53 protein-coding genes and 1 tRNA gene (2 of these 54 running past the window's edge) are annotated in these 57,671 nt (G+C 40.9%); 22 read left to right on the top strand and 32 right to left on the bottom strand.

Translation table 11 applies throughout. From position 1 onward, the window contains the following. From rseP to AC3IRX_RS07835, 6 genes are all read left to right on the top strand, one after another. On the top strand, nucleotides 1–1,077 hold the 3' portion of the coding sequence (gene rseP / locus AC3IRX_RS07860) for an RIP metalloprotease RseP (protein ID WP_489209497.1). Its footprint begins 261 nt before the window's first position; the window shows 1,077 of its 1,338 coding nt (coding positions 262–1,338); its start codon lies beyond the left edge, outside the window; the stop codon is at nucleotides 1,075–1,077. A 74-nt stretch (nucleotides 1,078–1,151) separates the two neighbouring features. Continuing rightward, nucleotides 1,152–1,225 (top strand) — tRNA-Asn (locus tag AC3IRX_RS07855). 156 nt (nucleotides 1,226–1,381) lie between these two features. Continuing rightward, on the top strand, nucleotides 1,382–3,094 hold the full coding sequence (locus tag AC3IRX_RS07850) for a sensor histidine kinase (RefSeq protein ID WP_489209495.1): 1,713 nt from the start codon (nucleotides 1,382–1,384) through the stop codon (nucleotides 3,092–3,094). Beyond that, nucleotides 3,091–3,738 (top strand): response regulator, encoded by a 648-nt coding sequence (locus AC3IRX_RS07845; protein ID WP_489209493.1) that lies wholly within the window; start codon nucleotides 3,091–3,093, stop codon nucleotides 3,736–3,738. The genes AC3IRX_RS07850 and AC3IRX_RS07845 overlap by 4 nt, the downstream gene beginning before the upstream one ends. A 123-nt stretch (nucleotides 3,739–3,861) precedes the next feature. Further along, nucleotides 3,862–5,232, top strand: a complete 1,371-nt coding sequence (locus tag AC3IRX_RS07840; RefSeq protein WP_489209491.1) for a glycosyltransferase family 2 protein — start codon at nucleotides 3,862–3,864, stop codon at nucleotides 5,230–5,232. 16 nt (nucleotides 5,233–5,248) lie between these two features. Continuing rightward, a complete protein-coding gene (locus tag AC3IRX_RS07835; RefSeq protein WP_489209489.1) occupies nucleotides 5,249–6,535 on the top strand; it encodes a nucleotide sugar dehydrogenase in 1,287 nt (428 codons plus the stop codon). A 123-nt stretch (nucleotides 6,536–6,658) separates the two neighbouring features. Here AC3IRX_RS07835 and rpmA read toward each other — a convergent pair whose 3' ends face one another. Together rpmA and rplU are read right to left on the bottom strand one after the other, a co-directional pair. After that, nucleotides 6,659–6,916 carry a 50S ribosomal protein L27 gene (gene rpmA / locus AC3IRX_RS07830; protein WP_115929863.1) on the bottom strand — a complete coding sequence of 86 codons (258 nt, stop codon included), beginning with the start codon at nucleotides 6,914–6,916 and terminating at the stop codon, nucleotides 6,659–6,661. A 25-nt stretch (nucleotides 6,917–6,941) separates the two neighbouring features. Beyond that, on the bottom strand, nucleotides 6,942–7,571 hold the full coding sequence (rplU, locus tag AC3IRX_RS07825) for a 50S ribosomal protein L21 (protein ID WP_489209486.1): 630 nt from the start codon (nucleotides 7,569–7,571) through the stop codon (nucleotides 6,942–6,944). A gap of 280 nt (nucleotides 7,572–7,851) precedes the next feature. Between rplU and AC3IRX_RS07820 the strand changes: the two genes are divergently transcribed. After that, a complete protein-coding gene (locus tag AC3IRX_RS07820) occupies nucleotides 7,852–8,958 on the top strand; it encodes an acyltransferase family protein (protein ID WP_489209484.1) in 1,107 nt (368 codons plus the stop codon). Nucleotides 8,959–8,976: 18 nt separating this feature from the next. Here the strand turns inward: AC3IRX_RS07820 and AC3IRX_RS07815 are convergent, their stop codons facing one another. After that, nucleotides 8,977–9,225, bottom strand: coding sequence for a hypothetical protein (locus AC3IRX_RS07815; protein WP_489209482.1), 249 nt, complete (start codon nucleotides 9,223–9,225; stop codon nucleotides 8,977–8,979). 151 nt (nucleotides 9,226–9,376) lie between these two features. On the opposite strand from AC3IRX_RS07815, the gene AC3IRX_RS07810 reads away from it, so the two are divergent. The 3 genes from AC3IRX_RS07810 to tnaA are packed head-to-tail and all read left to right on the top strand — an operon-like array spanning nucleotide 9,377 to nucleotide 12,031. Continuing rightward, on the top strand, nucleotides 9,377–9,958 hold the full coding sequence (locus AC3IRX_RS07810) for a MiaE family protein (protein WP_489209480.1): 582 nt from the start codon (nucleotides 9,377–9,379) through the stop codon (nucleotides 9,956–9,958). A gap of 20 nt (nucleotides 9,959–9,978) precedes the next feature. Further along, on the top strand, nucleotides 9,979–10,599 hold the full coding sequence (locus AC3IRX_RS07805; protein ID WP_489209478.1) for a DUF502 domain-containing protein: 621 nt from the start codon (nucleotides 9,979–9,981) through the stop codon (nucleotides 10,597–10,599). 55 nt (nucleotides 10,600–10,654) lie between these two features. Then, entirely contained in the window at nucleotides 10,655–12,031 is a 1,377-nt protein-coding gene (tnaA, locus tag AC3IRX_RS07800) for a tryptophanase TnaA (RefSeq protein ID WP_489209477.1), read from the top strand. A gap of 8 nt (nucleotides 12,032–12,039) precedes the next feature. Here the strand turns inward: tnaA and AC3IRX_RS07795 are convergent, their stop codons facing one another. The 4 genes from AC3IRX_RS07795 to AC3IRX_RS07780 form a co-directional block, all read right to left on the bottom strand. Beyond that, a complete protein-coding gene (locus tag AC3IRX_RS07795) occupies nucleotides 12,040–12,615 on the bottom strand; it encodes a Maf family protein (RefSeq protein WP_489209475.1) in 576 nt (191 codons plus the stop codon). A gap of 3 nt (nucleotides 12,616–12,618) precedes the next feature. Continuing rightward, nucleotides 12,619–13,137, bottom strand: a complete 519-nt coding sequence (locus tag AC3IRX_RS07790) for a KdsC family phosphatase (RefSeq protein WP_489209474.1) — start codon at nucleotides 13,135–13,137, stop codon at nucleotides 12,619–12,621. 61 nt (nucleotides 13,138–13,198) lie between these two features. Beyond that, nucleotides 13,199–14,071 carry a GLPGLI family protein gene (locus AC3IRX_RS07785; RefSeq protein ID WP_489209472.1) on the bottom strand — a complete coding sequence of 291 codons (873 nt, stop codon included), beginning with the start codon at nucleotides 14,069–14,071 and terminating at the stop codon, nucleotides 13,199–13,201. Between the two features lie 7 nt (nucleotides 14,072–14,078). After that, nucleotides 14,079–16,775, bottom strand: coding sequence for a TonB-dependent receptor (locus AC3IRX_RS07780; protein ID WP_489209470.1), 2,697 nt, complete (start codon nucleotides 16,773–16,775; stop codon nucleotides 14,079–14,081). Between the two features lie 148 nt (nucleotides 16,776–16,923). Here AC3IRX_RS07780 and AC3IRX_RS07775 point away from each other — a divergent pair, with 148 nt between their 5' ends. Next, complete coding sequence (locus tag AC3IRX_RS07775) at nucleotides 16,924–17,805, top strand: cupin-like domain-containing protein (RefSeq protein ID WP_489209468.1); 882 nt, start codon at nucleotides 16,924–16,926, stop codon at nucleotides 17,803–17,805. 54 nt (nucleotides 17,806–17,859) lie between these two features. Here AC3IRX_RS07775 and lepA read toward each other — a convergent pair whose 3' ends face one another. The 4 genes from lepA to AC3IRX_RS07755 all read right to left on the bottom strand — a co-directional run bounded on the left by lepA (nucleotide 17,860) and on the right by AC3IRX_RS07755 (nucleotide 21,617). Further along, complete coding sequence (gene lepA / locus AC3IRX_RS07770; protein WP_489209467.1) at nucleotides 17,860–19,656, bottom strand: translation elongation factor 4; 1,797 nt, start codon at nucleotides 19,654–19,656, stop codon at nucleotides 17,860–17,862. A 163-nt stretch (nucleotides 19,657–19,819) separates the two neighbouring features. Then, entirely contained in the window at nucleotides 19,820–20,416 is a 597-nt protein-coding gene (locus AC3IRX_RS07765; RefSeq protein WP_489209466.1) for a hypothetical protein, read from the bottom strand. Between the two features lie 11 nt (nucleotides 20,417–20,427). Beyond that, nucleotides 20,428–21,015 carry a hypothetical protein gene (locus AC3IRX_RS07760; RefSeq protein WP_489209464.1) on the bottom strand — a complete coding sequence of 196 codons (588 nt, stop codon included), beginning with the start codon at nucleotides 21,013–21,015 and terminating at the stop codon, nucleotides 20,428–20,430. Between the two features lie 50 nt (nucleotides 21,016–21,065). Further along, nucleotides 21,066–21,617, bottom strand: coding sequence for an RNA polymerase sigma factor (locus tag AC3IRX_RS07755; protein ID WP_489209462.1), 552 nt, complete (start codon nucleotides 21,615–21,617; stop codon nucleotides 21,066–21,068). Between the two features lie 130 nt (nucleotides 21,618–21,747). Between AC3IRX_RS07755 and AC3IRX_RS07750 the strand changes: the two genes are divergently transcribed. The 7 genes from AC3IRX_RS07750 (at nucleotide 21,748) to AC3IRX_RS07720 (ending at nucleotide 29,025) form a co-directional block, all read left to right on the top strand. Next, nucleotides 21,748–22,506 (top strand): Rossmann-like and DUF2520 domain-containing protein, encoded by a 759-nt coding sequence (locus AC3IRX_RS07750; RefSeq protein ID WP_489209460.1) that lies wholly within the window; start codon nucleotides 21,748–21,750, stop codon nucleotides 22,504–22,506. A 98-nt stretch (nucleotides 22,507–22,604) separates the two neighbouring features. Next, nucleotides 22,605–23,483 carry a GLPGLI family protein gene (locus AC3IRX_RS07745; protein WP_489209458.1) on the top strand — a complete coding sequence of 293 codons (879 nt, stop codon included), beginning with the start codon at nucleotides 22,605–22,607 and terminating at the stop codon, nucleotides 23,481–23,483. A gap of 143 nt (nucleotides 23,484–23,626) precedes the next feature. Then, nucleotides 23,627–23,881, top strand: a complete 255-nt coding sequence (locus tag AC3IRX_RS07740; protein ID WP_489209456.1) for a FeoA family protein — start codon at nucleotides 23,627–23,629, stop codon at nucleotides 23,879–23,881. Further along, the gene (gene feoB / locus AC3IRX_RS07735) at nucleotides 23,881–25,917 is read left to right on the top strand and encodes a ferrous iron transport protein B (RefSeq protein WP_489209454.1); all 2,037 of its coding nucleotides are present in this window, start codon (nucleotides 23,881–23,883) and stop codon (nucleotides 25,915–25,917) included. Before AC3IRX_RS07740 ends, feoB begins: the two co-directional genes overlap by 1 nt. Nucleotides 25,918–25,935: 18 nt before the next feature. After that, a complete protein-coding gene (locus AC3IRX_RS07730; RefSeq protein WP_489209452.1) occupies nucleotides 25,936–26,082 on the top strand; it encodes a hypothetical protein in 147 nt (48 codons plus the stop codon). A 94-nt stretch (nucleotides 26,083–26,176) separates the two neighbouring features. Then, the gene (gene glmM / locus AC3IRX_RS07725; protein ID WP_489209450.1) at nucleotides 26,177–27,559 is read left to right on the top strand and encodes a phosphoglucosamine mutase; all 1,383 of its coding nucleotides are present in this window, start codon (nucleotides 26,177–26,179) and stop codon (nucleotides 27,557–27,559) included. 95 nt (nucleotides 27,560–27,654) lie between these two features. After that, a complete protein-coding gene (locus tag AC3IRX_RS07720) occupies nucleotides 27,655–29,025 on the top strand; it encodes a tetratricopeptide repeat protein (RefSeq protein ID WP_489209448.1) in 1,371 nt (456 codons plus the stop codon). Nucleotides 29,026–29,059: 34 nt separating this feature from the next. Here AC3IRX_RS07720 and AC3IRX_RS07715 read toward each other — a convergent pair whose 3' ends face one another. The 13 genes from AC3IRX_RS07715 to AC3IRX_RS07655 form a co-directional block, all read right to left on the bottom strand. Beyond that, nucleotides 29,060–29,989 (bottom strand): DMT family transporter, encoded by a 930-nt coding sequence (locus AC3IRX_RS07715; RefSeq protein WP_489209446.1) that lies wholly within the window; start codon nucleotides 29,987–29,989, stop codon nucleotides 29,060–29,062. Between the two features lie 3 nt (nucleotides 29,990–29,992). After that, on the bottom strand, nucleotides 29,993–30,616 hold the full coding sequence (locus AC3IRX_RS07710; protein ID WP_489209445.1) for an energy transducer TonB: 624 nt from the start codon (nucleotides 30,614–30,616) through the stop codon (nucleotides 29,993–29,995). 91 nt (nucleotides 30,617–30,707) lie between these two features. Next, nucleotides 30,708–31,562 carry a KPN_02809 family neutral zinc metallopeptidase gene (gene ypfJ / locus AC3IRX_RS07705; protein ID WP_489209443.1) on the bottom strand — a complete coding sequence of 285 codons (855 nt, stop codon included), beginning with the start codon at nucleotides 31,560–31,562 and terminating at the stop codon, nucleotides 30,708–30,710. Nucleotides 31,563–31,709: 147 nt separating this feature from the next. After that, a complete protein-coding gene (gene ribH, locus AC3IRX_RS07700; protein WP_489209441.1) occupies nucleotides 31,710–32,195 on the bottom strand; it encodes a 6,7-dimethyl-8-ribityllumazine synthase in 486 nt (161 codons plus the stop codon). Between the two features lie 11 nt (nucleotides 32,196–32,206). Beyond that, the gene (locus tag AC3IRX_RS07695; protein ID WP_489209439.1) at nucleotides 32,207–32,914 is read right to left on the bottom strand and encodes a YfgM family protein; all 708 of its coding nucleotides are present in this window, start codon (nucleotides 32,912–32,914) and stop codon (nucleotides 32,207–32,209) included. A 119-nt stretch (nucleotides 32,915–33,033) separates the two neighbouring features. Then, on the bottom strand, nucleotides 33,034–33,573 hold the full coding sequence (locus AC3IRX_RS07690; protein WP_489209438.1) for an adenine phosphoribosyltransferase: 540 nt from the start codon (nucleotides 33,571–33,573) through the stop codon (nucleotides 33,034–33,036). A gap of 4 nt (nucleotides 33,574–33,577) precedes the next feature. Beyond that, nucleotides 33,578–34,729, bottom strand: coding sequence for a hypothetical protein (locus tag AC3IRX_RS07685; RefSeq protein ID WP_489209436.1), 1,152 nt, complete (start codon nucleotides 34,727–34,729; stop codon nucleotides 33,578–33,580). A 73-nt stretch (nucleotides 34,730–34,802) separates the two neighbouring features. Beyond that, nucleotides 34,803–36,134, bottom strand: coding sequence for a quinol:cytochrome C oxidoreductase (locus tag AC3IRX_RS07680; protein ID WP_489209433.1), 1,332 nt, complete (start codon nucleotides 36,132–36,134; stop codon nucleotides 34,803–34,805). Nucleotides 36,135–36,148: 14 nt separating this feature from the next. Beyond that, a complete protein-coding gene (locus AC3IRX_RS07675) occupies nucleotides 36,149–36,820 on the bottom strand; it encodes a c-type cytochrome (RefSeq protein WP_489209432.1) in 672 nt (223 codons plus the stop codon). Further along, nucleotides 36,813–37,334 (bottom strand): DUF3341 domain-containing protein, encoded by a 522-nt coding sequence (locus AC3IRX_RS07670; protein ID WP_459082802.1) that lies wholly within the window; start codon nucleotides 37,332–37,334, stop codon nucleotides 36,813–36,815. Before AC3IRX_RS07670 ends, AC3IRX_RS07675 begins: the two co-directional genes overlap by 8 nt. Next, nucleotides 37,321–38,715: an NrfD/PsrC family molybdoenzyme membrane anchor subunit gene (gene nrfD / locus AC3IRX_RS07665; RefSeq protein ID WP_459082804.1), complete on the bottom strand. Its 1,395-nt coding sequence runs from the start codon at nucleotides 38,713–38,715 to the stop codon at nucleotides 37,321–37,323. Before nrfD ends, AC3IRX_RS07670 begins: the two co-directional genes overlap by 14 nt. A gap of 18 nt (nucleotides 38,716–38,733) precedes the next feature. Beyond that, a complete protein-coding gene (locus AC3IRX_RS07660) occupies nucleotides 38,734–41,772 on the bottom strand; it encodes a TAT-variant-translocated molybdopterin oxidoreductase (RefSeq protein ID WP_489209431.1) in 3,039 nt (1,012 codons plus the stop codon). A gap of 22 nt (nucleotides 41,773–41,794) precedes the next feature. Beyond that, nucleotides 41,795–43,165 carry a c-type cytochrome gene (locus tag AC3IRX_RS07655; RefSeq protein WP_489209429.1) on the bottom strand — a complete coding sequence of 457 codons (1,371 nt, stop codon included), beginning with the start codon at nucleotides 43,163–43,165 and terminating at the stop codon, nucleotides 41,795–41,797. A 186-nt stretch (nucleotides 43,166–43,351) separates the two neighbouring features. On the opposite strand from AC3IRX_RS07655, the gene AC3IRX_RS07650 reads away from it, so the two are divergent. Beyond that, nucleotides 43,352–43,882, top strand: a complete 531-nt coding sequence (locus AC3IRX_RS07650) for an SPOR domain-containing protein (protein ID WP_489209428.1) — start codon at nucleotides 43,352–43,354, stop codon at nucleotides 43,880–43,882. A 27-nt stretch (nucleotides 43,883–43,909) separates the two neighbouring features. Here the strand turns inward: AC3IRX_RS07650 and AC3IRX_RS07645 are convergent, their stop codons facing one another. The 5 genes from AC3IRX_RS07645 to AC3IRX_RS07625 are packed head-to-tail and all read right to left on the bottom strand — an operon-like array spanning nucleotide 43,910 to nucleotide 51,001. Next, a complete protein-coding gene (locus tag AC3IRX_RS07645; protein WP_489209426.1) occupies nucleotides 43,910–45,184 on the bottom strand; it encodes a DUF6080 domain-containing protein in 1,275 nt (424 codons plus the stop codon). A gap of 51 nt (nucleotides 45,185–45,235) precedes the next feature. After that, nucleotides 45,236–46,783 (bottom strand): protein adenylyltransferase SelO, encoded by a 1,548-nt coding sequence (locus AC3IRX_RS07640; protein ID WP_489209424.1) that lies wholly within the window; start codon nucleotides 46,781–46,783, stop codon nucleotides 45,236–45,238. A 49-nt stretch (nucleotides 46,784–46,832) separates the two neighbouring features. Beyond that, nucleotides 46,833–49,205, bottom strand: coding sequence for a transglycosylase domain-containing protein (locus AC3IRX_RS07635; RefSeq protein WP_489209422.1), 2,373 nt, complete (start codon nucleotides 49,203–49,205; stop codon nucleotides 46,833–46,835). After that, complete coding sequence (locus tag AC3IRX_RS07630) at nucleotides 49,195–49,677, bottom strand: gliding motility lipoprotein GldH (RefSeq protein WP_489209420.1); 483 nt, start codon at nucleotides 49,675–49,677, stop codon at nucleotides 49,195–49,197. The genes AC3IRX_RS07635 and AC3IRX_RS07630 overlap by 11 nt, the downstream gene beginning before the upstream one ends. After that, nucleotides 49,664–51,001, bottom strand: a complete 1,338-nt coding sequence (locus tag AC3IRX_RS07625) for a PSP1 domain-containing protein (protein ID WP_489209419.1) — start codon at nucleotides 50,999–51,001, stop codon at nucleotides 49,664–49,666. The genes AC3IRX_RS07630 and AC3IRX_RS07625 overlap by 14 nt, the downstream gene beginning before the upstream one ends. A gap of 376 nt (nucleotides 51,002–51,377) precedes the next feature. Here AC3IRX_RS07625 and AC3IRX_RS07620 point away from each other — a divergent pair, with 376 nt between their 5' ends. Continuing rightward, entirely contained in the window at nucleotides 51,378–52,613 is a 1,236-nt protein-coding gene (locus tag AC3IRX_RS07620) for an OmpP1/FadL family transporter (protein WP_489209417.1), read from the top strand. A gap of 10 nt (nucleotides 52,614–52,623) precedes the next feature. Further along, entirely contained in the window at nucleotides 52,624–54,108 is a 1,485-nt protein-coding gene (locus tag AC3IRX_RS07615; protein ID WP_489209416.1) for an SGNH/GDSL hydrolase family protein, read from the top strand. A gap of 77 nt (nucleotides 54,109–54,185) precedes the next feature. On the opposite strand, the gene AC3IRX_RS07610 is transcribed toward AC3IRX_RS07615, so the two are convergent. The 3 genes from AC3IRX_RS07610 to AC3IRX_RS07600 form a co-directional block, all read right to left on the bottom strand. Then, on the bottom strand, nucleotides 54,186–55,502 hold the full coding sequence (locus tag AC3IRX_RS07610) for a porin family protein (RefSeq protein WP_489209414.1): 1,317 nt from the start codon (nucleotides 55,500–55,502) through the stop codon (nucleotides 54,186–54,188). Further along, entirely contained in the window at nucleotides 55,499–56,065 is a 567-nt protein-coding gene (locus AC3IRX_RS07605) for an RNA polymerase sigma factor (RefSeq protein ID WP_489209412.1), read from the bottom strand. Before AC3IRX_RS07605 ends, AC3IRX_RS07610 begins: the two co-directional genes overlap by 4 nt. Before the next feature lie 72 nt (nucleotides 56,066–56,137). After that, nucleotides 56,138–56,722, bottom strand: coding sequence for a DUF4840 domain-containing protein (locus AC3IRX_RS07600; RefSeq protein ID WP_489209411.1), 585 nt, complete (start codon nucleotides 56,720–56,722; stop codon nucleotides 56,138–56,140). A gap of 313 nt (nucleotides 56,723–57,035) precedes the next feature. On the opposite strand from AC3IRX_RS07600, the gene AC3IRX_RS07595 reads away from it, so the two are divergent. Continuing rightward, nucleotides 57,036–57,671 carry the 5' portion of a ribose-phosphate pyrophosphokinase gene (locus AC3IRX_RS07595; protein ID WP_489209409.1) on the top strand. It continues 303 nt past the right edge of the window, so only the first 636 of its 939 coding nucleotides appear in the window; it begins with the start codon at nucleotides 57,036–57,038; its stop codon lies beyond the right edge, outside the window.

Genomic DNA, 57,671 nt, shown 5'->3' with positions numbered 1-57,671 from the left:
GCAGAGCCATGGGAATTCAGAAGCAAACCGGCATGGCAACGCCTTATCATTATGCTTGGAGGGGTTACCGTTAACTTTTTTCTAGCCTGGTTAATTTACTCTTCTCTTTCTTACTTCAAAGGAGAAAGTTTCCACGACAACACGAAATTTGAAAATGGAATTTCAGTGACCACCGAAGGAAAGAAAATGGGTCTAATGACCGGCGATAAAATCCTTGCGATTGATGGGAAACCTGCAGAGCGATTTGAAACGACCATGGTCAATATGCTTTTCGCCGATGAGGTTACGGTCCTTCGTGAAGGCCAAGAAGTCACTTTTCCAGTAAACGAACATGGGGTCGCAGATGTATTGAAAGCAAACGAGGCCAAAGCTTATTTCTCTCAACGGTTCCCAACCGTTATAGACAGCATTACTCCGAATGGAGGTGCTCAGAAATCAGAATTGAGAAAAGGGGATAAAATTGTAGCCATTGACGGGATGCCGACTCCCTTCTTTGACCAAGTCACAGAAGTACTATCCACAAAACAAAATAAAGACGTGACGCTAAGCGTGGTTCGAAACAATGAAACCCTTGACACGACTGCAAGAGTAGACAAAGAAGGGAAATTAGGATTCTCAACCGATCTAACGCCTTTCATCGCTGCTTTGGATCAAACAAACGTAAAGAAAACCTACGGCTTTTTTGAAGCAATCCCAAGAGGTCTGGAACGTACAATCGACGTACTTGTGATGCAAATCAAACAATTCAAAATTGTCTTCAACAGCACTACGCAAGGATATAAAAAAGTTTCCGGTCCTATCGGAATTATTAAGCAAATGCCAGAATCCATCAATTGGGAGTTCTTTTGGAGTTTTACCGCGATGTTTTCAGTATGGTTAGCCTTTTTAAACTTAATCCCAATCCCAGGACTTGACGGAGGTCACGTCGTATTTACTTTATGGGAAATCATTACAGGAAAACCGGTTCCACAGAAAGTTTTAGAGAACGCACAAATGATTGGGGTTATCTTCCTACTTGGCCTGATGGTGCTTATCTTCGGGAACGATATATTTAAATGGATAACTGGAAAATTTTAATTTTTTTTCCAAAAATAGTTGTGCAAAATTAAAAAACCTATTATATTTGCAGACGCTTAGAAACAGTAAAGCATTCCTCCTTAGCTCAGTTGGTTAGAGCATCTGACTGTTAATCAGAGGGTCGCTGGTTCGAGCCCAGCAGGAGGAGCAAAAACACCTACAACACGTAGGTGTTTTTTTGTGCATTCTTGTCCCCTTAGCGTACGTTTTAGACCTCAAAAAGGATTCCTCAAAATGTTAAGCAGTCACAAAATCGACTAGAACTTGACTCTTTTTTTATAAATTTGAGAGTTGACATTTACCAATGAACAAATCGCCAGCAAAGTTTAAACCTTTAATTCAATATTCGCTCATTGCCTGTTTGGTACTCATTCAAGGAATCATTTTGATGTTCTTCTATAATGAATACTTCAATTCAAGGAAACTAGAGACGATACGAAAGCAATTGGTAGAAACCCGAGGTCTAACTCAGCTCATGCAGAGCTCACGATCCGAACTGATCGTGACGCAATACAATTTGCAAAAATACATTAGTGGAAACGAGAAGAAGTACTTAGATTCTTACTTCACTTCCCTTCGTAAACTCACCAAGAACATTGATAGCATTAACACACACCCCGACCTCAAGTCTACACTTAGAGGACGACTCAAAACTCAAAATAAACAAACTGCAGAGCTTTCCGATCTGGAACGATTAATTGAAACGGTCTACCAAGATTCAAAGTCGCCCGAGAAGAAAAGTGAACCCATCACGATTGAAAACTATACCATTGAGGAACCTAAACAAACTTTTAACGTCGAGTTTCATCGTTCGACTCCCGACACAAGTGCGACCAAGAAGAAGCTTCTCCCTCGATTAAAAGATGCAATTACTGGAAACGTAGAGGTCAAGCGAGATACCGTCTACATCGAAACGTTCTCAGAAAGCACCCTTGATACCACCAAAATCAAGAAAGATTTTGACAGTGCCGTCACGGCGGTAAACAATCATTATCTTAAAGAAATCAAGAAATACGAGAACCGGATTGAAACCACCAGTTCAAAATCAAGCCAGTTGTATGAAAACTACGACCATCTCATTATTCTAAGCAATGACTTGATGGACGTGTACGAAGGTACGATTCGCGATGTAAGCCTTGGGCTGCAAAAAGAGTACGACCAGCAAAATTCGAAAAACAATAAAATTCGACGAAACTCGATGCTTGGACTAATGGTTATGATTTTCTTTGTACTGATTGTGGTTCTTTACTATACCAAACAATCCTTTCTTTACGAGAAGCAACTTCGCCTTGCAAACCAGACCATTAGCAACAGTCTTAATTTCAAAAATCGAGTTCTAGGAATGCTGAGTCACGAAATACGGGCTCCGTTGAAAATCATCAATTTATTCACTTCAAGGATTGCAAGAAAGACGGAGGATCCCACCGTTCTGGAAGCCCTCAAATCCATTGAATTCACTAACAACTCTCTTCTGATTCAAGCCAATCAAATTTTAGAGTATACCAAAAACCAGAATCAAAAGATTGAACTAAAAGAAGTGGACTTCAATCTGTATGAGGAAATTAGCGAACTGTTGCATGTCTTTAAGCCTTACATAGAATCTCGTAACAATACCTTTGAAATTTTAAACACCATCGATCCTTCGTGGAGGGTTCATGCGGACAATATTAAAATTCATCAAATTTTAATCAACGTTCTTGGGAATGCAAGTAAGTTTACCGAAAATGGAAAAATTACCATCAAAGCAACCGCTACGCCCCTTAACGACAAGACTCTTACCCTGCACGTGGTTGTGAAAGACACAGGAATCGGAATTTCAAAATCGGACTTGAAGAAAATATTCCAACCCTATTACCAAGGCCTCGTATCGGAAGAAATCGATAACTTAGGCGCAGGACTTGGTTTAAATCTTTGCAAAGAGATAGTGGATCTATTTGGCGGCACTATTTCTGCTGATAGTAAACTCGGAGAGGGAACTGAAATCCAATTCCGACTCAATCTTGAAATTGTAAAATGAATTTAAATACCACAACTCTTAATTTCTTATTGGCCGACGATCATCATATTGTTCGCCAAGGCATTCGTTTTATCCTCTGTGACCTTCTAGACTCCTATACCGTCTTAGAGGCCTCGAACCTAAAAGAAATTAAAGACACTCTTACGCAGAATGCAGTTGACATTGCGATAATGGACGCCCAATATCCGGATGGAAATTGCCTCTCCATACTACCTGAAATAAGAGAGTTATATCCTAATCTAAAGATCCTTATCTTCTCTAGCTTTGAGGAGAGTGATCATTCGCTGAAATTTTTAGAGGCAGGTGCAAACGGTTTTCTTAACAAACTGAGTAACGAAAGCGAGATCGAAGAGGCGATTCAAAGTATGCTAGAGAAAGGCGAGTACATTGCCCCTTTGACTCGCACATTAATGAACTTGTCTCAGCACAATCCTAATTTACTAAACCCACTTAACCAACTCTCTTCAAGAGAGTTACAAATTGCTGAGTTGCTAGCCAAAGGCTATGGAAATCTCGAAATATCCAATGAACTCGCTCTTAAACAAAATACAATTTCCACTTTCAAGAAACGAATCATGGAAAAACTGGGCCTCAATTCTTTAGTCGAATTGGTCGAACTTGTTAAAACACATCAAATTCTTTAACACTCCTTAGTAGTGAAACTTCTATAAGGAGCTCGACATACATCGGGCGAAATCCCCCCTTTTCCTCCCTGTTATCCCCTTTCTTTGTATAGCGATTTTAAAAAATCTAAAAACAAAAGAAAGATGACTGAAAAATATACGCTCAATGGTCCTGTACCGCAACTAGAAAAAAAGAAGAAAATTTTCCGCAAACGAGATTTCACCATCTTACTTGGTGTGCAAATTCTGATGTTTAGTGCAATCTTTGCAGTGGTCAATTTCCGACCTTATTATGAAGAGTTTCATCTGAAAAGACTGGAAACCCCTCTTGGTAAATTTGTAGCAATTTTCCTTGTGGCTATCCTTGCCTTTCAAGTACTCTTCCTTCTTTACATTGTCTACCAGTACTTCAAATACAAACCTGTGGCCTCTGTTAGCGATAGCGAGCTTCCTACGTGTACCATTCTAGTTCCCGCGTACAACGAAGGTTCTCTCGTCTACCATACCCTTAAAAGTATCGCAGAAAGCAACTATCCTGCAGACAAACTTGAAATTATGGCTATCGATGATGGGAGCAAGGACGACACCTGGTACTGGATTCAAAGAGCCGCTAACGAATTAGATGGCCGCGTAAAAATTTTACAACAGCCAGAAAACAAAGGAAAGCGTCATGCTCTTCACCGGGGATTCACTACAGGAACAGGTGAAATCTTTGTTACAATTGACAGTGATTCCGTAGTAGAACCTGATACCTTACGAAACCTAGTCAGTCCGTTTGTGACCAATCCGAACTGCGGAGCCGTGGCCGGAAACGTAAAAGTGCTTAACAAAGGCCAAGGGACGATTCCTAAAATGCTAAACGTAAGTTTTGTATTCAGTTTTGAATTTATGCGTGCAGCGCAGAGTTCGTTGGGGTTTGTTTTATGTACTCCTGGAGCTCTCTCTGCTTACCGCAGAAATGCCGCCTTGCATTCCCTTTCGCAATGGATCAACCAGAAATTTATGGGCAACTACGCCACGATTGGGGAAGACCGCGCCATGACGAACTTCATTTTGGAACAGGGGTACGATGTGCAATTTCAAAGAAATGCAAATGTCCTTACCAATACACCTATAGGATATAAAAATCTTCATAAGATGTTTACTCGTTGGGGTAGAAGCAACGTACGGGAGACGCTAATGATGAATCGATTCATCTTCAAAAATTTCCGATCTCAAAACAAAGCAGGAGCTCGATTTATCTTCGTGAACCAATGGATGAAAATCCTACTCACGTACCCCCTTACACTCATCATGTTATACTTCGTGTTAACCCATCCGCTCATTTATCTAAGTTCAGCGCTTGTGGGGACCTTCATATTCTCTAGTATTCAAATGGCATTCTTTACGAAGCGTTACAACTTTGCAGATTCCCTCTGGGCCTATCCATATAGTTTATTTTACCTCGTTGCCCTCTTTTGGATTTCACCCTTTGCGATTGCTACTGTCAAAAACGGAGGTTGGTTAACTCGTTAATTTTCAAATGCACACAATGAAGAAAAAAATAGCCATTATTGGTCAAGGATATGTAGGCCTTCCTTTGGCATTAGAATTCGCAAAAGAGCATCCGGTACTCGGATATGATATAAATAAAAAGCGTGTCGAGAGTTTAAATCAGGGAGTAGATGAGACGCTTGAAGCAGATCCAATCGATCTTAAAGATCGATTGGACCTTGCTCATAAAAGCAAGTTCCAAAAAGGATATCAAGCAAGTAGTGATCTCCATGAATTAGAATCTGCGCAGATCTATATCGTCACAGTACCAACACCTATTAATGAATTTAATGCGCCCGATTTGCGTCCGCTTCTTGAAGCGTCTAAGTCAGTAGGAAAGGTGCTTAAATCCGGCGATATTGTAATTTATGAATCCACAGTATATCCCGGATGTACAGAAGAAGAGTGCGTGCCTCTACTTGAAAGGCATTCGCAATTAAAATTCAACAAAGATTTCTTTGTCGGATATTCCCCTGAGCGTATTGTTCCTGGCGACAAAATAAATACGCTTACTACCATTAAAAAAGTAACCTCTGGTTCCACACCTGAAACCGCAGAGGAGATTGACACCCTATATCAATCAATAATCAAGGCAGGAACACACAAGGCACCGAGTCTTAAAGTCGCGGAAGCCTCAAAGGCCATTGAAAATGCGCAGCGAGATGTAAACATCTCATTCGTAAATGAACTTGCTCTGATTTTTGATCGTGTGGGAATTGATACGCAGGATGTTTTAGAAGCCGCAGGAACCAAATTTAACTTCTTACCCTACCAACCTGGTCTCGTCGGAGGACATTGCATTTCTGTGGATCCTTATTACTTAGCACATAAGGCTGTACAACTAGGATATCACCCTAATGTTATTTTATCAGGACGCAGGGTCAATGATTCGGTATCAGAATTTATCGCTTCGAAAGTTGTTAAACTTATGATTCAAAAAAACATGACCATTAAAGATTCGTCGGTTTTGATTCTTGGTGCCACTTTCAAAGAGAACTGTCCTGACATTCGAAACACGAAGATTGTAGATGTGTACGAGGAACTTAAAGACTATGGTGCAAAAATCGATCTCTACGATCCTTGGGCAAACCCAGAGGAAGTTGAAGCTCATTATGGTATTCCTTTGCTTCCAAGCTTAGGAAACAAAAAGTACGATGCAATTATCCTTGCCGTGGCTCATGAGGAATTCTTATCCCTAGATTTAGAACCCTTAAAGAATAGTCCAACCGTCGTATTTGATATCAAAGCAAAATTAAACCGAGATTTGGTAGATGCTCGCTTGTAAGCTACCTTCTTTTTATTTTACGACCAATGAAGGGTGTGGGTTTGCTTTCCACTTAAATTTATCGATATAAAAAAGACCAATCGGATATCGATTGGTCTTTTTGTCTTATAATAACGCTTTTTCTTATGCGTTAGGTTCTACAGATACGAAAGATCTGTTGTTTGCTTTCTTTCTGAAAACTACTTTACCGTCAATAAGTGCAAATAAAGTATGGTCTTTTCCGATACCTACGTTATCACCTGGGTGATGTTGAGTACCTCTCTGTCTTACGATGATGTTCCCTGCGATTGCTTCTTGTCCACCGAAAATCTTCACTCCTAATCTCTTGGAATGAGATTCTCTACCGTTTTTGGAACTACCAACTCCTTTTTTGTGTGCCATTTTATTCTAGGTTTTAAAGGGTTTGTTATTTTTTTACTTCTTTGAATTGTGCAATATTCTTCTCAATTAAAGCATCTACTTCTTCGTGAGTAAGAATTTTTTTACCTAATTCGTCCTTAAGCTCTTTCCCAAGATTGATAAGAGTTTCTCTGTTGTCTTTAGATTGAGAAAGTTCGTTTTTCTTTAAGTGATAGTTTAGTTCATGATCTTCACTAAAGTTAACGGTTGCTCTATCTGCATTGGACGTAGTTGTGGTCGCTTCTTTTGCGTCTACTTTAGATTCTGCTTTCACAGCTTTTGGTTCTGACTTAGCGCTTTCTTTCTTTGCAGATTTCTTAGCCCCTTCAAATCCAGTGATTCCTGTAATTTGAATTTGAGTCAATTGTTGTCTGTGACCGTTCTTTTTAGCGTAACCTTTTCTTCTTTTCTTTTTGAAAATGATCACCTTGTCCGCTTGAACGTGGTCTAAAATTTCAGCATCTACTGTGATACCGTCTACAGCCGGGGCGCCAACTGTTGTTGCTCCGTTTACAGTTAGAAGAACTTTGTCGAAAGAAACTTTCGCACCTTTATCTCCTTTTAAACGGTTTACAAACAACTTCTGGTCTTGCTCAACTTTGTACTGAAGCCCTGCTATCTCTACAATTGCAAACATTGTCTATAATTTTAATTTGTTAATAATCTTCTTTTGAGTCTGCAAAATTAAGAAATTTTTCTGAACCACAAAGAGTTACTCTCAAAATTTAGCGACAAAATAGGGAATTTAAATCACAAAACAATCTCAACAACGCTATCATTGCAATAATTCGAAGTGTATCGTGCTCGAATTTTTCTAGTTCTAACCGGTTGCACTCTGTTATAGTAAACTCTAAAGTCAAAAAAGACCTATTGAAATAGCAAGAAGAATTGTATATTTGATTAAACATTTTCCATCAATGAAGCGAGATTTGTACATCGATTTTGCAAAAGGGTTTGCAACGCTTTCTGTAATCTTTATTCATACGGTTTTCTGGTCTGGACAATATTACGTCCCGACTGAAGTTCGCATTCTGTCACTCTTAATTGACGTTCCCTTATTTTATGCACTGAGCGGGCTCACTTCAAGTGGAAAGGTTGAAAAAACCCTATTCCGACTCCTAAAGCTACAGATCACGTACATGATTTTTGTAACCTTACTGTTTTTCCTCGACTATCTTTTTAAAGTAGTGGGGCTTTGGGCCGTAGGGTTCGAAGGACTTCAGAGTTTCTATTCCACCTTTGGTTCCAAGTATACACCAGGAAGCATCTCGACGTACCCTCAATGGCAAAATCTAGGAAATTGGTATCTCCATCGCTATACTAATGCAGATACCTTCCCCGTCGTTATGGGTAGCTTTTGGTATCTGAAAGTCTATTTTATCCTAACGGTTCTAGGGGTCTTAGTTTTGCGTTATCTACCAAAACATATCAATTGGATTATTGGTCTTTGCCTTGGACTAACACTTCTATTCTATCTATATCCTCACTATTATCCAAAAGGACAAGTAGGATACGTCACCATTTATTTGGCAATGTTCCTCTGTGCACATCAAATTAGAGGCAAAAAGCTTTCTAAATCCACAGTTATTCTATTGTACGCCGGAGTAGGTGCGACACTTATTTGGCTGTTTCAATCTTATGGTACGGAATTTTTCTACAGAATCAATAAAGAGAAATTCCCGCCTAAGCTTCCATATATTATATGGACCTTATTTTCAATTGTCACCTTGTTTGTCCTTTACAATCGATTAAAAATTAACAAAAAGAATCTCGTCACCTTTATTGGTGAAAACGCAATCTTCTTCTATTTTGCCCAGGGGATCAGTTCCTCGCTAATCTATTTTGTCGTGGTTCCGTTTCAAAATCAGTTCCCTTGGGGTGTATTTTTGATTCTGATCTTCCTTCTTAATGCAACGCTTGCATTTGGCCTGGCCGTAGTGCTGAAAAAAGTGGACGATCTAGGCTGGGACGCCTTGCGATTCTTAAAAGAAAAAACCACCCCTAAAACTAAGGATGGTCTGTAAGGATTGAGAAAAAATAGTTTAATCTCTATTATTTCCTCGTACTATAACTGCAATTAGGATGATAAGGACTAAACCTCCAATCACCCAATAAAGTGGATTGCTCATCCATTCTGTGGTTGTAGTGGTCGTTTTGGTGCTTGTCGTGACATCCACATCAAGTGGTTCGGTGGTTTCTTGTGCAAAAGCAAAAATGCTTGCAAAGAACATGACAGCTAAAAGACTCAGCTTTTCATACTTACGTTTAATAAAGGTTGTTGAAGTTTTCATAATTTATGTTTATTGATTCATTAGCTGCAGTTCAATTGAAGTGCCAACTAAGGCCAAACCTTTTCAAAACAAAGGAATTTTATAAATTTGTATCATTATTATGAAAAGAGTCCTATATTTGAGTGACTCGCCAGGAACAAATGAAAAGAGTATGTTTAAACTAAAATTGCCAACCGATCCAAGGTGGGCGAACCTTGCCAAAGAAAACATTGAAGAGATTCTTACAGATCATGCGTGGTGTGAACAAAAAGCGGCTTCTAATGCCATTACACTGATCACGATGCTTCCAGAACATACCGCAATCGTAACTGAACTTTTGGGCATTGCGCAGGAGGAACTCGAGCACTTAAGACTTGTTCATGAAATTATTAAGAAGAGAGGCTATGTCCTTGGCAGAGCCAGAAAGGACGACTACGTAAACGATTTGGCAAAATTCATGATTCAAGGGAGTCGCCAAGATTTAATTATTGACCGAATGCTGTTTGCCGCTATTATTGAGGCCCGAAGCTGTGAGCGTTTCAAAGTACTTACGCAAACCCTACAACACGATCCGCAACTTCAAGAATTTTACCACCAACTTATGATCTCCGAAGCAGGACATTATGCTACCTTTATTGCGTTTGCAAGGGAACTGGGCGATCCAGACAAAGTCAATAAGCGATGGGAACAGTGGCTGGAGCATGAGGCCAAGGTCATTCAAAGCTATGGGAAAAGTCAAACCATACACGGGTAAAACTTAAAACATACCTTTCGATGCAAAACCAAAAACGAAAAGAGCTCCTTAGCCAACTGATCAAGAATTTCTTTCAGGGGTTAATGATTATAGGTCCTTTCGGACTTACCGTATTTGTGTTTTGGTACATCATTTCCTCCATCGAAGAGAGCGTACCGTACCTTTCTAATAAACTCTACCCGGGGATTACCTTTCTTCTGGTTCTCATTGCCATCGTACTGATCGGATACCTTGGGAATAAATTCGTTTTTGGCCGACTCGTACTAGGCCGTATGGACACGGTGCTTGAGCGAATGCCAGGATTTAAGCACATATACTCCCCGACCAAAGATCTAATGTCCTCCTTTGTGGGCGACAAGAAAAAATTCACACAGCCTGTTTGGGTTCGCGTGAATAGCGAACCAGAAATTTGGCGAATTGGTTTTTTAACCCAAAAAGATCTGCAAGCTGTGGGCATGAATGGGAAAGTGGCTGTCTACCTCCCCCATTCCTACGCAATTTCAGGGTGGGTGATCATAACCGAGCAGCAGAACGTAAAACCGGTGGAAGGCATGAGTGCTGCGACAGCGATGAAATTTGCCGTGAGCGGCGGTGTAGCAGGTTTTCATTCGAACGATGCTGTTTTTAAATCTCCTGAGTGATCTTTCTTTTCACTCTCAAATTTTAAACTACATTTATTACTCTAACTATACTCCTATGAAATTACCCTACGCGGAACCCTATAAAATGAAAATGGTTGAACCCATCACCCAGTCCACCGAGGCTCAACGAGAAGAGTGGATTGCCAAAGCGGAATTCAATTTATTTAACCTAGAAAGCCACAAAGTTTTTGTGGATTTGTTAACCGACAGTGGCACAGGTGCCATGAGCGATCGGCAATGGGCTGCCTTAATGAGCGCGGATGAAAGTTACGCAGGTTCACGTTCCTTCCATGATCTGAAAGACTCGGTCACTACGATTACCGGATACCCCTATCTCTTGCCAACCCATCAAGGTCGAGCGGCAGAAAATGTGCTTTTTTCGGCATTGGTAAAAAAAAATGACGTCGTACCGGGAAACTCTCACTTTGACACAACCAAAGGGCATATTGAATTTCGAAAAGCAAACGCAATAGATTGCACGATTGCAGAGGCTTTTGTCACAGAGCTAGAACATCCCTTCAAAGGAAACATCGATCTCGAGAAACTAGAGGAGGTGTACAAATCCTATCCGAAGTCTCAGATTCCGTTCTGCTTAATTACCGTCACTTGCAATACATCGGGAGGCCAGCCCGTTTCCCTTGAAAATATAAAAGCGGTTTGTAAACTATCCAAACAATACGAAATCCCTGTGTTTTTCGACGGAGCACGCTTTGCGGAAAATGCCTATTTCATTAAAGAAAGAGAGCCCGGAGAAAAGAATAAAACAATCAAAGAAATTTGTCTTGAAATGTTTTCTTTTGGAGACGGTATGACCATGAGCTCCAAAAAGGACGGGCTTGTGAACATTGGCGGTTTTGTTGCACTCAGAAGTGAGGAGCTTTTCAAAAAAGCCTCTACATTCACCATTATTTACGAAGGCTTTATTACTTACGGAGGAATGAGCGGAAGGGACATGGCTGCTCTTGCCGTAGGCTTAAACGAAGCCACCGAGTTTGAATACCTCGAAAGTAGAATCGCTCAAGTACGCTATTTAGGTGATCGGCTCATTGAAATGGGAATCCCAGTGCAAAAACCAATTGGCGGGCATGCCGTTTTTGTGGATGCCTTAAAATTTCTACCCAATGTCCCTAGAGAAGAATTTCCAGCACAAACCTTAGGTGTCGAACTTTATAAGGAAGCAGGAATACGCGGAGTGGAAATTGGTGCAATTTTAGCCGATCGTGACCCTCAAACCAGAGAAAACCGGTATCCAAAAACCGAGTTCCTTCGCCTTGCCATTCCTCGTCGTACTTATACAGACAACCATATGGAATACATTGCGATCGCTTTGAAAAATGTTTTTGAACGCAGAGATACGATCACCAAAGGATATCAAATCACACAAGAAGCGCCTATTATGCGCCACTTTACGGTTCAACTTCGACCGGCATAGTGAAAAAATTAGAATTTAGGACTCAGCCCCTGCGATACCAATTCTTGGTATACGCGGTGGGTGGGCAGTCCCATAATGGTGTAGAAGCTTCCTGTCAAGTTTTTGATTTTGGCCATTCCGATCCATTCTTGTATCCCATAACTTCCAGCCTTGTCAAAAGGCTTGAAATTTGCGATGTAAAAATCAATCTCGGAAGTAGTTAAGGCTTCAAATTCCACTTGCGCACTTTGCGTAAAATTAACCGTTTCTTCAAGCGTTCGTAAGCAAACCCCCGTATACACCGTGTGCGTCTTATTGGAGAGTTCTAAAAGCATTTCCATAGCCTGAGCGGCATCCTTCGGTTTTCCTAAAACCTTCTGTCCTAGAGCCACAATGGTATCACAAGTAAGCAGTAGCTGCGAGGACTCCAATTCTGAAAAATGTTTGCTTTTCTCAATCGCGAGGTACTCCGCAATTGTTGAAACCTCCAAGTTTTGAGGATACGTTTCATCGCATTCAATGCGAACCGTTTGGAATTCAAAACCCAAAGCGGCAAGAAGCTCACTTCGTCTTGGCGATTGGGAGCCTAATAATAAGTTTCTCATATGTTAGCGCGATTGCGTGTCGTCCTCAATCCATTGAGAATTCGATTTAAGGACTTGTTCGATCACATCTCTGACCGCTCCTTTGCCTCCTTGGATAGGGGATATATACTGGCAAATAGCCTTCACTTCGGGAACTGCATTGATAGGACAGGTGGCAAGTGCCACTTTTCGAAGAATCGAGAGATCGGGAATGTCATCGCCCATCATTAAGAGCTGACTATCCTCTAAATCATACCTGCTTTTAAAGACCTCTAAATCGTTTAGTTTGTCCGAAGATTTGGGAAAATAATCGGTAATACCCAAATAATTCAGACGGTGCCTTACCATCGGATCGTCCCCTCCCGTAATGACCCCTATTTTATACCCTAATTTCAAGGCCCTAATCACTGCATACCCGTCTAAAACATTCATGACTCGGGATTGATGCCCGCCAGGCATCAGAAAAACGCTTCCATCGGTAAAAACCCCGTCCACGTCGAACACAAAAGCTTTTATTTGTTTTAATTGGTATTTGTAGGACATTTACTATGATTAACTAAATAGGATACAAAAATAATTATTATTAAATACTTTGTCTGTACAACTATGGAATTAACTCAATAGGATTGTTATTGGCTTTCATTTTATCCCTTGCATCTTTCTCCATGCTTCGCAATATTTCACTAGGATTGCTAGTGGCGGACCCGTTGAAACTTACGGAAACCGTCGTATTGGGACGACTAAGCATTTCACGCATCCCTTTTACAGGATCCTTTTGATAGGCTTGAAGCTGTTTTATGTACTGCGTGCGAGTAATGTCAAGTTTCTTTTTTGAGATAAAAGGAATTGTTCTTCCGTTAGGTAGCTCCATATCTCCTAGCGCAGAATCCGCATTTTGCTTTTGAAATGCTTTTAATTCTATTAAATGAGATCCACTTAAATCCTCTACTTTTACAATAAGCCCAGGCAGTCCATGGAACTTATAGGGTCCGTCTTGAATCGGAACTTCCATGGTGAACCACGCGGTCCAATCTCTTCCTGCAAAATGAGTGGTCGCTTTTTGGGCTAGAAACTCTCCAATTTGCATTTTCTCTGGAAGAATCTCCCATTTCATCTCACGGTCTTCAGGTACACGATAATGATCGCTCCCAATGGCAGTGTTCAGAAAAACTTGGTAATCCGGATAGGTCTTTTCTACTTCGTAAGAAACTTTACCTGGATTTTTCTTTTCAATGTTAATGCTTTTCGAACCCGATTCGATTTGCTTTTTTAAAGAAGCATAGGAAATAGAATCGCTTTCAAAAGTTTGCTTACTGAAGTATTTAGATCCATTTTTGTTTATGTCCAAATACATCCATTCTGACTGAATACTATCTTGTTTCGTCGAATCACTTACAAATTTATATTCATACAAAGCTCGTGACTGCGCCCCTAGTACTAGGGAAAATAAAACAATGACCAGAGAAAATAATTTCATACTAATGTTATTTAAAATTAAATTTTACAGTGAAAAGAAATTGACTCGGTCTAATTTCCATCGCACTTCGGGTTGTAGACATTAAGCTTGGGTTGTAAGAAATTGTTTCGTATACCTTTTTGTCTGCGATGTTTAACCACTTGAGTTCAAAGTCAATTTTTTTCTTAGCCCAAGTGTATTGGTAACTCACATCATAAAACGAATTTCGGAAACTCTCATCCATTTGCGCGGTGGTTAGATCATCCCAATAGAATCCAATGGTATGGTTCTCTAGTGGGTAGAAGTAGGCCGCAAGGTTATGATTCCATCCTGAAGTTTTCGTCTCTGAGTCGTAAAATACGTTTTTATTTTTATTCCAATTCATGGAAATCGTATAATCTACACTCATCCATGAAAACATGGCATTGTTTAATTTCAGTCCCGCCGCTTGACGATTCACTTTGGTTTCAATCATATCGGTATTCCCCGTCTGATTGTTCACAAGCATACTGTAATTGTTTGAATCACGATTGGATGCATTCAAAGACAAATTGGTTTTTATGCCAGGGAAATATTTTCCAATCTCTGCACTTTCTGTTTGCGAGGATGTTGTATTATCGAAATAAGCAAGTTCACTAATGTTTGCTCCGGATGAGAAAATGGTGGTTTTTGCAATCAGGTTGCTCTCATTCTCGTTGTAGCTATAGCGAATATTGAAAAACAAATTGTTTAGCGGATTACGGTATTCAAGTCTTGGTGAAAAATTAATACTACGATTCTCTGGCAAAAGATTGTCATTGTTTCCGATGTTACGTGGAGAGGTCAAAATATTCCCTGTGTACAAGGAACCAAAATTACCATAGTTGTAGTTGACATTTGCAAAGGCCCAAATTTTCCAGAACGAAGCAAAGTCATAACTTCCCCAAAAGCTAGGTTCAAAAACGGTTTTGCTGATTTCTCTACTTTCTCCCGTACGGTTGTCTTTATAATCCATACCGTAGAAGTTAAGCGGTAGAGTTAAACTTAAATTCAGTCCTCCTTTTTTATAGTTTAAGCCCACTTGAGTGTAAGGATTAATCTCATTCCACTTCATGTCATTCTGATAATCGGTATCAAGCATACTGCCTTCTCCAAACAATTGAGACTCCATGGTATTAAACGATAGATTAAGACCTGCTTCTGGAGTAATCGTTAAATTCTTAATGGTAAATCCGACCGATGCGGAATGATTTGCGTTGAGCGTACTTAGGTCTATGTTTTGATCTAGTCTCGCATAATTACGACCAAAGAAATCATCAAAATCGTGGAAGTTATCATACACCGTAGAAAGTTTTTGATTGTCCTTTTGATAACTGATATAACTCTGAAGGTTAATCATTTTTTCTTTGAAAGGAATGATGGTGCTGAGTGAGTTTTGAATCATTCCACTTGGGGAGTTCATGGATTCATCCATTCCGATCGTTCCTGTTCTGGAATCTACGATTCGAGAACTGCCCTTATCGTCGTTCCAGAAGCCATTCCAAGTCGTTGTATTCTTGAAAAAGCCTTTTTTGGCGTTCTTAGTAATAATCACTTCCCCTTTGGCCTCATTGCTGTAGAAATTGTTGGCTAGGTTCGTACTCGATTTTGCGCCTTCAGGGAAAAATTCAGAAGGTTCGTAGACCGTTTCCACACTGGAGGCTCTTTCAATCGAATTGTTTGCATAATTAGCATTCACCTTTAGTTCCCAATCTTTGTTCTTAAAAGGACTAGTGAGTAAGTTGGCAGAAAAATAATGAACATTATTTAAAAGGTATCGTTTTTCCGGTACATTGGGTACGGAGGCTCTATCGACACTTATCCAATTCCTTTGAGAGGCTTGGTTTCGTCTTCCTTCCCATCGGCTTCCAAATGCGAGAATATTTCGTTCATTTTCCACAGACTCTCCCGTGTTGTTCGTTTTGTAGTTGACAACCCACTGGTTTTTCTGTCCGAAAAACATTGGAGTCAGCTTTACATTCCACAGAAAAGGCGAAAGACCCACACCGACTTCTCCACGACCCGTCATGGTCACTTTGTTTTTCAGCTTAATATTGATAGCAGCACTTTCGCTTGGCACTTTATCTTGCAAGATTTTTACGGGCTGGTGATTCTCAAGAACTTCCATCTTCTGCACCGCATCTTTTGGGAGAGCATTGACGACAGAGCCGTATCCACCTTCCATCAAATCTTTCCCATTGACATAGAATTTATTAATGGCTTCTCCTTGGTATAAAATTGCACCGCTTGAATTCACTTCAATTCCAGGAATCTTCTTAAGTACATCCGCTAAGGTACGGTCGGCTTGGCTATCGAAATTTTTCAAATCATAAGAAATCGTATCGCCTCGCTTGGTAATCAATCTCGTTTTTAACTTTACTTCTTTAATCTCCGTCGCTTCACTTTGAAGACTGATGTTTAAAGTTTGAGATTCATTTTTTACCAAACGCGAAAATGCCTTTTGGTTAAACGCTTTTACTTTCACATTCACTTGTGAGGTACTTGAGGTGAAATTCACTTTGTACTCTCCTTTCGAATTTGAAATCGCGTACGCAATAATAGCGTCTTTACCAGGCTCTTCGACGGTTACAGAAGCACTAGGCACTGCCCCTCCATCCTCATCGGTCACTTTCCCTGTAAGGGTGTTTTGTGCCATTCCGAGAATCGAAAATCCAAAAACAAAAACAAAGGCGAAAACTGTCTTCATAATGATAAATATATTTAAATACATTAGTCCACACTAGTTCTCAAATGTTACAGTATTACAGGCCTATATTGATAATAAATAGCAATTATGATCTAAATTCGACTTTCCTATTTTCATTTTTAATAATTTTGTTCTCTAAATTATCAAGATGGGTCTTATATTAAAACCAATAGACGTGGTGGAGGATATTTCAAAAGAAGATTTCTACACCCAATATTTAAAGCCTAAAAAGCCAGTTATTCTAAAAAATCTGGCTCACAAATGGCCGGCCTTCCAGAAATGGAATTTGGAATACATGAAAGAAATGGTAGGAGATGTCGAAGTTCCACTTTACGATTCTGCAAAAGCAGATCCGAGTGCTCCTATTAATGCTTCTGCAGCAAACATGAAATTTTCAGACTATATTGATTTAATCAAAAAGGAACCCACAGACCTTCGACTTTTCCTTTTTGACCCAATCAAACATGCTCCCAAGATTTTAGAAGACTACCGCGCTCCAAAAGAATTAATGGGAGGATTTTTAGATAGCTACCCTAATATGTTCTTTGGGGGCAAAGGATCCGAGACCTTTTTGCATTACGACATTGACATGGCCCACATCTTTCATACGCATTTTGGAGGCAGAAAGCATGTGCTTCTTTTTGACTACAAATGGAAAAAAAGACTCTACTCCCTTCCTATGGCAACTTATGCCCTCGAAGATTACAAAATTGAAAAACCAGACTTTGAGAAATTCCCAGCACTTGACGGAGTGGAAGGAGTGGAATGTTTCTTAGAGCACGGTGACACCTTATTCATGCCGACGGGATACTGGCACTGGATGAAATACCTCGACGGTAGTTTTTCTATTTCCCTTCGTGCATGGGACAAATCATGGGCGATTAAAGCTCACTCACTTTGGAACTTAACGGTGCAGAGAACGATTGACAATTACCTAAAAAAAAGGTACAAAAATCGCTACATGGACTGGAAAGAAAAAAAGGCGGTGTCCAATGCGAACCGCGCCCTTCGAAAAGGAGTTCCTCACTAAAAAAAATCAAGCTGCCTAAATTAGACAGCTTGATTTTTTTATATTGCTTGAGCTCTAATCATTCAATTTGAGCACGGCCATAAACGCAGATTGAGGAACCTCTACACGTCCGATTTGTTTCATCTTTTTCTTTCCCTCTTTTTGCTTTTCTAGTAGTTTTCTTTTTCTAGATATATCCCCTCCGTAACATTTTGCAGTTACGTCTTTTCTAAGGGCTTTAATCGTTTCTCTTGCGATCACTTTGGTTCCAAGCGCGGCTTGAACAGCAATATCAAATTGCTGTCTTGGAATTAACTCACGAAGCTTCTCACACATCTTCTTACCAATGTAATAAGCATTGCTTTCGTGAATTAGTGACGATAGTGCGTCTACCATATCCCCGTTGATTAAAATATCCATCTTCACAAGCTTGGAGGCTCTAAATCCTATCGGGTGGTAATCAAAAGAGGCATATCCCTTCGATACCGATTTCAAACGGTCATAAAAATCAAAAACGACTTCTGACAACGGCATATTAAACACCAGTTCCACTCGGTCTGCTGTAAGATAACTTTGATTTACGATTTCTCCTCTTTTTTCAATACACAGGGTCATGACAGCCCCCACATAATCTGATTTGGTAATGATCGAAGCTTTGATGTACGGCTCTTCGACTCGATCGAATAAATTAGGATCGACCATTTCCGAAGGGTTGTTTATTAAAATAGCAACTTCAGGATCTTTCTTTGAATACCCATGGTAAGATACGTTGGGAACGGTTGTGATCACATTCATGTCAAATTCCCGATCCAGTCGTTCTTGTACAATCTCCATGTGGAGCATTCCTAGGAATCCACATCGGAATCCAAAACCTAATGCCGCGGAACTTTCTGCTTCAAAAACTAAAGAGGCATCGTTTAGGCGAAGTTTTTCAAGAGAGCTACGAAGCTCTTCAAAGTCCTCCGATTCAATCGGATAGATTCCAGCAAATACCATAGGTTTTACCTCCTCAAATCCTTCGATTGAATTAGCTGCGGGTTTGTCTGCAGAGGTTACCGTATCTCCTACTTTAACTTCTCTTGCATCTTTAATTCCGGAAATTAAATACCCTACGTCTCCTGTTTTTATTTCGGTTTTGGCCGCCTGCTTAAGTTTTAGTGTCCCCACCTCATCGGCATCATAGGTTTTCCCAGTAGCCATGAATTTTACTTTTTGGCCTTTCTTAATCGATCCGTTTACCACTTTGAAATAAGCTTCAATACCACGGAAAGGATTATAGACAGAGTCAAAAATCAGCGCCTGCAATGGGGCCTCTGGATCTCCTTTTGGTGGAGAAATTCTCTTGACAATTTGCTCTAATAGTTCGCGAACCCCTTCTCCCGTTTTCCCTGAAACCCGTAAAACATCGCTCGGTTCACAACCGAGAAGGGTTACAATTTCGTCGGTTACTTCCTCTGGGTTGGCAGAAGGCAAATCAATTTTGTTTAGTATAGGAATGATTTCCAAATCATTTTCTAAAGCAAGATAGAGATTAGAAATTGTTTGCGCTTGAATACTTTGCGCCGCATCTACAATAAGAAGTGCTCCTTCACAAGCAGCAATGGACCGTGAAACTTCGTACGAAAAATCAACGTGTCCGGGTGTATCAATTAAATTTAAAATATAGTGCTCACCGCCAAACTCGTAATCCATCTGGATTGCATGTGACTTAATGGTGATTCCACGCTCTCTTTCTAAATCCATATCATCCAAAGTCTGGGTCTGCAACTCTCTTTGGGTCACGGTCCCGGTGTATTCTAACAGCCGGTCTGCAAGAGTCGATTTTCCATGGTCAATATGGGCGATAATACAAAAGTTTCTAATGTTCTTCATTTAATTCATTCAGTAGTGTGCAAATTTAAGATTTTTAATTGATTACCTTTCAGTTTTTCTTCTTTGGCGCGAAACTTTCCAAGGGGAAAAATCGAAGTCAAGAAACGACCCCTACACTTTGTGCAGGGGTCGAATATAGTAAAAACACGAAGGGAACTCTTATTTACCGACCGTTAGAGAGACTTCTCGATTGAGCTTCTCCACGAAGAGAGGGACTTTCACTTCGAAAGTTCGCTGAATTCGAATTCCCTGAACGATTTGAACTCGCGTTCTCCTTCATCTCCATTCGACGATTCAGCATACGGTCTCTCATCTGTCCTTCAACGCGAAACATCTTGATAACCTGTTGAGGTCGTATTACACGTTGCATTTTATTTGAATACTCACGACGGTTTTCAATAAGCTTTTGACCGTAGTCAAAACTTTCTTCCAGTTTTATTTTTGCCTCAGAATCAGACAAAGCATCCGGATTGTACCCATTGTCAAAACGGTCTTTAATTCTTCGTTGTGATTCTTGGTATTCAGAATAAACCCGTTTAAATTCAGCCTGTTTTTCCTTTTGCACTTTTAACTCTTCAATGAGTACATCCTCACGAAAACTACGATAAAGCTCACGTCGCTTCTCAGGAGAGAGTTTGCGAATCATATCTTTTCTTTCTTGGGCACTTTTACTCGTGAAATCTTGCGTCAATTTTTCTTGAGCACTTACCAAAGCTATCGAAAAGACTGCTAGTAGGGAAGTTATAATTATTTTTTTCATAGGGTCATTTGTTAATATAGGTCAAGATAAACATCCATTTCTGCATCTCTTGAAAGCTCTGCTAAATCCGCGCTTGAAAGCGAGGTGATGATCTGCTCCATGGCCACTTGATCAATCGCAGCAGAGCGAACTGTTTTGGAAACTACGCTCGGTCTAGCAGAGGATCTTTGCGGAACCGCAGTCCTTAGCTCTGCCTCTCTACTTACCTCAGTAGATTGGCTTCCTAGAGGAGACTTTTCTACCTGTGCAATGGATTGGGTTTCGGTTTCCGACGTTAAACTAGAGGGATCTTTTACATCAGTGGAGCTTACCTCGGACGCACTGTTTGTAGTGACAAGGGTTTGTAATGGCTCCTCCTGTGGGTTTAAATTCAATTTTAGAATGACGCCAAGGCCAAGCAAAACCACTAGGGCCGCTGCCGCATAACTCCAATTGAATGAAAGTGGGATGACTTTCCCTTTTGTGGGAAGGGACTTCTTATTAGACTCTTCTAACTCGATTGTATTTTGCAGCACTTTGTCTTGAACTTCCTTAAAGAAGGAATCTGAAACCTGGTAGATTTCTTTGCGCTCCAATTCTTCTAAATTAAAATTGTTCATGTTCTTTGTTTCGATATAGGAGTAAGGTTGGCCTAATCGGCCTTCACTTCTTACTCTTTGTGATTTTCTTTGATATACTCTTCAATTTTCTGTTTTGCATAGTGGTAGTTCGTCTTTAAAGTGCCTACCGACATATCCAAAATCCTGCTCATTTCTTCGTAAGGTAGTTCTTCATAATACCTTAACGTAAAGACCAACTTCTGCTTCTCTGGCAACGTCTGGATTGCTTGTTGAAGCATAATTTGTATTTCTTCTGCATCGGGTCCCGCATTCTGCGCTACCAAATTTTGAAGATGATACTCCGCATCGTGATCCGATTTTTGCATGCGCTTCATTTTGTTAAGCTCCTGCAAGGCCTGGTTGGTCGCAATTCTATAAAGCCAAGTATAAAGTTGACTTTCTTGTTTAAACTGATGAAAATTCTCATAGACCTTTATAAAAGTGTCTTGTAGAACATCTTGCGCCAAATCATGGTCGACCACAAGCCTCCTTATGTGCCAGTACAATCGACTCTGATAATTGTCCATCAATGCCCGAAGTCCTTTTTCTTGACCTTTTGGGCTGGTCATTAACGCAATAATTTCCTGATCCTGTAGCTTCATCAGTTCCGTTCGTGGGTTGGATTATAAATTGGGTCTAAAGTTAAAAATAATCTTCAAGTAATCCGACTTGTCGGCGGAATTCCCCAAAAAAACTCACTTTCTAGAGTGAAATATTAACTAACTTTGGATCATGGATATAGTAATTATAGGCTCTGGAAACGTCGCCCATCATTTAGCACATGCGCTTTCAAAACAAAACAAACCCGCAATTCAAATTTTCGCTCGCAACCAAAAGGAACTTGAGGCCATTGGAGAAAGTGCAAAAACTCCTTACTCCACAACTGAACTTGCCCCCGCGGATCTGTATCTAATATGTGTAAGTGACCGAGCAATTGAAGAAGTTTCAAAATGGATTACGAACCCCGATGCACTTGTAGCGCACACATCAGGCTCTATGCCTATGGATCGACTACTTGGTCCCTATAGAAAGGCCTGTTTTTACCCGCTACAAACCTTTTCGAAAACCAAGGAACTCTCTTTCGAAACGGTGCCTATTTTTATTGAAACAGAAAATGAACACGATTTCGAGATCCTTGAAGACCTTGCAAAGTCCTTGTCTCAATTTGTCGAAAAAGCGGATTACGAGAAACGCAAGTACATTCATTTAACGGCAGTATTCGCTTGTAACTTCGTAAACCATCTTTATGCTCGCGCAAAAGAAATTTCTGATTCTCAATCCCTTCCCTTTGAATACTTCGTTCCTTTGATGCAAGAAACCCTTGAGAAAATCAACCATTTGGACCCTAAATACGCCCAAACAGGCCCAGCGGTTCGCAACGACACTCGGGTTCTTAAAATGCACGAAGCCTTGCTGCAAACCCCACAGCAGCGTAAACTTTACCAAGTGCTAAACGAGTCTATTCAAGAAATGTATTGGCTAGAACCTTAGTATCTACTAGTTAACTCTTACCATAAGAAGTAGCAATGAGATTACTTTCATAATGTAACAAATTATGAAAAGCGAATACTTATTATAAAAATTCAACAATGAAAAAAATAGTCTTCGTTTTTTTATTCCTTTTTACCCTTTCACTGAGTGCGCAGACCAGTGCAAATCGTTTCTTTTACGAATTGACCTATAAACCAAGTGTGGAATCTGACTCCTTAATAAAGGAAATGACCATTTTAGACATCACGACAGAAAAATCTTTGTACCGCGATTATTTAATGGTTTCCCAAGATTCAATTCTAAAGATTGAAGTGGAACAGATGCAGAAATCAGGCACCTTTAAAGATCTTTCCAAAACGATTAAGCAACCTAAATTCAGTTATAAGGTTACAAAAACATATCCAGACATGGGTCTCAAGTATACCGATCAAATCCTTCAAGACAAAGTGTCTTACGAAGAAACGCTAAAATTTGATTGGAAGATTCAGGACGAAAAGAAAACGATTGGTGAATACCAAACGCAAAAAGCAACCACCACCTTTGGAGGAAGAAACTGGACCGCATGGTTCTCTACGGACATTCCTTTTCAAGATGGACCTTATAAATTTTATGGCCTACCTGGTTTAATTGTACAGTTAAGCGATGAAAACAACAACTACTCTTGGGAGCTTAAAGGAAACAAAAATGTAGCCGATTTCCAGGAAAAATCCTATTCTGAAACCCTTACAGAAAGCATGGGAGGAAGAGGAAACGATTTAGTCGTAAGTCGTAGTAAGTTCGATCAGCTGTATGAGGCTTACAAAAAAGATCCGTTCGGAAGCATCCGTTCCCACCTGTCTCAAATCCCTGCAGACGCAAAAATGCCAGACGGCACTTCCATTGCGAAAATGATGAGAGACCAAGAAGAAATGCTTAAAAAGCATTTGAATGAGAATAACAACGAGATTGAAATTTCTGCAAAAAAAGCAGGCAAATAGATTCATATCCTTCAATTAAATAGTGATTCGGAACTAATACAACTCGTATTAGTTCCGATTTCGTTTTAATCCCTATTTCCCTAATCCTTATTTAGATTAAATGTAAATAACGTATATTTGCATCTGTTTAAAACCCTATTCCATTGAAAAGAGACGACTCCAATAAGCTATGTTGTTTTCCCCAAAGCAAACTGGGAATCATAGTAGATTACGACAACGCCACCTTGAAAATGCCAACCAAAATAATTGAGATGGGACTACTGCCCAGCACCCAATTCAAAATACTGTATCAAGCACCGTTTAGCGGTCCCCTATACATTGAATTTGGAGAAGAAAAAAGTAGAATTGCCCTTCGTCAAGAAGAAGCAAGATATATCATTGTTGACACCGTATCGTAATGCAAGCTAAAAAACCTATTAAACAAATACTACTAGTCGGTAACCCCAATGTGGGAAAGTCTACTGTATTTAATACACTTTGCAATAAAAAACAAAAGACAGGTAATTATGCAGGGGTTACCGTAGCGAGTCACTCGGGGCGTTACTCCTACAAGGGAGAAGAAGTTGAAATCATAGATTTACCAGGCGCCTACAGTATCTATCCCGAGGCGGAGGACGAAGCAATTTTCTCAAAATACTTAATTGAAGAACAGCATCAGTATTCGGGCATCGTGTACATGATGGATGCGATGAACCTGAAAAGAGGTCTTCTTTTGTTTCAACAAATTCAGGATCTTGGAATGCCTGTGCTTCTTGTCGTGAACCAATTGGACGAAGCTCGTCGACGTGGAATCCGCATCGACTTTGACAAACTAGCAGAAATCACTCAGGTCAAGGTATTACAAACCAATGCAAAAGAAAAGATTGGACTTGAGGAAATAAAAGAAAGCATCTATAACAACGAGTTTACAAGCTCGAATTCCATTCAGTTCAACATTCCCATTGAACAAAAAGCAATCGTTCATAAAATTGCTTCTCAGACGGAAGAGAAGAACCCGTACAAAGTATGGACTCTCTTGTCTTCGGATACTTACCTTGGAAAACTAGATTCGGTCCATGAAAAACTAAATGAGACCGAAGCAAAATGCATCGTCCCCAAAAGACTGCAAACCCAAGAGACAATTCGTCGTTACCAGACCATTGATGGCATTATGAAAGAAGTGGTTACGAAAAAACCACAGTTTAAAGAACTTCTAACGGAAAAACTTGATAAAATTCTAGTTCATAAGTTCTGGGGATACGTGCTCTTTATTGCCATCCTACTTTTCCTCTTTCAAATGGTGTTCTATATGGCAGAATATCCAATGAACTGGATAGACAGCCTTTTTGTTCTTTTTTCAGAATGGACCTCGTCTGTCTTGCCAGAAGGGCCACTAAACAGTTTGCTCAGTAACGGGATTTTACCAGGGATTGGAGGGATTATCATCTTTGCACCTCAAATTGGAATCCTACTGTACTTCTTATATTTGCTAGAAGATTCCGGGTATATGGCCCGAGTCGTCTTTTTGATGGACCGTTTTTTACGTCCCTTTGGGCTCAATGGAAAAAGTATTGTTCCTCTTGTTTCAGGGATTGCCTGCGCCATACCTGCGATTAAATCCACACGTAACATCGAGAACGTCAAAGAGAGGTTGATTACCATTCTTGTCACGCCTTTTATGACCTGCGCAGCTCGTCTCCCCGTCTACAGTATCATTATTGCGATTGTGATTCCAGAAGGAAACGCACTCGGATTCAGTAACCGAGCCATCGCCCTTCTTGCGATGTACCTTTTAGGTTTTGTGGCTGCCCTAGTGTCGGCCTTTGTACTAAAGAAAATCATCAGACAGAACGTGAAGAGTTATTTGATAATGGATCTTCCTCCCTACAAAATGCCTCAATTCAAATACGACTTGAAACTAACCGGTGTTAAAGTCTGGGAGTTTATAAACGGAGCGGGGAAGGTGATTTTTGCTGTAAGTATCATTCTTTGGGCGCTAAGTTATATGGGACCCAGTCAAACGGAAGGAAAATTCGTCGAAACGGACGTTCATTTGGATCATTCTTATCTGGCCAAAATGGGTAAGGTCATTGAACCAGTCGTAGAACCTTTAGGCTATGATTGGAAAATGGGTGTGTCCATTATCTCCAGTTTTGCTGCTCGCGAAGTATTTGTGGGAACAATGGCTACCCTTTATAGTCTCGATGACGACGTGGCGGACGAACGAATTATAGACAAAATGCGAAATGATGTAAAAGCAAATGGCGAAAAAGTATTTACCTTAGCCTCAGGAATTTCGGTTCTCATCTATTATGCTTTTGCTATGCAGTGTGTTTCCACCATTGCAGTAGTGTATCAAGAAACAAAAAGTTGGAAATGGACCTTGCTCCAGGTGATTGCCATGACAGGGCTAGCCTATATTGCTGCAATGGCCGCGTACCAGTTTTTAAGTTAACCCGATAAAAAAAGAAAAATGGACTATTCATTACTCATTCAATATGGAATTATTGCCGTTTTAGTGGTAGGTGCATGCTACCGACTATACAAGGTTTTTGCAAGTAAATTTTCGTCTAAAAAAGACAAAAACAAACCAGGTTGCGAAAGCAGTTGCTGTTCGTAGCCAATCCTTAAAAGCAATAGGGAACATCTAGTGATCGAAACAAAAAAGTTCACTAATTTTGCAGAGACTAACTCAAGAATAAAACGGAATCAATATGTCCTTAATAAAAAGTATTTCAGGAATTCGAGGCACCATTGGAGGGCCTGTAAATGAAAACCTTACCCCATTAGATGTGGTGAAATTCACCTCTGCCTATGGAACTTGGCTTCAAAACTCAAACCAAAAACGAAACCTTAAAATCGTAGTGGGGAGAGATGCAAGAATTTCAGGATCGATGGTTAGCTCTCTTGTGAGTGCGACTTTGCAAGGCCTTGGAATTGATGTGATCGATTTAGGACTTTCCACAACGCCCACAGTCGAGATGATGGTTCCAGAGCTAAAAGCAGACGGGGGTATTATCCTCACAGCTTCTCACAATCCAAAACAATGGAATGCTCTAAAACTTCTGAACGAAAAAGGAGAATTCATTAGCGGAGAAAATGGAACAGAACTCCTTCAAATTGCAGAAAACGAGGCTTTCGATTACGCTGAGGTAGATGAGCTTGGAGGATATGAAACCTTTGAGGAGGCCATTCAATTGCATATTGATAAAATCCTTGATTTACCACTAGTCAATCAGGAACTTATAAAAGAGAAAAAGTTCAAAGTCGTATTGGATGCTGTAAACTCCACAGGAGGAATCTCCATGGTTCCACTTTTAGAGCAATTAGGCTGTACGGTCGTACCGCTCTATTGTGAACCCACAGGTGATTTCCCTCACAATCCAGAACCGCTAAAAGAGCACCTTACAGACATTTGCGAACTCGTGAAAACCGAAAAAGCAGATTTAGGACTCGTAGTCGATCCAGATGTCGATCGTCTCGCCATTATTGACGAGAAGGGAGAGATGTTTGGAGAAGAATACACTCTTGTGGCTGTCGCCGATTATTTACTAAAGCACAAACCAGGTGCCGCGATATCAAACCTTTCTTCTAGTCGCGCACTACGCGATATCGCCCACAGACATCAATCCACTTATTTTGCAAGTGCGGTAGGGGAAGTGAATGTGGTCACGTTAATGAAAGAAAAAAACGCCGTGATTGGAGGAGAAGGAAATGGAGGGATTATTTACCCAGAGTTGCATTACGGTCGGGACTCCCTAGTGGGAACTGCCCTGTTTTTAACCCATCTTGCAGAATCAGAAATCTCAGTCTCTGAACTTCGCGCCTCTTACCCTGCCTATTTTATGGGAAAAAAGAAAATGCAGCTTACACCGGAGATTAACGTAGATCAGTTGCTTGAGCGTGTAGAAAACGCCTTTGAGGGAGAGGAGATTAGCACTATTGATGGAGTGAAAATTGATTTTGAAGATTCCTGGGCACACCTTCGCAAGTCAAACACAGAGCCTATTATTCGGATCTATACCGAGGCGGCAAGCCAAGGGAAAGCAGACGAACTTGCAGACCGTATGATTGAGAAGATAAAGGCCCTAATTTAGGCCTGATATTTGCTATTTTAGCCTTGTATAATTTAAATGTTCTATCGAAGTTATGAAGCCACATTTGCAACATCGATACAACTTGAGAAAAGCTATTGGAAGAATTTTTTGAAAACGAACTGGCAAAACGGTTCGAAGAAATGGTAGAAAACAAAGATCAAGTTTACTTCGACACGGAAGAACTTGACGAAATCATTGTTTACTACCTTGAGCTAGGAGATATTTCCTTTGCTGAAAAAGCGGTGAATTTTGCTCTCAAACTTCACCCCAACTCCATTGAGATTAAAACCAAGCAATTGGAAGTCTTGTTGGAGCTAGAAAACTATGTGCAGGCTCGTCCCATCATTGACGATTTACGTGCCACCTGTATGGAAAACACAGACTATTTAGTTTGTTGTGCGAAGTACTTTTCCAACCTAGGAAACCCTCGCAAATCAATTGAGTATTGTATTCTCGCCCTTGCCTTAGGAGAAGAGGAGAATTTCCTTCACAATTTTATCGCAGATGAATTTGTGAATTTAGGAGATCCTTCCAAAGCCCTAAAGCATTACCGCGAAGCACTCAAAGCCGACCCTACAGACGATTATTCTTTAGAAAATACGATGCAATGCTTCGTCGAATTAAAGAAGTATGAGGAGGCCACTTCTTTCATCAACGAGTATTTAGATGAATTTGCTTTCTCTGAAATCGCATGGTTTGAGTACGGCCAATTTTACTTCAATCGAAAAAACTACCACGAAGCAATTAAAGGCTTTGATTACCTGCTTGCAATTAACAGCTCCTCTATTGGCGTATACGCTAACAAAGCGGCTTGTTACGAAGCACTAGGTGACTATTTAAAAGCCATTGAAGTATACGAGGAAATGCTCGAACTTGAGTATACGAAAGCCTATACTTATTATAAAATTGGACTTTGCTACAAAGCGCAGAAGTTCCATGTGAACGCTTTAACTTACTTTCAAAAGTCCCTTATTGAAGACCCTCAGTTCTACATGTCCATGATTGAACTTAGTGAACTTTATGAGGAAATGGGATCGAAAAAAGAAGCGCTTCATTTTGCAATCGAAGCGGCTGCTTTAAACGGCACGAATCTTAGCCTTCAAAAGAAACTAGCCTTTTTGTACATCGATTCGGGTCAGTTTGAAGATAGTTTAGAATGTTTGGAACTATTGGTTGAGAAAGAACCCAATAAATTCTACAACTGGTACGCCTACACGGAAGTACTAATGCTACTATCGGAATACGACAAAGCGATTCGCGTTTTGACTAAGGCCATCAGCCTTCATCAGCATGCAGAATTGTATTATCAGATTTCGAACTGTTTCTTCAACCTGGAACAGCAAGACAGAGCAATGGAAGCTCTAGAGATTGCGATTGTACTCGATCCTTCTCTGGTGCCTGATATGCAAAAAAGATATCCCTACATCAAGGATGTGGTGAAAAAAGTAAAAACAAAGAAAAAATAGGATTGATCCTAAAAATAGAAGTAGCGGCCCTTTCTTAAGAGGGCCGTTTCTCGTGACCAGCCTTTTTTACGCTCCCTAGCTTGCTCTTTTGTTCAGAACGTAGAAACAGTAGTCCTGCAATGATCACAAGGGCTCCAACTAGCTGGAAAACACTCAAGGTCTCTCCGTCAAGAACACCCCATCCAATGGCTACTATAGGCATAAGAAGAGTCACGGTCGAGGTAAAAAGAGCACTGGATACACTGAGCAGTCGATAGTTTAACATCATCGCGAGTCCGGTGCCAAACACCGCAAGAAGTCCCACGTACATTAGTCCTGTCCAGTTCTCCTGAGTCGAGTGAAAATCTTGGAAAAAACCTGAAAATCCTAAAGATATCAGGGACGGGAAAAACAAAACAATCCCAAACACATAGGCAGAAAGCAATTTGGGCTCAACGTCTCCCAAATGGGCTTTCACGGTCAAACCGTTGATCGCATAAAGTACAGTGGCCAGAAGCAGAAGCAAAATAGGAACTATTTTCAGAGCGCCTGATTCTGCACCACCTAATGTGAGCACAATTACTCCAATAAAGCTAATCATTGTTCCCAGAATTTGCGTTCGTGTTGTACTCGTACTCCAGAACAAAGCCCCTAGAATGATGACAAAGATGGGCACCATAGAATTAATAATCCCAGCAATGCTACTACTAATTTGGGTTTCTGCCATCGGAAATAGATACATGGGTAAAAAATTACCACATGCAGCAGCCACAATCAAATATTTTAAGTGCTTCTTAGGAAACTTTTTAAGGTTCATTAATGCGTATGGAAGCAGGAGAAGGGACGCAATGATAATGCGTAAACTTCCAACCTCATAGGGTGTGTAGTAGAGAAGTGATTTCTTGATTAAGATAAAGGACGATCCCCAAATCAAAGTAAGTAGGACAAGAAGGATCCACTTCTCGTTAGGGCGGCTCGATTGCATTCGTTAAAAGCTCAATATTAAGGGTAATTCGAATCGGTAAGCCACAGGCTGGTTGTCCAAAACTGCTGGAGCAAACTGTCCAGGAAGTAAATAAAATGCGATTTGAGCCTGCCGGTTAAGACTTAAGTCTTCCCCTTTCGCCTCAACCCGACTTATGCGCCCATCTGGGTTCACCACAAAGCTAACTTGCGCCTGATAGGGCTCTGCTAAAGGTTTTACAGAATCAAAGTAAAACAGATTTGTGACTTCCTTGCGGAGTCCTTGCATACCATTTGAATAGGTAGGAGGGAGAAGTCCTTTCGGACTGTTCTGAGCAGAATAGAGTGGATTATTTACAGAAGTTGAAGAGGTCAACTCTGCTAAATCTTCCTCATTTTTCACTTGGATTAAAGCGCCCACATAGGCCGTATTCACATGCTCTTGGAAATCCACAATGAGTGAATTCCACTGGTTTTCGAGTATACCTTTTACTTCTGAAGAAGCGCGTCTATACTCCATTTGGTATTTGTATTGAAGCATTTGCTGCTCATAGTCCACTTGGGACTTAATCGCCTTAAAGGCTTCATTTTGTTGTGCGAATCCTCTTGCAGAGAACAAGACAAAGACCACAACCCATATATTCTTCATAACGAATCACCATTATACTATCCAAAATAAAAGACGCAATTCAAATCTCACTTCTAACAAGGGGATCGAATCTAAAAAAGAAACTAAATTGTTATCTTAACAACTGATCAAATGTATTCCCTTGCTTAATATCACCTGAGTTGTAGCCTTTTAGAAACCACTCTTTTCTTTGTGCGGAACTACCGTGCGTAAAGCTTTCTTGGTTTACATAGCCCTGGGAACGATTCATGATATTATCATCACCCACGGCTTCTGCTGCACTAATTGCCGCATCAATATCTCCGGGCTCTAAAAACTGTTCTCTTTGGTTGCTATACTTGGACCATAAGCCCGCATAAAAATCAGCTTGAAGCTCGGTTGCAACTGAAACTCGGTTCATCTCCGCCTGAGAATAATTTCCACTTCTTCTTAATTCTTCGGTCTTTCCAAGTGTTCCTAACAAATTCTGCACGTGATGTCCCATCTCGTGAGCAAGGACATAAGCCACTGAAAATTCCGTTACTTTTGCTCCAAATCGACTTTCTAATTCATTAAAGAAACTAAGGTCCATGTACACAGCTTGATCGACTGGACAATAAAACGGTCCCATAGCGGCCTGAGCTGTCCCACAACCTGACTGGGTTACGTCGGTAAACAAAACCACCTTCGCGGGTTGGTATTGCATCCCATTTTCCTGAAATATCGTACTCCAAGTTCGTTCGTTTTCAAACGTAAGCATTTCAATGAACTCCCCAACATGCTTTTCTTCTTGTGTAAGTTCGCGCTGTTCCGTTTGCGCGGTGGGATTACCCGACCCCGTCGCTAGAATAGCCGATGGGTCTCCCCCAAGAAAGAAAACGACAGCCGCGATAATTAAACTTACGAGTCCTCCGCCCAAAAGGCCACCTCCGACTCCTCTGCCTCTACGGTCCTCTACGTTACCACTTCGATTTTGCGTCCATTTCATATGATGTTTCTTTTAAAATTAAAACCAGAGTGCATTTGAAAACTAAATTTACAAAATTAAAGTATATGCGCCTCAATTTTCTACGTTGTGAACATTCTTACAAATCGTATACCGTTCGAACCCCCAACCTTTCGTTTTCTAGTCTCTTTACTTTAACTTTCTTTTAAAGTCAATCATTTTTAAGGCGGTTACTCCCGATTCAATTCCTTTGTTTCCGTGAATTCCCCCACTACGAGCAATCGATTGCTCTTTCGTATCGTCCGTGAGTACACAAAAGATGGTAGGAACATCCGTTAGAACATTGCAATCCTTAATGCCTTGTGAAACAGAAGAGCATACATAGTCGAAGTGAGAGGTTTCCCCTCGGATAACGCAGCCAATGCCAATAATAGCATCGTATTTTCCACTCTTTGCAAGTTGCATACTTCCATAGGTTAATTCAAAGGCTCCCGGTACATAAAAGACCTCCACTTTTTCTTTGGGAACTCCTTCTTTTGTGAGCACTTCAATTGCCCCGTCACGAAGCGGAAAAGTAATAAAATCGTTCCACTCAGAAACTACGATGCCGATGGAAAAATCATCGGCATCTGAAATTGCGAGTGGCTTGTAATTCGAAAGATCTACCGTAGCCATAAGTTGTATTTTTATTTATTTTTCACCATCTCAATATAGCCATCCGACAATCCATTGTCGTATTCCTTATATTTTTTATCGATGGTCTCAAATGCTGTCTTTGCGTCTTGCGTTTTGTTAAGAGCAAGAGCTAAGATTCCTTTTTTTCTTGTAAAGTAATAGGTTGTGTAAGGATCGTCAGAAGCGTTAGCCGCCTTTCCTAAAAGTGAAAGCGATTCGTCTGCTTTGTTAAGGTTAGAGGCCGCATCTGCCATGGCACCGTATTTAAGAGCCATGAGTACTTTATTGCCTGAAGAGAACTGATCTAATAGATCGTAAGCCTCTTGAAATTTTCCCTCTTTGAATTTTAGAAGTCCGGCATTGTATCCCGCTAAACTACCTGCATCGGTATTGCCATAATTCTTATAAGTTCCAAGAAAACCTGGATTTGCAGCAGACTTTCCTCCTAAGGCTTCCACTGTTTTGCCTTCAGCAAGGTTCCCCATTGCAGAAAGATAACTCTTGGTTGCTTCCTCATTTTTTGGCACAATGACAAACTGTTGGTATGCAAAGTATCCTAAGACTCCCAAAACTAGGACTCCAAACACAATGGAGAGTACTTTTGAATTCTTTTCTAAAAAGCGTTCGGTTTGTAATGCTTCACGATCTAGGTCTTTAAAAAACTCAACCGTTTCTTTTCCTTCCGTATTCTTCTTATTTGTACGTTTTGTATTTGCCATAATATAATTAGTGAGCTGCAAATTTAATTGTTTCCTAGTGATTTACAAAATTCTAATGAGAAATAATAATTTCCTTGAAAATGCGCCTCGGCTCTTTACCGAAAGCACCCAACTGCAATTTAATCATATTCCAGTATAGAATGATGTTCGGCCTGAAAAGATTCTAATTTATCTTCCGCACCGAGACCCCTTAATTTAATCAAAAAGCTGAACTGGGACACCTTCGCTCCTTGCTTCTCCACGAGCCTGCCGGCTGCCTGAGTCGTTCCTCCTGTAGCGAGTAGGTCGTCATGAATTAAGACTCTCATTCCTGGCTTAAGCTGCCCCTCACGCATCTCAATCTCAGAGGATCCGTATTCTAGATCGTACTTCTCTGAAACAAACGGCGGAGGAAGTTTGCCTTTCTTTCGAATGAGGATAAATGGCACTTCTAGCTTCACAGCAATTGCAATCCCAAACAAATACCCTCGGCTTTCAATTCCACATACTGCATCGATTTTCCCCTTACTAAACTGGGCCAACTCCTCGATCACAGCTTCGTATAGTTTGGGATCCAAAAAGATCGGTGTGATGTCCTTAAATTGAATTCCCTTCTTCGGAAAATCAGGTATATTTTCTATGGTCTGCTCTAAGGCTTTTTTTAATTCTAAACCGGTCATATTTTTAAGGTATAATCGTGTAACTATTAATTTTCCATTGTCCATCCACTTGGCGAAGCCCGAAGCTCACTTGCAGTGCAGTGGTATTACCCGCTTTGTCTGTCACGTCGTAGGTGGCATTTACGGAGGCATTGTTCCCCGTATTGGATACACTCGAAATGTTCTTTACGTGAATGGATTTGAATCCTCCAAATCCTGTGTTAGGATTGGAAAACGACTCAAAAGAACCCCAACTTGGATTCGACGAGACTTCATACGCCCCTCTTAAATTCTGCGTCCCTACTTGGTTCAAAAATCGAGTGACGGTCGTCTTGGGATCGACCGTAGAACCTGCCCCCTCATTCTGTCCAAGTGTACCCTCCTGATCTAAAGAGGAAGATCCTCCAAGGGAATCCACAGCCGTAGTTGCTGCAGCTGGCGCTCTTAAAGCATTTGGATTAACTAGTACACCCACTTTTGACATTTTAAAACTATTGCTTGTGGTTTTCACTGTGATCTGAATATCAATCTTATTTCCTACTACCTTCTCACTAGGTAAAGTATTAAAATGAATGGTAAATCCTTTGAACTCATTGTCAAGCATAAGGTTTTTCGAAGTACTTAAACGACTTCCTCCACTTGAAACAACAAGTACCGTTTCTAGGGCGGCTCCTGAAAACTCTATGGGACGTCCACTTGAGTCTACCAGACGAGGAATCACTTGAAGTGCTTTAGGTCCTAAAACCGAGTCCTTCTGAATCTCAATGGTTGTGATTTCAAGTCCCTTGGCTTTAATATCGTTTGGATCAAACTCAGTAGGTTCCACCGAGCCAAAAATATTCATTTCTCCTAGAGACGGAGGGCCGGTACTGCTCCAGGCGATGTCATTGGCCTGAGCCACTTGATCTGCCATGGCTAGGATCGCAGGCACTTTTAATCCATTAATCTTCTTTCCTAAGGCATCCAACTTCTGAATGTCATTTTGACCTTCCACTCCGAAAGTCTTCAAAATATACAGGGCTTCGTTAAACTTTACTTGCTCCAAGGTGGAGAGTTTGGAGGTCATATCGTTAATGCTGCTTCGAAAACTCTGTGTTGTCGTGGCATCTACGGACTCCTTCTTGCACCCAGAAAGTACTAGCAAACTGAAAATCAAAAGATAATATATTTTTTTCATAGAGCGTATTTTATACAAAAATAAAAAAATCCCGGCAATAAGCCGGGATTAATATGTTAAGTATGATTTCCGATTAGAACGGGTACTCGTAAATCTTGGATTCGTGTACGAAAGGGTTTCCTTCTGGAATCAATTTCAATTTTGCTAGTTGACTCATTACAGCAAAGATGAAAAGTCCAACAAAGAAAACAACAGCTCCTACAACGCTAAGCAGTACAGCCGCATTCTTCCAATAAGGACCTACCGTTCCCGGCATCACCATATTGAAATAATCCATGATGTGTCCTACAACCACTAGTGCAGCAATAGCCGTCACTACTTTATACTTTCTTTTGATTCCCGATCCTACAAGCACTAGTAAAGGCACTAGGAAGTTTAGAATTAGCATTGGAAAGAATGTTTCTTTATAGTGTTCAAAACGACCAAAGAAATAATTTACTTCTTCCGGTACGTTCGCATACCAATAAAGCATAAACTGACAGAACCATGTATAGGTCCAAAGCATACTTGAAGCAAATAGGAATTTTCCTAAGTCATGCAAATGGTTATCGTTGAATTCAGGTAAAAATCCTTTTTTCTTAAGGTAAACACTTACAAGAATAATAAGCGCAATTGCAGTGGCTAAACCACTTACCATTGCGTACCATACGTACATAGTGGAATACCAGTGAGGGTCAATAGACATTAACCAATCCCAAGCCCAACCTACAGAAGCAAAACCAAAGAATACGATATAACCTACGTTCCAACGGTAAAGCATTTGATAATCTGTTCTTGATTTCGTTTGGTCTACTTTTTTCGACATGCTTCTTAATTTCCATGCAAAGAAAGTTCCTACAACGACATAAAGAACGGTTCTAATGGCATACCAAGGCACATTTAAAAACTTCTTTTTCTCGTATAAGATGGAATCAAAATGAGCAGAATTCGGATCGGTCAAAGAAGGATCCATCCAGTGGAACAAATGGCCAATATGAGAAACATTAAGAATCATAATAAGAATAAGAAAAGCTCCTACCCACGGAATAAAAGAAGCCACGGCTTCCATCACACGTGTCACGATAATGGACCATCCTGCATGGGATACATGCTGAATTGAATAGAAAAACAAAGCACAACATGAGGCTGCAAAAAACAAGACTGCGACCAAATGAAGCGAGGCTAAAGGCTGATTTGCCACTTGCATCATTGCATGTTCTAAGTGGGCTTCGTGATCTTGTGGACCTACTAGCTCACTTGAATGCGAAGGTGCATCTTGACCTGCCGCAAGCACATTCTCCATCATATGCTCGACTACTCCACTGTCATAGCTTTTGTTAATAAAATACCCCGCAGCAAACAAAACCAGTCCCGCGACGATAAGAATGATAGAAGTTAATCTTAATTTTGGTGAAAAACTATACATTTTCTTTCTTTTTATTAATTGGTTGCGGTGGAATCTACAGTTGCCGGCGTTGCCGCTGTCGTAGACATTCCTCCTTTAAATGCATTCATTACATACATTGAAACTCTCCATCGGTCGCCCGGCATCAATTGTCCTGCAAAAGATCCCATTGCATTTCGACCGTGCGTAAGCACATAATGTACAGAACCTACTGTGATTTCACGGTCCTTATAGTTAGGAACCCCTGAATATGCACCACTCTCTACAATCGATCCTTGTCCGTCTCCATTGACTCCGTGACAAGCGGCGCAAGTTCTATCAAAAAGGACTTTCCCTCTTTCAATATCTTTCTGAGCATTCGCTGGATCAAGAGGAGATACGGTTACTGATTTGGAAGCATCGTACCTTGCATTGTACTCATCTACATTTTTTGGAAGAAGTTCTTCTTCAAAAACACCGTCTTTATTCTGAGCAACCGTTCCTTCTACTACGGTTAGCCCTGTGGCACCGTTTGCAAACGCAGGAATTTCATTTTCATGATCCGAGTACGGATCTTCTGCCTTTTGAAGTGGATCATAAGCCACTGGGAAATACATATCCGGGAAGTATACCATGGGTGGATTGCCTTTTCCACAAGAGCTCAATAGTAAACTTGTAAAAGCAATCGCTGCCGTAGCTTTGAATATTGTTTTTTTCATACTAAGCATCTTTAACTGTAATTTCTTCAGCTCCAGTTTCAATTAGAAGCTGTTTAATTCTTTCAACATCTCCACCAACAAATTCCATTAAGAATTTATCGTCTGTGGTTCTTGGATCTGGATTCTGCGGTTTCGCACCTGGGTACATTTTGTTTCTAACTAAGAACGTTAGAGACATCATGTGCGCAGAGCAGAAGACCATTAATTCAAACATTGGAACTACAAACGCTGGCATTTGATGCCACCAAGACATAGCAGGTTTCCCACCGATGTTCATTGGCCAGTCATAGTTCATGGTATACCAGGTCACAAGGGCACCAACAAGGACTCCATACAAAGCGTAAATAAACGCTGCATCCGAAATTCTAGTCTTCTTAAGTCCAAGTGCCTTATCCAAACCATGGACAGGGAATGGGGTATAGACCTCATTAATTTCAATTCCTTTCTCTTTACATGCTTTGACGCCGTCCATTAAATCGTCATCATCCGCATAAAGACCGTAAATTATTTTAGTGGTGCTCATCTCCTTCTTTTGCTTTATAAGTTTCACCTGACATTTTCAAAATCGTTTTCAATTCCGCTTGTGCAATCACCGGGAAGGTTCTTGCATACAATAAGAAGAGTACTCCAAAGAATCCGATGGTTCCTAAATACACACCCACATCAATGATGGTCGGCTTAAACATGGTCCAAGCACTTGGTAAATAGTCTCTCGATAAGTTAATTACAATAATATCGAAACGTTCAAACCACATTCCTATGTTAATGATTAGTGCGACAAAGAATGTCCACATGATGTTTGTTCTTAGTTTCTTGAACCAGAATGAAGCCGGTACCACTAAGTTACAAATAATCAGTGCCCAGAATGCCCACCAGTAAGGACCTGTTGCAGCTCCTGGACTTAAGTATACGAAATCTTCATATCTACTTCCAGAATACCAAGCGATAAAGTACTCAACTGCATAAGCCACGGTTACCATTCCTCCAGTTACGATAATTACGATGTTCATAATCTCGATATGGTAGATAGTAATGTAATCTTCAAGCTGGCAAACTTTTCTTGCAACTAATAGTAGCGTTTGCACCATTGCAAATCCTGAGAAGATAGCCCCAGCTACGAAGTAAGGTGGATAAATAGTGGAGTGCCATCCTTTAATCACCGAAGTGGCAAAGTCAAAGGATACGGTAGTATGCACAGAGAATACAAGTGGGGTTGCAAGTCCTGCAAGAACCAAAGAAAGCTCTTCGAATCGTTGCCAGTGTTTTGCTTTCCCACCCCATCCAAAGGATAAGAAGGTATAAATCTTTTTCGTCCAAGGTGTTTTTGCGCGGTCACGGATCATGGCAAAGTCAGGGATTAAACCCATAAACCAGAATACCGAAGAAACCGAGAAATATGTGGAAATCGCGAATACGTCCCAAAGCAGCGGTGAGTTAAAGTTCGTCCATAAAGACCCGTACTGGTTTGGAATAGGGAATACCCAGTATCCAACCCAAACTCTACCCATGTGAATTACCGGGAAGATCGCAGCTTGAACAACAGCAAAAATAGTCATCGCCTCTGCAGAACGGTTCACTGACATTCTCCAGCGTTGTCTAAATAGCAAGAGTACTGCTGAGATTAACGTTCCGGCGTGACCAATACCAACCCACCATACAAAGTTGGTAATATCCCAACCCCAGTTAATGGTTCTATTTAGTCCCCACGCTCCAATACCGGTTCCGATAGTGTAAGCGATGCAACCGAATCCGTATACGAAAAGTACCAATGCTGAATAGAATGCAATCCACCATAGCTTTCCAGCTCTTTCCTCAATAGGTCGTGCGATATCTTCTGTGATATCGTGATAAGTTTTGTGACCAATAATTAAAGGTTCCCTGATCGGGGCTTCGTAATGTGACATTTTTTACCTTATTATTATTTAAACTTTGTTTTCTTTTCTGTTTCTCACCTTCGTGTGATAGAATACGTTCGGTTTCGTTCCGATCTCTTCTAAAAGGGTATAACGTCTATTGTCTGTAAATAGCTCTCTTACTTTAGACTTCTTGTCGTTCATATCCCCAAACTGCATCGCTCCAGTTCCACAAGCTTTAGAACAAGCGGTTTGGAATTCGCCGTCTTCTATACGTCTTCCTTCTTTCTTCGCTTCTAAAATTGTAGTTTGCGTCATTTGGATACACATTGAACATTTTTCCATTACCCCTCTTGTTCTTACAACCACATCTGGGTTAAGAACCATTCTTCCAAGGTCATTGTTCATGTTGTAGTCAAACTTATCATTCTGGGCATAGTTGAACCAGTTGAAACGTCTTACTTTGTATGGACAGTTGTTTGCACAATATCTTGTTCCTACACAACGGTTGTATGCCATTTGGTTCTGACCTTGCTTCCCGTGAGAAGTGGCCGCCACTGGACAAACTGTTTCACACGGTGCGTGGTTACAGTGCTGACACATTACCGGTTGGAAAATCACATCTGGATTCTCAGCCGGATCAATAAGAATGTCATAGACTTGCGGTACGTTCAGTCCTCTGTCTACTTGTTGCTTAGGAGTGATTTTTTCTCTTGCAGAATAGTAACGGTCAATTCGAAGCCAGTACATGTCTCTTGACATTCTGATTTCTTCTTTTCCTACAACCGGAACGTTGTTCTCTGCTTGACATGCAATAATACATGCTCCACAACCTGTACAAGAGTTCAAATCCACAGATAGGTTGAAGTGAGGACCGTCCGTGTCATCAAACTCATCCCATAAAGTAATCTTACCTGCTGGAGTTGATTCCGTTAAGGTATGGTACTCTAATGGCTTGTTCCACCCATTAATTTTATCATCAAATGCAACGTTGAGGAACGACTCTAAAGGCACTTCACGTGCAATGTCATAACGTCCCATTAGCGTATTTTGAAGCTGCATTCCTGCAAACTCATGCATTCCTTTTACTTTTTCTAGCTTCACATTTGAAACCACTCTGCTTTTACCATCAAAAAGAGGATAGGCATTGATTCCTGTTTCTGCTACTTTTCCAGAGCCCGTTTTACCGTATCCTAAGGCTAGACCCATAGAACCCTCTGCTTGTCCTGGTTGAACAAAGACAGGTACATTTTCTAGAGTTACATCTCCCACTTTCACGTTTACACGAGAACCGTCAAGCTGCATTCTTCCGTTCAGATCGTTATCGAACTCTAAACGTTCAGCATCTTTAGGAGAAACCGTTAGGTAGTTATCCCAAGAGATTCTTGTAACAGGATCAGGTAATTCTTGAAGCCAAGGGTTGTTTCCTTGCGTACCGTCTCCGACAGCCACGGCTGTATAAAGCGCAAGTTCGATATCCGAAGCTTTGAACGATTGGAGTTCTGAAATGGCACCTTGTGCATTTCCTCCCGCATAAGCTAAGGTAGGACCGAATTCTACTTCGTTAAATCCACCGTAAAGCGCTTTGTTGAAAGTTTTACCTCCTAAAAGAGTTAAGGCATTTGCCTTTAAGTAATTGTAGTAGCTATTGTTTTCGCTTCCTTTTCCATTAATCCAAACTAAAAGTGATTCTTCAATCTGTCTTGGTTTGTAGATTTTAGAAATGGTAGGTTGCATAAGCGAGTAGGCACCCGTTTGAGGCGTTAAATCTCCCCAAGATTCTAACCAGTGTGTCGGTGGAATCACTACTTTCGCTGCCTTGTAAATTTCATTTTTCTTATCAACAACTGCAATGATATTAGGTACTCTTGCAATTGCATTCTTGAAGGCCTCTGCTTTGTTCGAAGAATAAAGTGGGTTCACATTGTTTACAATCAGTGTTCCTACTTCTCCGTTCGCTAACCATGTTAAGAATTCTTCGTAACGAGCCGTATCGTACTCTTTCAATAAGTTCGCTTTTCCTGTAAAGGCAACCGAACCTAATTTTTGGTTAATCAAGTGAGCTAGTACATAAGCTCCTTTGCTTCCGTCCGCAAAAACAACTGCTTTGCTTCCTTTAGCCTGTAGTTCTTTTGCGATCTTCGCCGCATCCCCTGAGGCAGAACTTCCATTAAGTGCGTTGTAAACATCCACTAACACTTTGTAAACCGAACTTGGTTTTAAACGAATTCTTTCATCCGCGTTGGCTCCTGTTAGGGACATGTTAGACTCTACTTGAATGTGTCTCAACATATTTGCGCCCGGCTTTTTCGCAGTCGCATAAGAGGACTCTAAACTTCCTCCGTTATAATCTTCTAAGAAATCTGCTTGGAAAGACACGACAAGTTCGGTTGTACTTAGATCGTACACCGGTAGATGTCTTTGGCCAAATACTTCTTGCGCTGCATCTAAGGCAGAAGCGTGAGGTAGTGCATCGTAGGTTACCAATTCAGCCGTTGGATACTTCACTTTAAACTCATCTACCAACTTTTTAAAGGTTGGAGAAGGGTAAGAGTGAGAAAGCAAGACGATTCTCTTCCCGATACTTGTACTTTGGGTTAGAGCATTAAGAACGTAATCATCTACTGCGTCATACGTTTCATCTTTCCCGTCTAGTTTCGGTTGTTTTACTTTGTCGTTATCGTAAAGGGAAAGAACACCCGCTTGAACTCTAGCGCTGGTTTTACCCAATTCCTTTGCTATCGCATTCGGTTCAATTTTAATCGGTCGTCCTTCTCTTGTTTTTACCAGAACACTCGCGAAATCCGATCCATCAAAATAGGAAGTCGCGTAGTAATTAGGAACCCCGGGAATAATATCGTGGGGCTTAACCACATAAGGAATCGTTTTTAAGACAGGGGCCTCACAAGCTGCGAGGGTCACTGCTGCCGTAGAGAATCCTAATAATTTAAGGAAATCTCTTCTGGACGTTCCTGAACTATCATCCGACTTACCCAAAATTTCATCTACAGGAATTTCATCCTGAAACTCTTTCTGAGCCAACTTATGGTTTAAAGTTGGGTCCTTTAGTTCATGAATACTTCTGAATTGTATTTTATTTGAAGCCATTTATACTTCTAATTTAACGTTATTAATAATGACATTTTCCACACTCAAGACCCCCAATAGCATCTACGGTAATCTTACCTTCTTTCTTCGGATATTGTTTTTTCAACTTATCGTGAAGATTGGCGAAATATTCTTTGTTATAGCCGTTGTCCATATCCACTTCCGTCGTTCTATGGCATTCAATACACCAACCCATGGTGAAATCATTTGCCATCGCTACGACGTTCATGGTATCCACCTGTCCGTGACAAGCTTTACACACGACATCAATTTGATCGTCTGGATTCTTTTTGTTGTGGGAACTGATAATCGTCTTCTCACCTGCCACTACGTGCTGTGCGTGATTAAAGTATACGAAATCAGGCATATTGTGAATACGTACCCACTCCACTGGCTTCTCCTCGTTTTTGTACGATTGGCTTCCTGGATCCCATCCTGTTGCAGCATAGATTTTTTGAATCTCACCGTCATAGAACGCTTTGTCTTTCCCTGGTTCCATATACGTTCCTGTGTATTCAGAAATATTACGGTGACAGTTCATACAAACATTCATGGAAGGAATCTCTGATACTTTCCCGTATTTCGCGGAAGAGTGACACAATTGACAGTCAATTTTGTTTTCTCCAGCGTGAATCTTGTGTGAGAAATGGATCGGTTGCTCTGGCTGATAGCCTTTGTAAACCCCGATGCCCATTAGTGCATTCCATACTCCGTAGAAGGCTAGCAAGGCCAGTAGACCCATCGCGATCTTACCTACGTAGCTATACTTCTCGTAGAGACCACCAAAGGTATATGCATTCGCTTTATTAAGCTCTGCAAGCTCTTCGGTTTGGCTAAGTTTCACAAGCTGTCTAAGCTTTAATAACAACCAAACAAGAAGCCCTACAATAGCGATTAGGGAAATTAATAGAATTTTTGAATTTTCACTTTGTTTCTTGGCTTCGTTCAAAAGCGCTAGTGAATTTTCATCCGAAGCTCCGGCTGCTGCATCGGCTGCAGGTTCTGGTGCCGGTGGATTGGAAGTGTACGCAAGAATGTCATCTATATCCTGATCCGAAAGATTCGGAAAGGGAAGCATGACAACCTTATTATGCTCCTCAAAGGTCTTATTTGCATAAGCATCTCCTGAATTACGAAGTGCTTCGTTGTCTTTGATCCATTTGTGTAACCAATCTACATCGAGACCTTCGTCCTTCTGCAGTCGCTCTACCACCCCCCCTAAGGCAGGGCCGATCAAATTTTTGTCTAACGTGTGACACGCGGTACAATTGGCTTTAAAAAGTGTTTCGCCATTTTTAGGATCACCGTCCTGTGCGTGGACCGAAGTGGCAGTGGCAAACAATAGACCTATTGCTACCAGACCCCTCTTGTAATGCTTTCTCCAACTAATCATTTAATTAATCTTGGGTTAGTAAAAATTGATGAGTATCCATTCAATTCTGCAAAAGTAAGCTTTTTAACACTACATTAACAACCGAAAAATTTAGAGATTCTGAGAAGCCCATTAATTTGTAACCATTCTAAATAATAGCTTTTGGTATAATTTTTATTTATAGTAAATTTGCCCAAATTACCTTTGATGAAAACCAATTTACTCTATACCCTATTCTTTTTTGCCCTTAACCTTGGACTGGTTAAGAGCCAAATCGTAACCAAGACAGACACTTTGCAAGGCACAACTCTTACGCTATCAATGGACAAGCGTATTAGTGAAACGATGGCAAAAATGGAAGAAAAATGTACGCGTCCCTCTCAGATGCCAGAGTCTTCAAACGCCCCGGACATAAGAGATTCGAGAGGTTCTTCCAATTCCTCTAGACCCTTATCACGTGCAGAAATCTGTCGTCAAAACCCAAGAATTCTAGGGTATAAAATTCAAATTGCGGTGGCAAAAAGCAATCAAGAAGCCAATGAAATCAAATCGTTTTTCCGAAATCGCTTCCCAAACATTAAAGTAGAGACCGATGCGTCTTTGCGACCGAACTACCGTATTTTAGTTGGGAGTTACGTTTCGAAACAAACAGCAAGCTCGGATTTAAATCGCATTAGAGGTCAATTTAAATCTGCCCGCGCGGTTCAATACCGAGTCTTTTGCGTAGAGGCAAAATAAATCTTACTTGATTTCTATAGCGTAATTCTACCTGTAATAAAGGTTTAAAAAATCAAAGAATTCTTGAATTCTGAAGGCATTGTTAAGCGCTAAGTACAAAGTCATAAGAATAAGTGTAATGACCAAACTGGTAAGTACTTTGGTTTGCGTTCGGTAGGCATAGAATAGCCAGCCTAAGACTAAGGGATACACCATCACAAAATGCCCTCCATAAATGTAGGAAGTATGCAATCCGAACTTAAGAACGCAGTGAATAAGGAAGTCGAAAAGAAAAAGGAAAAAAAGAATTTGAACCATTTTGTTTTTCCTGTTTTTTATCCAAGACCATATCAGCAAGCTAAAAAGCACTCCCACAAATAGATACGGAACCCAACTTGTATATACATCCATAAATAGAGCCTTGTATTCAAAGGCTTTTTTGTTGTGATAATCCCGCGTTATAAATCCTGAAAAAAGAACATTTCCGCCTAAAAACCAAGAAGAAATCATATCCCATAAAGGCGTCACTTTTGGCTTTGAAAACTTTTCATACTGCTCTGTTGTTTTTGACAAAATAAGACCGTAATCAAAATTCATTCGGTACAAAAACAAAAGCACGAACACCCCGACCGCGATGGCCCCTCGGACCACTGCATTTCCAAAAGATTTAAGGGATTTGAAGAGTCCTTTTTCGAAGAGCAGCCCTATGTAGACTTTCGCTGCGTTTGTGACGGTAAGCCCCCCTATGGTCACTGTAAAGACCGTAAGTGCTGCAATCGAAAACTTCCCACCACTCCTTATTTTGCGCGCTGCATAATAATTAAAAAGCGTCAAGAAAAACAGACTATAGGTATAGGTTTCGGGGGTGAAACTCAGAAGGATATTCGTTGCAAATAAGGAAAAGAACACCACTAGCAAACACGACAGAGCTTTTGGCAATTGAATAATCTCTCGTAGATACTTGAAAATTTGTACCAGGGTTAGACTCACCACGAGCACGCTACATCCAGAAAGTACGAATCGAAACGTCGAATCCATCTTTCCTCCCGAAACAAACAAAGCAAGCTCCCGAATCCAATTGAAATAATAATTTGCAAGCGGATGCCTTTCAAATCCACCGCCTGTCATCACAATCGCACGATTGTCAAAACTAAAATAGGCATCCCAAGGAATGCGGTTGTCAAAAACAATTCGATAGTCAAGTGCAATAGGAATCGCTAGAGATGCGTAACCCAGTACAAAAAAACAAAAAACAGCCCATTCCATTCGATTGGAAGGGAAGACCATTTTTAAAACAAAAGAAAGTTTTTCTATTAATTTCAAAGGGGATAGAATAAGCGGTGAAAATACAAATAATCCAACATTCTGTTTCCTTTAGGAACTACAAGACAATGTAGAACATCCAAAGGTATCTTCATATCCCGAAGGTCGTTTGGCACTCAACTCAGGATACAACTGCTCATAGGGAGATTTCAAGGCGGATTTCAACTGATCAAACAAGGTCCTTTCTCCCCGTTCAAGCTGCTGAATGCATTCGTACAGAAGGTAATTTCTTAATGTGAATTTAGGATTGTTCTTTTGCATAAGTAGCAAAGCCTCCTGATCAGAAATGAGGTTCCTCATTTTACGCGTTTGGTACTTTTCGATAAAGGCGCTGAATTCTTCTTCTTGCGTAGAGGAAAGAGTCCCATAAAACACTTCCTTGAAAAAGGAAACGGGATTCTGCGGGCCCACAAAGGATTCTAATTTAATAAAAAACAGGGTATAATCGGCCTTTGTGCTTTGCATTATACTTTGCCACTCTGAAAAGAAATCCGCATCGTCTTTTTCCAATTGCTCGAAGCCAAATTTTCTTGCCAGCATTTGATCATGCTCCTGCCAAAAGTAAGAGGAAAACCCGTCTAGCACTTTCTGAAGTTCTTCGGTATCGTGTACAAGGGGAGCTATTGAATTTGCAAGCTGCCATAGATTCCACTGCGCAATTCGGCCCTGCTGGCCAAATGCATATCTCCTTCCAGGTAAATCGGTTGTGTTTGGGGTAAAGTTTAGATCGTACTCATCTAGCATAGAAAAAGGCCCATAATCGATCGTGATGCCCGCCAGCGACATATTATCTGTGTTCATAACGCCGTGAGTAAATCCCACTCGGTACCACTGCACCATCAAATCGGCTGTTTTGTGCATAACTTGTTTGAACCAAGCTAAATAAGGATCCAGGCTCTGTTGCAACTCCAAAGCATTTGATTCTCTTTCGATCAAAAAATCGACTAGGTCTTTTAGTAAATCTTCTCTTCCCTGGGAAGCGAGAAATTCCAAATGGCCAAAACGAAAAAAATTCTTTGCCGTGCGCATCATAAATGCTCCCTTTTCAGGCCTTACGCGCCCGGAATACAGTTTGTCTCGCATCACCGCTTCGCCAGACAAGGTTAGACTTAAGGATCGAGAAGTTGGGACACCTAAAAAATGCATCGCTTCGCTCATTAGGTATTCGCGCACCGTTGAGCGTAGAACCGCTCTGCCGTCTGCACTACGAGAATAAGGGGTTGCGCCTACTCCCTTCCATTGAAGTTCCGTAAGCTCCTTTCTGTCATTTTCAATTTCTCCTACATAAATTGCACGACCATCCCCAAGCTGCCCCGCCCAATTCCCAAATTGATGTCCACTGTAGGCTGTCGCATACGTTTCAAGATATTCAGGAATGAAATTGCAATTTAGAAAATCACGGTCTTTTGAGCCCTCGATTCCACCAAGCCCTATCTCATGAGATAGTTCCTCATTAAAATCGAGCAACTCTGCTTTTGGAAATGAATCTGGGCGCACCAATGCATACAGTACATTTGGGGTTTGGCGCTGTGCTAAATCATAGCTCTCATCGCCCGGAAACCGTTTGCGAAACAATTGAGTAATACTATCTAATCGCATAATACATATTCATAAAGCGACAAAAAGGCCTTATAAAAGGCCTTTTGAACTATTGATTGAAATCTACGTTGGAGTCTTTATTTAATTTCTCGTTGAGATTTTCTTCCTTCTTCACAGGGGCCTTCTCCTGCGTCGATCGATCGGGAGTCGGATTTCGAATTTCTTCAATCGTCTGAAGTCCTCCGTCATCACCGTATCCTCCTAACCCTGACAAATCACCACAGTCTCCTGTCCAGTTTGAGGGCTTAATAAATTTATCCTCAGCGGTAACCCCTAGGGACTTTTCGGCCCAAATTTTCTTCATGTAGATCGCCCAAATTGGCAAGGCCATTTTCGCCCCTTGTCCTTCTCCCGTACTTCGGAAGTGGGTGGCTCTATCTTCCCATCCTACCCAAACACCGGTGGCCAAATTAGGAGTCATCCCAATGAACCATCCATCTGAGTTATTCTGAGTCGTACCTGTTTTTGCAGCAATCTCTATCTCTTTTGGAACTCCACGTCTTCCAAGCTCTCCTGAGGCGGTTCCATATTCGGCTACCCCCTTCATCAAATCAATCATGGTATAAGCGTAGAGTTCATTCATTACCTCTTTGGTTTCATTTTTCACCTCCGTAATCACTCTTGAATTCGCATCTTCAATTCTCCAAATCATTTCCGGACGAATGTAATTCCCAAAGTTAGCAAAGGTACTGTACGCCCCTAGCATTTCATAAATGGTAATGTCTGACGAACCTAAAGCAACCGCAAGCTGCCCTCGAGGCATATCTTGCGTCACACCAAGATCACGAGCAAGCTGTATTACTTTGTCCGTTCCTGTCATATCCATTAAGCGTACCGCCACTGGATTTCGAGAAAATGCCAAAGCATTTCTTAGGGTTAATTCACCGCCTGTTCCCTGCACTCTGTAGCCCCGTTCATCAAACGTTGCATTCGAGATCTTGGTACAAGGAGTCATTCCCAAATTCATAATGGCAGCCGCATACACAAACGGTTTGAATGTTGATCCCACCTGACGTTTCCCTTGCTTAATATGGTCGTACTGGAAATGCTGCCAGTTAATTCCGCCAACCCAAGCTTTAATCTCTCCGGTACCAGGTGTCATCGACATAAGTCCTGCCTGCGCAATTTGTTTATGATAACGGATGGAGTCGTAAGGGGACATTTCCACTTCTTCCTCCCCGTTCCACGTGAAACGTGTGGTTTTAATTGGTTTTTGAAACTCTAGCATAATAGAGTCTTCCGGAATGCCCGCGGCCGCTAATTGTTTATAACGTCCCGTTCTCTTCATTGCCTGTAGCATAATTCGATCGCTTTCCTTTTCAGATATCAAATAAAACGGTCTCGCTTTACGGCCCTTTTGCTCTGCATCAAAACTTTTTTGAAGAACCGTTAAGTGTTCCTTAATCGCTTCTTCGGCAAAACGCTGCATTTTTGAATCAAGAGTTACATATATTTTTAACCCGTCCTTATAAAGGTTTAAAGGCTTACCGGTCTTCTTCTCATGCTCTTTCAAATATTTTTCAATCTCTTTGCGAAGGAAAAATTTATAATAAGCACTGTATCCTTCGTCAATAGAACGAATAGGCTGATAATCGGTTACGATCGGCGTGTCGATTGCCGCTTGGTAGGTAGACTGGTCTAAATAACCGGTTTGAAGCATTTGCTCTAAAACGACATCTCTTCTCCGTTTTGCACGTTCAGGATTTCGTAAAGGATTGTTTGCAATAGGAGCTTCAAGCATGGCGACGAACATCGCCGCTTCTGGAAGGGTCAAATCTTTTGTCTTCTTATTGAAATAAACGCGTGAGGCCATTTCAATCCCGTTTGCATTGTAGGTGAAATCAAACTTGTTGAAATAAAGCGTCACGATTTCCTCCTTGGTATATCGTTTTTCCAAACTTACCGCTACAACCCACTCTTTTAGTTTTTGCACAACCCGATAGAGAGGGTTCGATGAAGGCTTCTTCGTAAATAAAAGTTTGGCCAACTGCTGCGTAATGGTAGATCCACCTCCTCGTTCTCCTCTAAAGTAAACCGCTCTAGCAAAGGACTTTACATCAATTCCTGAATGTTCTTTGAAGCGTTCATCTTCTTTAGCCTGAAGGGCATAAACCAAATAAGGGGGGAGTTCTTGAAAAGTAACGGGCTCCGTTTTCTCTTTTTCGAACTTTCCGAGCAAAACTCCGTCTGCGGAAATAATTTCAGAAGCCACATAAATATCCGGATTTTCCAGCTCTGTCACCTCTGGCATATCGCCTAGAAATCCTTGCGATACAGCAAAGAAAACAGCAGAAACACCCAAGATTACCACCACAAGTGCCGTCCAGATAAATTTAATCCATCTTTGAGTTGCAGCTCCCTGAGGCTTTTTCTTTGGCAATGGGAAGGTACTTTTGTTACCTGTTTGTTTTTTATTTTCCATCTTTCAATTGCGCAGTTTGAATTTTAATTCCAAAATCTTCAATTCCTTGTAGAGTTTCTCGTACGGTTTCTGGAGAAACTTCTAGTGTATAAAGTCCATTTTGGGGAAATCTATATTGACTTTTATACGTAAACAATACCTCTTTTGTATCCCCAAACCCTTTTCCTATCCATTCTCCATTTGACGCTGCTAGTTGCAAGTTCACACGCTCTTCTAAAATCACTTTTGTCGAGTCTACGCGCGTTACCACCTTTAGATTTAGATCATGGTAGGGATATTCACTATTGTTTCTTACAACAAATATAATGTTTTTCGGATTTTGAGCCTCTTTTATTTCAAAATGAAACCTTTGAGTTTCGGATTTAGGCCAAATCCCATTCAAAGAATGAATTTGAATGTCCTCCCTTGAATTTACACAACTACCTAATACACTTACTAGTAACAGCAGAAGTATCGCATTAAATTTTGTCATTCGGTTTTGGCTGCGAAACTTTTTCATTGGAATTTCCCTGGCTGTTTGACTTCGATCTTGGCCCCGATTTGCGATTGTTTGAATTCGATTGGTTTCTATTCTTATTCGGTCTTTTTTCGCCTGATCCAACGGTCTCCTTTTTGTTTTGCGCTTTCGATTCGTCACCTGATCTTCGATCTCTCGGTTGGTCTTTTTTGCTTTTATTGGAACCTTTGCGGCTATTTTGACGACCTCTTGAATCAAAACGGTCAATTTTGCTTTCTTGAATCAAATCCACTGGTTTTTCAGAAACCACATCCGTCGACATTAACTCTTCTAAAAGCTGCGCTTTTTGACCTTTCTTATTGCGTTGAATTTGTTCTTTTACTTTCGCCGTATCAATGTCATACCAAGCCATTGGGTTCTCCGCATAGGCAAACCACATTTTTCGTTTAAACACGTCAATTTTGATGCAAAATGCACGTCCTTTTTCGGTGTCTAAACTTGTATTGGAGGAAGGGAAGTCGGACAATGCGTCCATATAGCTTTCTAGCTCATAGTTCAGACAACATTTTAGTTTTCCACACTGACCCGCTAGTTTCTGAGGATTGATACTAAGCTGCTGATAACGCGCTGCATTCGTATTGACAGACCTGAAGTCGGTCAGCCAAGAAGAACAGCAAAGTTCTCTACCGCAAGACCCAATTCCTCCGATTTTCGCAGCCTCTTGACGGAACCCAATTTGTTTCATGTCAATTTTGGTTCGAAAGGTAGAGGCATATTCTTTAATTAGTAGTCGGAAATCGACTCGGCTATCGGCGGTGTAATAAAAGGTCGCTTTCGCTCCATCGCCTTGAAATTCTACGTCTGTTATTTTCATTGCAAGCCCTAAACGAGAAGCAATAATTTTTGCTTGCGTTTTGATTGCATCTTCCTTCTTTCTAGCTTCTTGCCAGGTTTCCACATCTTTTTGATTGGAAACTCGGTAAATTTTCAGGGCGTGTTCAGGTGAAAAATTCTTCTTTTTCATTTGAATATTCACTAACTCTCCTGTTAGGCTTACTACACCTACATCGTGTCCGGGACTGGATTCCACTGTAACAATACTCCCTATATGAAGTGGGAAATTTTGAGTGTTACGAAAAAAACTTTTTCGATCGTTTTTAAAACGTACCTCTACAAGTTCATTGACGGTCTTTTGACTTGGGCTACTCACATCGGAGAGCCAGTCAAATACACTTAATTTATAACTATTGCCACAAGTATTCACACTTTCGCAGCCATTTGCAGATTTCGTACCGCAAGAATGACCGGAATCGCCGGATGTTTTACATCCACAACTCATATTTGATTAATTTTAATAATTGCAAATTTAGGATAATTTTTAACATAGGACTCGCTCTTGTTTCTCAAAGCGCTAGGAAGGACTGAATTCAAACACAGGATCCTTAATTTTTCCTGCTGCCAACAAAAAAGGAACCTCAGTATTCCTGTGCCCCTTAAGAAACTCGTGGCGGATCCATTCTGTTTAATCTTAAACACCTGCGAAAACCACTCCACTTTAGAAAAACAATCGACTCTTCTACAGGTTTATAAATTCAAAACCTCAGAAAATAAAAATTAAACCCATGCTTTAAATAGTAATTTGTTTAAATTTGTTAACGAAAATTAACATTCGTATACAAATTAGTTCTAAATTTGAAAGCAATAATTACCAATCTATGAAAAAAATAATCATTACAATGTCCCTTTTGGCAGGTATGACTGCCTATGCAGGAGGGTTCAGAGTTTCCCTTCAAGGGGTGAAACAATTGGCAATGGCACATACCAGCGCACATGTCGAGGATGCAAGTGTGGCATTCTTTAACCCTGCCGGTATCGCGTTCATTCCCTCAAAGCTAAGTGTGGCTGCGGGAGGATTCGGAGCGATTTCTTCCGTTACTTATCAAAACCCAAATACCCACGAATCGTTTGAAACCGACAACCCGATAGGAACTCCTATCTATGCCGCTGTGGCCTATAAGCCTATTGAAAACCTATCCATTGGATTTAGTTTCACGACTCCATTTGGAAGTACCATCGATTGGGGAGAAGAGTGGGCTGGAAGAGAGATTGTTCAAAAAATGTCTCTTAAAGCGATGTTCTTTCAACCTATGGTGGCTGTTAAGTTAGCTCCTTGGGCATCTGTTGGGGTGAGCTACATCCATGCAACGGGAGAGGTAGATTGGGACAAAGCCGTAACTCAACTCGGTGGTAGCCTTAACATCAACGACAAAAAAGCAAAAGGAAGTGGATATTCCCTTGGCTTCTATCTTCGTCCCACAGACAAATTAGATTTAAGTATCGCCTACCGTGGTCCTGTAGATATGAAAGCTGAAAATGGAACTGCTACATTTGATATTTCCCCAGCACTTTATCCAAATCTAGGATTAAGCGCGAACGGAGAAGACCAATTCCAAGCGACACTACCTCTTGTGGATGAGTACACGATTGGAGCCACTTACCAAGCCACTGAAAAATGGAAAATCTCTGCGGATTTCAATTACACAGGATGGGAGAGATACTCAAGCTTAACACTTGATTTTGCCAACGCCCCTGTCGGAAATCAACCGAACGACCCGACCGTGCTTACGACTCCGAAGAACTTCCACAACACGAAAACCTTCCGAATCGGAACCGAATACAAATTTAATCCAATGATTGCAGCTCGCGCCGGATGGTACTGGGATGAGGCTCCTTACACAGACGAAAATTTCATTCCGGAAACCCCTTCGTTTGATGCAAATGTGTTCACAGCCGGTTTAGGACTTAAATTTGGCGGACTTGGAGTAGACTTAGCGGGAGCGATGTCCTTTCCGAAGTCGAGAGTGTTTGACAATCCGAATACACACTTCGCAGGACAAGCAAAAGCCAATACCTATTATTTTGGTTTAGGTCTTAACTACAACATTAAATAATTAGAAAACGATGAAGAAACTTATTATACCCGCAATTGCCGCCTCTTTTTTATTGCTTACTTATAGTTGTGAGACGGACTTTGACCAAGACGTGGAATCTATCTCTGTATCGAAAGGAGATGCAGACTTTAGTAAATACGTAGCGTTAGGAAACTCCCTAACGGCTGGATATAGAGACAATGCTTTGTACGTAGACGGTCAAAACGAATCGTACCCTAGCATGCTTGCTCAGCAAATGAAATTAGCTGGAGGAGGAGAATTCAAGCAGCCAATGATGACCGATAACTTAGGAGGAATCCCAGCCATCGGTGTGGCCAACAAACTCGTTCTTGCGGTAGATGCGAATGGTTCACTAGGACCTGTTGTCGCAAGTGAAACCGCTTCCAATACAATTGCAAGCATTTATGGCAGCGGACCTTACCAAAACATGGGGGTTCCCGGTGCAAAATCTTTTCACCTACTTGCACCCGGTTACGGAAGTGCAGCAGGTCTACAAACAGGTACTGCTAATCCTTACTTTGTAAGATTTGCATCCTCAGCGACCACGACTGTACTTGGAGACGCCATGGCACAAAATCCAACTTTCTTTTCTTTATGGATTGGAAATAACGATGTGTTAGGGTACGCAACTTCAGGTGGAGATGGAAGCAATCCAATTACAGACATCGCACTCTTTACACAGGCTTACAATGGACTTGTTGCCACTTTAACCTCTCAAGGAGCGAAAGGAGTGGTTGCGAACTTACCGAATGTAACCGCGATTCCATTCTTTACGACCGTTCCTTACAATCCCGTTCCACTTGATGCAGCGAGTGCTACAGCACTAAACCAACAAGTGTTTGGGCCATTAAGTCAAATTTTATCGGCTTATGGGCAAGGATCTAGAATTAAGATGGTTTCTCAGTCTAACAACCCACTTCTTTTGAAGGACGAATCGTTAACCGATTTATCTGCGCAAATTGCAGGAGCCCTTGTAGCGAATGGAATTCCAGCTCAACAAGCAGGACTCATGGGCGCACTTTACGGTCAAGCAAGACATGCAACCAGTGCCGATTTAATCCCATTAACAACAAGCTCTGTTATTGGAACGACCCCTTCTTCTCCAATGGCTGTAGCCCCATTTGATAAATTTGGTGTGACTTTCCCACTAGAAGATAAGCATGTATTAACTGCGGTAGAGAAAGACGAAGTACTTGCAGCCACTAGCGCATTCAACAAAGTAATCAGTTCTGCTGCCAGTGCGAAAGGACTTGCCTTTGTGGATGCAAATTCGAAAATGCTAGAGCTCGCAAAATCTTCAGGAATCAATTTCGATGGCGTAAAATACACCACTACTTTTGTAACTGGAGGTACCTTCTCTCTTGATGGGGTTCACCTAACAGGACGTGGGTATGGAATTATTGCAAATGAATTTATTAAATCCATCAATAGTAAATACAACTCTTCCCTTCCTTTGGTGAATGTGAACCAATATTCAGGAGTTACATTCCCTTAAGTTAGGATCGATATTTTAAATTAACCAAAAAAACCAGAGCGATTGCTCTGGTTTTTTTGATTCCTAATTTTTTTTGCTTAGGGTTTTCCGATTGTAAACCGAAGTCCAGTCCGTAGACTTACATTAACCGGTTTATCTTTATACAAAGACTGTATGCTTGAATTGTCATCTAAATGGTATTCAATACCGGGTTCCACATATAGACTAATGTTTTTATGCAAACGGTATTCAAGGCCCACACCGGCATTTAAAGAAACTTGAACGGGTTTTTCACTAAGTTTTTCATTCGTAAAAGTCTCAGGCTCATCCTTCACTACGTATTTGGTTCTCGAATTAGAAGCTACTACTTTTTTAACCTCTCCTCCTCCATAGGCATATGTGCGTACTTTGGAACTCTCTGAAATTTCATAATTGACAAAAAGAGGCACTCCTATATAATGTAGATCTTGTCGGCTCTCCCAATAGCTTGTTTCCGTTCCCGCTTTTAGATCCGAACGTAAAAGCGTATAAGTTAAACCCGAACTTAGACTCCATTTTGAAGTAAGAGGGTATTGAACCGCGAGTCCGTAAGTCACAGGGGTATGATGATTCACTTCTGTGCTGGCTTTTTGGGCTGAATTCTCCACCAGTACGTTCGCATAGGGCGCATCAAGCTGCGCCATCGCCATTCGTGAGGCACTTCCACCGCTTAGGGTTAAGTACCCTGGGTTTTGTGCCGTAGAATTGGATGCCAATTGTCCTGCAATCGGTCCAAAACTAAAACCTCTTCTCTCTTTTGTCCTCTTTTTTGAGCTTGAAATTCGATCGGATTGTTTCTGCTTCGCAGTCCCTGCAAAGTTTTTATACGGATAAGGGTCTGCTACTACTTCCGCTCCACTTAGAATCCCAAACGTTTGGATACCTGGCCCTGAAAAAGAGGATAGAGACGGGCTGTTTATATACGTTTCTACTTCTTTACGATTTTGATTCACTCTAGTTAAGAAGGGATCGATACTTTGTAGAAAAGATTTCTCTCCCTTTACAATCTTCGCTATTGCTGGCTCAGATTCTGTTCTTAATTCTTTATTCTCAACTTTATTTGAAGTTTTGGACTCTTCGGTATTTCCTTCCAAACTCAACGTACTTTTTGGCGAAATTTGCTGCTTTCTGTCTAAAGTTGAAAAGAGCAGTGCACCGCAGACTAGGATTCCCCCTAGACTCGCAGCAATGGCTAAGTTTTGAACTTTTCGTCTTCTCGCTATACGGGCAGAGCTACTCACTAGCGGGGTAGAAGAAACCTCAGAAGGAAGCTCAACAAATAGATTTTGTTCTATTTTTTGCCATCCGTCTGAGTCCGGAGCCATCTCGTGGCCTTCCATCTTCTCTCTAAGCGTATGTGACCAATTGCGTTTCATAAGATCTTTTTATCTAAACGTTGTCGTAATTTTATCTTCTCCGCTAAAATGCTTTTAGCGCGGTGAAGTTGGGATGCAGAGGTGCTCTGGGTAATGTTTAAGTGCTCTGCAATTTGCTTGTGACTTAAATTCTCAAATACAAACAAATTAAAAACAGTTCGGTATCCATCCGGCAATTGCAGTATAAACTCCAATATCTCCTCCTGAGATAGACTCTCAACTTCTGGCTCTAAGGTCTCGGGCTCAGCAAGCTCCTCTTCAAACTGAAGTCTTTGCCACTCGGACCGAGATTTAAGCTCTCGAAGCGCTTCATTAATCACAATTCGTGAAGCCCAAGCCTTAAGTGAGCCTTCTCCACGAAATTGGAAGGAAGAAATCGAATGGAACATTTTGATAAAACTATTTTGGAGCACATCGTTTGCAAGATCCCGGTCTCTCACATAACGAATGCATAGCGACATAAGGCCAGGAGAAACTGAATGATACCATTCTCTCCACGCCACTTGTTCCTTTCGAAGAAGTGAGGCGATATATTCCTGTTCCGATCCTCTATAGCTATTCATTCCGATACTTCCCTGCAAAAAAACAAGGATTGTTCAAATGTACAACCCTTGTCTTAATTTATAGATCGAATTCTATTTTTTTAGTCCTCCAAATAAGTAGCTAATCTCCTCGGTAGAAGCTAGCTCCTCTCCATCTACTTCAATTTTGTCTGCATTAAATGCAAGGTAAAGTTCTGCTCCCATTTCAGTGGCATAATAAGAACCTGCGGCTTCTTCTTTAAAGTGAACCACTACAGATTTGGTTTGTCCGTCTACCGGCAAATCAAATTGAAGAGCTTGTGCTCCTAACTTTAGAATCACTTCTTTCTTACTAGAAGCCAATTCTGCTGTATATCCCAATGTGTAAGGAATAGGATCAAGTTGCTCTAAAGCTGCTTTTACTTTAATTGGATCCGACAGAATGGATCTTACAATCTCGTCCATTGGAAACTCCTTAATTGCAATTGCATCTGCACTTGCCGTAAATTCTGCAAGGTAGGTTTTGTTAAATTGTCCCTGCTTCGCGACAGCCTTCCCACTATACACACCGGGTACATCGCTCACTTCAACGGGCAATAATTCAGTGAAATTATCGTCGTCCATACGGCATGAGACAAAAGTTAATCCGATTAATGCAAACAGAGCGAAGGTACGCATCCAAGTCATTTTGTTTTTCATTTCTTAAAGTTTATAATTTTAAATTGTTTTAATGAGCACTCACTAGGATAAAGTCAAAAAAACAGAAACCTTGCATGGGAAATTGAAAAAAAATCCTAACCATTTGATATTCAATGGTAAAAATTTTGAATAATAATTTCATTTGCGCTCGCCAATTCCAAAAGGATCTATTCTGACGTTATTGCATTTGCCCTTCTCTCCTAAGAAGGGAGGCCCATTTACCCCTGAAATAGATTGTCCTTAACATTTAACGGTCCCAAATTCATGTTACATTAAATTTTGTTTAAATTTGTGCTCTAATAAAAAGTTAAAAATGGCGGAGCAATTAAGTTATTTATTTTCGACAAGAACAAGCAAAGAATTAGCAGAAAAGATGGCCGAATTTTATGGTCAATCGCTAGGAAAAATCAATTTTCAAGAATTTAGTGATGGGGAATTTGAACCGGTTCTTGATCAATCTGTTCGAGGAGGACGTGTCTTTTTAATTGGGTCGACATTTCCACCTGCAGACAATTTATTAGAACTTCTTCTAATGATTGATGCGGCAAAAAGAGCATCCGCGAAAAGCATTACAGTCGTTATTCCTTACTATGGACTTGCAAGACAAGACCGAAAAGACAAACCAAGAGCACCCATTGGAGCCAAATTAGTAGCCAATCTACTTACCGCGGCAGGGGCCACACGCATCATGACCATGGATTTGCATGCGGATCAAATCCAAGGATTCTTTGAGATTCCAGTGGATCATCTTTACGCCTCTACCATTTTCGTAGATTACATTACTTCATTGAATCTAGATAGTCTTACCATTGCCTCTCCAGATATGGGAGGAGCAAAAAGAGCGAAAAACTATGCGGGACACTTAGGAGCAGAAGTGGTTATTGCTTATAAAGAAAGAAAAAAGGCAAATGTCATAGAAGAGATGTTCCTTATTGGAGACGTGAAAGAA

The sequence above is a fragment of the Epilithonimonas sp. KH_059 genome (genome assembly GCF_057838485.1).
Note: the sequence above shows the minus strand (reverse complement) of the source record. Positions and strands in the feature narration are given on the sequence as shown.

Bases quoted from the DNA above. Each gene is read 5' to 3' on its own strand.
- AC3IRX_RS07850 (WP_489209495.1), top strand. From the start codon at position 1,382: ATGAACAAATCGCCAGCAAAGTTTAAACCTTTAATTCAATATTCGCTC.
- AC3IRX_RS07845 (WP_489209493.1), top strand. From the start codon at position 3,091: ATGAATTTAAATACCACAACTCTTAATTTCTTATTGGCCGACGATCAT.
- AC3IRX_RS07840 (WP_489209491.1), top strand. From the start codon at position 3,862: ATGACTGAAAAATATACGCTCAATGGTCCTGTACCGCAACTAGAAAAA.
- AC3IRX_RS07835 (WP_489209489.1), top strand. From the start codon at position 5,249: ATGAAGAAAAAAATAGCCATTATTGGTCAAGGATATGTAGGCCTTCCT.
- rpmA (WP_115929863.1), bottom strand. From the start codon at position 6,916: ATGGCACACAAAAAAGGAGTTGGTAGTTCCAAAAACGGTAGAGAATCT.
- rplU (WP_489209486.1), bottom strand. From the start codon at position 7,571: ATGTTTGCAATTGTAGAGATAGCAGGGCTTCAGTACAAAGTTGAGCAA.
- AC3IRX_RS07820 (WP_489209484.1), top strand. From the start codon at position 7,852: ATGAAGCGAGATTTGTACATCGATTTTGCAAAAGGGTTTGCAACGCTT.
- AC3IRX_RS07815 (WP_489209482.1), bottom strand. From the start codon at position 9,225: ATGAAAACTTCAACAACCTTTATTAAACGTAAGTATGAAAAGCTGAGT.
- AC3IRX_RS07810 (WP_489209480.1), top strand. From the start codon at position 9,377: ATGTTTAAACTAAAATTGCCAACCGATCCAAGGTGGGCGAACCTTGCC.
- AC3IRX_RS07805 (WP_489209478.1), top strand. From the start codon at position 9,979: ATGCAAAACCAAAAACGAAAAGAGCTCCTTAGCCAACTGATCAAGAAT.
- tnaA (WP_489209477.1), top strand. From the start codon at position 10,655: ATGAAATTACCCTACGCGGAACCCTATAAAATGAAAATGGTTGAACCC.
- AC3IRX_RS07795 (WP_489209475.1), bottom strand. From the start codon at position 12,615: ATGAGAAACTTATTATTAGGCTCCCAATCGCCAAGACGAAGTGAGCTT.
- AC3IRX_RS07790 (WP_489209474.1), bottom strand. From the start codon at position 13,137: ATGTCCTACAAATACCAATTAAAACAAATAAAAGCTTTTGTGTTCGAC.
- AC3IRX_RS07785 (WP_489209472.1), bottom strand. From the start codon at position 14,071: ATGAAATTATTTTCTCTGGTCATTGTTTTATTTTCCCTAGTACTAGGG.
- AC3IRX_RS07780 (WP_489209470.1), bottom strand. From the start codon at position 16,775: ATGAAGACAGTTTTCGCCTTTGTTTTTGTTTTTGGATTTTCGATTCTC.
- AC3IRX_RS07775 (WP_489209468.1), top strand. From the start codon at position 16,924: ATGGGTCTTATATTAAAACCAATAGACGTGGTGGAGGATATTTCAAAA.
- lepA (WP_489209467.1), bottom strand. From the start codon at position 19,656: ATGAAGAACATTAGAAACTTTTGTATTATCGCCCATATTGACCATGGA.
- AC3IRX_RS07765 (WP_489209466.1), bottom strand. From the start codon at position 20,416: ATGAAAAAAATAATTATAACTTCCCTACTAGCAGTCTTTTCGATAGCT.
- AC3IRX_RS07760 (WP_489209464.1), bottom strand. From the start codon at position 21,015: ATGAACAATTTTAATTTAGAAGAATTGGAGCGCAAAGAAATCTACCAG.
- AC3IRX_RS07755 (WP_489209462.1), bottom strand. From the start codon at position 21,617: ATGAAGCTACAGGATCAGGAAATTATTGCGTTAATGACCAGCCCAAAA.
- AC3IRX_RS07750 (WP_489209460.1), top strand. From the start codon at position 21,748: ATGGATATAGTAATTATAGGCTCTGGAAACGTCGCCCATCATTTAGCA.
- AC3IRX_RS07745 (WP_489209458.1), top strand. From the start codon at position 22,605: ATGAAAAAAATAGTCTTCGTTTTTTTATTCCTTTTTACCCTTTCACTG.
- feoB (WP_489209454.1), top strand. From the start codon at position 23,881: ATGCAAGCTAAAAAACCTATTAAACAAATACTACTAGTCGGTAACCCC.
- AC3IRX_RS07730 (WP_489209452.1), top strand. From the start codon at position 25,936: ATGGACTATTCATTACTCATTCAATATGGAATTATTGCCGTTTTAGTG.
- glmM (WP_489209450.1), top strand. From the start codon at position 26,177: ATGTCCTTAATAAAAAGTATTTCAGGAATTCGAGGCACCATTGGAGGG.
- AC3IRX_RS07715 (WP_489209446.1), bottom strand. From the start codon at position 29,989: ATGCAATCGAGCCGCCCTAACGAGAAGTGGATCCTTCTTGTCCTACTT.
- AC3IRX_RS07710 (WP_489209445.1), bottom strand. From the start codon at position 30,616: ATGAAGAATATATGGGTTGTGGTCTTTGTCTTGTTCTCTGCAAGAGGA.
- ypfJ (WP_489209443.1), bottom strand. From the start codon at position 31,562: ATGAAATGGACGCAAAATCGAAGTGGTAACGTAGAGGACCGTAGAGGC.
- ribH (WP_489209441.1), bottom strand. From the start codon at position 32,195: ATGGCTACGGTAGATCTTTCGAATTACAAGCCACTCGCAATTTCAGAT.
- AC3IRX_RS07695 (WP_489209439.1), bottom strand. From the start codon at position 32,914: ATGGCAAATACAAAACGTACAAATAAGAAGAATACGGAAGGAAAAGAA.
- AC3IRX_RS07690 (WP_489209438.1), bottom strand. From the start codon at position 33,573: ATGACCGGTTTAGAATTAAAAAAAGCCTTAGAGCAGACCATAGAAAAT.
- AC3IRX_RS07685 (WP_489209436.1), bottom strand. From the start codon at position 34,729: ATGAAAAAAATATATTATCTTTTGATTTTCAGTTTGCTAGTACTTTCT.
- AC3IRX_RS07680 (WP_489209433.1), bottom strand. From the start codon at position 36,134: ATGTATAGTTTTTCACCAAAATTAAGATTAACTTCTATCATTCTTATC.
- AC3IRX_RS07675 (WP_489209432.1), bottom strand. From the start codon at position 36,820: ATGCTTAGTATGAAAAAAACAATATTCAAAGCTACGGCAGCGATTGCT.
- AC3IRX_RS07670 (WP_459082802.1), bottom strand. From the start codon at position 37,334: ATGAGCACCACTAAAATAATTTACGGTCTTTATGCGGATGATGACGAT.
- nrfD (WP_459082804.1), bottom strand. From the start codon at position 38,715: ATGTCACATTACGAAGCCCCGATCAGGGAACCTTTAATTATTGGTCAC.
- AC3IRX_RS07660 (WP_489209431.1), bottom strand. From the start codon at position 41,772: ATGGCTTCAAATAAAATACAATTCAGAAGTATTCATGAACTAAAGGAC.
- AC3IRX_RS07655 (WP_489209429.1), bottom strand. From the start codon at position 43,165: ATGATTAGTTGGAGAAAGCATTACAAGAGGGGTCTGGTAGCAATAGGT.
- AC3IRX_RS07650 (WP_489209428.1), top strand. From the start codon at position 43,352: ATGAAAACCAATTTACTCTATACCCTATTCTTTTTTGCCCTTAACCTT.
- AC3IRX_RS07640 (WP_489209424.1), bottom strand. From the start codon at position 46,783: ATGCGATTAGATAGTATTACTCAATTGTTTCGCAAACGGTTTCCGGGC.
- AC3IRX_RS07635 (WP_489209422.1), bottom strand. From the start codon at position 49,205: ATGGAAAATAAAAAACAAACAGGTAACAAAAGTACCTTCCCATTGCCA.
- AC3IRX_RS07630 (WP_489209420.1), bottom strand. From the start codon at position 49,677: ATGACAAAATTTAATGCGATACTTCTGCTGTTACTAGTAAGTGTATTA.
- AC3IRX_RS07625 (WP_489209419.1), bottom strand. From the start codon at position 51,001: ATGAGTTGTGGATGTAAAACATCCGGCGATTCCGGTCATTCTTGCGGT.
- AC3IRX_RS07620 (WP_489209417.1), top strand. From the start codon at position 51,378: ATGAAAAAAATAATCATTACAATGTCCCTTTTGGCAGGTATGACTGCC.
- AC3IRX_RS07615 (WP_489209416.1), top strand. From the start codon at position 52,624: ATGAAGAAACTTATTATACCCGCAATTGCCGCCTCTTTTTTATTGCTT.
- AC3IRX_RS07610 (WP_489209414.1), bottom strand. From the start codon at position 55,502: ATGAAACGCAATTGGTCACATACGCTTAGAGAGAAGATGGAAGGCCAC.
- AC3IRX_RS07605 (WP_489209412.1), bottom strand. From the start codon at position 56,065: ATGAATAGCTATAGAGGATCGGAACAGGAATATATCGCCTCACTTCTT.
- AC3IRX_RS07600 (WP_489209411.1), bottom strand. From the start codon at position 56,722: ATGAAAAACAAAATGACTTGGATGCGTACCTTCGCTCTGTTTGCATTA.